Annotated in this window: 60 protein-coding genes (1 of these 60 cut by a window edge); 40 read left to right on the forward strand and 20 right to left on the reverse strand. The window is 68.2% G+C overall.

The features are described 5' to 3' along the window. Positions 1-149 precede the first annotated feature (149 nt). From NMI01S_RS25825 to NMI01S_RS25835, 3 genes are read left to right on the forward strand one after another with little or no spacing between them, the layout of a single operon-like run. A complete protein-coding gene (locus NMI01S_RS25825) occupies positions 150-893 on the forward strand; it encodes a rhomboid-like protein (RefSeq protein ID WP_063001318.1) in 744 nt (247 codons plus the stop codon). 45 nt (positions 894-938) lie between these two features. Beyond that, positions 939-1,628 carry an endonuclease NucS gene (gene nucS, locus NMI01S_RS25830; RefSeq protein WP_039776824.1) on the forward strand — a complete coding sequence of 230 codons (690 nt, stop codon included), beginning with the start codon at positions 939-941 and terminating at the stop codon, positions 1,626-1,628. An 8-nt stretch (positions 1,629-1,636) separates the two neighbouring features. After that, on the forward strand, positions 1,637-1,939 hold the full coding sequence (locus NMI01S_RS25835) for an Rv1322 family protein (RefSeq protein ID WP_063001319.1): 303 nt from the start codon (positions 1,637-1,639) through the stop codon (positions 1,937-1,939). Between the two features lie 99 nt (positions 1,940-2,038). Here NMI01S_RS25835 and NMI01S_RS25840 read toward each other — a convergent pair whose 3' ends face one another. Then, the gene (locus tag NMI01S_RS25840; RefSeq protein ID WP_051024364.1) at positions 2,039-3,031 is read right to left on the reverse strand and encodes a coiled-coil domain-containing protein; all 993 of its coding nucleotides are present in this window, start codon (positions 3,029-3,031) and stop codon (positions 2,039-2,041) included. Between the two features lie 86 nt (positions 3,032-3,117). Continuing rightward, positions 3,118-3,588 carry a methylmalonyl-CoA epimerase gene (mce, locus tag NMI01S_RS25845; RefSeq protein WP_063001320.1) on the reverse strand — a complete coding sequence of 157 codons (471 nt, stop codon included), beginning with the start codon at positions 3,586-3,588 and terminating at the stop codon, positions 3,118-3,120. 156 nt (positions 3,589-3,744) lie between these two features. Between mce and NMI01S_RS25850 the strand changes: the two genes are divergently transcribed. From NMI01S_RS25850 to NMI01S_RS25870, 5 genes are all read left to right on the forward strand, one after another. Next, positions 3,745-4,926: an acetyl-CoA C-acetyltransferase gene (locus NMI01S_RS25850; RefSeq protein ID WP_245717026.1), complete on the forward strand. Its 1,182-nt coding sequence runs from the start codon at positions 3,745-3,747 to the stop codon at positions 4,924-4,926. A gap of 70 nt (positions 4,927-4,996) precedes the next feature. Continuing rightward, entirely contained in the window at positions 4,997-5,350 is a 354-nt protein-coding gene (locus NMI01S_RS25855; protein WP_063001461.1) for a DUF3817 domain-containing protein, read from the forward strand. A 61-nt stretch (positions 5,351-5,411) separates the two neighbouring features. Next, positions 5,412-6,260, forward strand: a complete 849-nt coding sequence (locus NMI01S_RS25860; RefSeq protein ID WP_063001322.1) for a tetratricopeptide repeat protein — start codon at positions 5,412-5,414, stop codon at positions 6,258-6,260. Between the two features lie 102 nt (positions 6,261-6,362). Continuing rightward, positions 6,363-6,731 carry an SSI family serine proteinase inhibitor gene (locus NMI01S_RS25865; RefSeq protein ID WP_157126369.1) on the forward strand — a complete coding sequence of 123 codons (369 nt, stop codon included), beginning with the start codon at positions 6,363-6,365 and terminating at the stop codon, positions 6,729-6,731. 6 nt (positions 6,732-6,737) lie between these two features. Further along, positions 6,738-7,259 carry a hypothetical protein gene (locus NMI01S_RS25870; RefSeq protein ID WP_063001324.1) on the forward strand — a complete coding sequence of 174 codons (522 nt, stop codon included), beginning with the start codon at positions 6,738-6,740 and terminating at the stop codon, positions 7,257-7,259. On the opposite strand, the gene glgB is transcribed toward NMI01S_RS25870, so the two are convergent. Then, complete coding sequence (glgB, locus tag NMI01S_RS25875) at positions 7,223-9,409, reverse strand: 1,4-alpha-glucan branching protein GlgB (protein ID WP_063001325.1); 2,187 nt, start codon at positions 9,407-9,409, stop codon at positions 7,223-7,225. The two genes, NMI01S_RS25870 and glgB, sit on opposite strands and share 37 nt — an antisense overlap. 34 nt (positions 9,410-9,443) lie before the next feature. Next, entirely contained in the window at positions 9,444-11,447 is a 2,004-nt protein-coding gene (locus tag NMI01S_RS25880; protein WP_063001326.1) for an alpha-1,4-glucan--maltose-1-phosphate maltosyltransferase, read from the reverse strand. A 189-nt stretch (positions 11,448-11,636) separates the two neighbouring features. Here NMI01S_RS25880 and NMI01S_RS25885 point away from each other — a divergent pair, with 189 nt between their 5' ends. From NMI01S_RS25885 to NMI01S_RS25900, 4 genes are all read left to right on the forward strand, one after another. Beyond that, on the forward strand, positions 11,637-12,398 hold the full coding sequence (locus tag NMI01S_RS25885) for a dienelactone hydrolase family protein (protein ID WP_063001327.1): 762 nt from the start codon (positions 11,637-11,639) through the stop codon (positions 12,396-12,398). Between the two features lie 81 nt (positions 12,399-12,479). Continuing rightward, positions 12,480-15,065, forward strand: coding sequence for an alpha-glucan family phosphorylase (glgP, locus tag NMI01S_RS25890; protein ID WP_063001328.1), 2,586 nt, complete (start codon positions 12,480-12,482; stop codon positions 15,063-15,065). A gap of 136 nt (positions 15,066-15,201) precedes the next feature. Next, positions 15,202-16,566: an NCS2 family permease gene (locus tag NMI01S_RS25895; RefSeq protein WP_063001329.1), complete on the forward strand. Its 1,365-nt coding sequence runs from the start codon at positions 15,202-15,204 to the stop codon at positions 16,564-16,566. A gap of 188 nt (positions 16,567-16,754) precedes the next feature. Next, a complete protein-coding gene (locus NMI01S_RS25900; protein ID WP_084513272.1) occupies positions 16,755-17,306 on the forward strand; it encodes a DoxX family protein in 552 nt (183 codons plus the stop codon). Between the two features lie 174 nt (positions 17,307-17,480). Here the strand turns inward: NMI01S_RS25900 and NMI01S_RS25905 are convergent, their stop codons facing one another. Then, positions 17,481-19,598, reverse strand: coding sequence for an ATP-dependent DNA helicase (locus tag NMI01S_RS25905; RefSeq protein WP_063001330.1), 2,118 nt, complete (start codon positions 19,596-19,598; stop codon positions 17,481-17,483). 216 nt (positions 19,599-19,814) lie between these two features. On the opposite strand from NMI01S_RS25905, the gene NMI01S_RS25910 reads away from it, so the two are divergent. Then, positions 19,815-20,681 (forward strand): alpha/beta fold hydrolase, encoded by an 867-nt coding sequence (locus tag NMI01S_RS25910; RefSeq protein ID WP_063001331.1) that lies wholly within the window; start codon positions 19,815-19,817, stop codon positions 20,679-20,681. A gap of 12 nt (positions 20,682-20,693) precedes the next feature. Here NMI01S_RS25910 and NMI01S_RS25915 read toward each other — a convergent pair whose 3' ends face one another. Both NMI01S_RS25915 and NMI01S_RS25920 read right to left on the reverse strand, forming a co-directional pair. Next, complete coding sequence (locus tag NMI01S_RS25915) at positions 20,694-21,272, reverse strand: isochorismatase family protein (RefSeq protein ID WP_063001332.1); 579 nt, start codon at positions 21,270-21,272, stop codon at positions 20,694-20,696. Between the two features lie 34 nt (positions 21,273-21,306). Further along, positions 21,307-22,620, reverse strand: a complete 1,314-nt coding sequence (locus NMI01S_RS25920; protein WP_063001333.1) for a nicotinate phosphoribosyltransferase — start codon at positions 22,618-22,620, stop codon at positions 21,307-21,309. A 135-nt stretch (positions 22,621-22,755) separates the two neighbouring features. Here NMI01S_RS25920 and clpS point away from each other — a divergent pair, with 135 nt between their 5' ends. From clpS to NMI01S_RS25970, 10 genes are all read left to right on the forward strand, one after another. Continuing rightward, positions 22,756-23,190 (forward strand): ATP-dependent Clp protease adapter ClpS, encoded by a 435-nt coding sequence (gene clpS, locus NMI01S_RS25925; protein WP_439956301.1) that lies wholly within the window; start codon positions 22,756-22,758, stop codon positions 23,188-23,190. Between the two features lie 22 nt (positions 23,191-23,212). Then, complete coding sequence (aosR, locus tag NMI01S_RS25930; RefSeq protein ID WP_063001463.1) at positions 23,213-23,782, forward strand: oxidative stress transcriptional regulator AosR; 570 nt, start codon at positions 23,213-23,215, stop codon at positions 23,780-23,782. Between the two features lie 18 nt (positions 23,783-23,800). Beyond that, positions 23,801-24,883 (forward strand): P1 family peptidase, encoded by a 1,083-nt coding sequence (locus NMI01S_RS25935; RefSeq protein WP_063001334.1) that lies wholly within the window; start codon positions 23,801-23,803, stop codon positions 24,881-24,883. Positions 24,884-25,047: 164 nt separating this feature from the next. Continuing rightward, the gene (locus NMI01S_RS25940; RefSeq protein WP_063001335.1) at positions 25,048-25,470 is read left to right on the forward strand and encodes a M67 family metallopeptidase; all 423 of its coding nucleotides are present in this window, start codon (positions 25,048-25,050) and stop codon (positions 25,468-25,470) included. A gap of 47 nt (positions 25,471-25,517) precedes the next feature. Beyond that, the gene (locus tag NMI01S_RS25945) at positions 25,518-25,829 is read left to right on the forward strand and encodes a MoaD/ThiS family protein (RefSeq protein ID WP_063001336.1); all 312 of its coding nucleotides are present in this window, start codon (positions 25,518-25,520) and stop codon (positions 25,827-25,829) included. 5 nt (positions 25,830-25,834) lie between these two features. Next, entirely contained in the window at positions 25,835-26,797 is a 963-nt protein-coding gene (locus NMI01S_RS25950) for a cysteine synthase (protein WP_063001337.1), read from the forward strand. 247 nt (positions 26,798-27,044) lie between these two features. After that, positions 27,045-27,680, forward strand: a complete 636-nt coding sequence (locus tag NMI01S_RS25955; RefSeq protein WP_063001464.1) for a rhomboid family intramembrane serine protease — start codon at positions 27,045-27,047, stop codon at positions 27,678-27,680. Positions 27,681-27,749: 69 nt separating this feature from the next. Continuing rightward, positions 27,750-28,514, forward strand: a complete 765-nt coding sequence (locus NMI01S_RS25960; RefSeq protein WP_063001338.1) for a cyclic nucleotide-degrading phosphodiesterase — start codon at positions 27,750-27,752, stop codon at positions 28,512-28,514. Positions 28,515-28,591: 77 nt separating this feature from the next. Further along, on the forward strand, positions 28,592-29,359 hold the full coding sequence (rph, locus tag NMI01S_RS25965; RefSeq protein WP_039776842.1) for a ribonuclease PH: 768 nt from the start codon (positions 28,592-28,594) through the stop codon (positions 29,357-29,359). Further along, the gene (locus NMI01S_RS25970) at positions 29,359-29,967 is read left to right on the forward strand and encodes a non-canonical purine NTP pyrophosphatase (RefSeq protein ID WP_063001339.1); all 609 of its coding nucleotides are present in this window, start codon (positions 29,359-29,361) and stop codon (positions 29,965-29,967) included. The genes rph and NMI01S_RS25970 overlap by 1 nt, the downstream gene beginning before the upstream one ends. Positions 29,968-30,150: 183 nt before the next feature. Here the strand turns inward: NMI01S_RS25970 and NMI01S_RS25975 are convergent, their stop codons facing one another. From NMI01S_RS25975 to NMI01S_RS25985, 3 genes are all read right to left on the reverse strand, one after another. Further along, a complete protein-coding gene (locus NMI01S_RS25975) occupies positions 30,151-30,558 on the reverse strand; it encodes a DUF3817 domain-containing protein (RefSeq protein WP_084513273.1) in 408 nt (135 codons plus the stop codon). Beyond that, positions 30,555-31,028 (reverse strand): transcriptional regulator, encoded by a 474-nt coding sequence (locus NMI01S_RS25980; protein ID WP_084513274.1) that lies wholly within the window; start codon positions 31,026-31,028, stop codon positions 30,555-30,557. The genes NMI01S_RS25975 and NMI01S_RS25980 overlap by 4 nt, the downstream gene beginning before the upstream one ends. Before the next feature lie 64 nt (positions 31,029-31,092). Beyond that, a complete protein-coding gene (locus NMI01S_RS25985; protein ID WP_063001341.1) occupies positions 31,093-31,968 on the reverse strand; it encodes an oxidoreductase in 876 nt (291 codons plus the stop codon). A 233-nt stretch (positions 31,969-32,201) separates the two neighbouring features. Here NMI01S_RS25985 and NMI01S_RS25990 point away from each other — a divergent pair, with 233 nt between their 5' ends. Then, complete coding sequence (locus NMI01S_RS25990; protein ID WP_063001342.1) at positions 32,202-34,235, forward strand: MDR family MFS transporter; 2,034 nt, start codon at positions 32,202-32,204, stop codon at positions 34,233-34,235. A gap of 54 nt (positions 34,236-34,289) precedes the next feature. Here NMI01S_RS25990 and NMI01S_RS25995 read toward each other — a convergent pair whose 3' ends face one another. Next, positions 34,290-35,498, reverse strand: a complete 1,209-nt coding sequence (locus tag NMI01S_RS25995; protein WP_063001343.1) for an FAD-dependent oxidoreductase — start codon at positions 35,496-35,498, stop codon at positions 34,290-34,292. A 187-nt stretch (positions 35,499-35,685) separates the two neighbouring features. Further along, a complete protein-coding gene (locus NMI01S_RS26000) occupies positions 35,686-36,345 on the reverse strand; it encodes a PadR family transcriptional regulator (protein WP_063001466.1) in 660 nt (219 codons plus the stop codon). A gap of 145 nt (positions 36,346-36,490) precedes the next feature. Here NMI01S_RS26000 and NMI01S_RS26005 point away from each other — a divergent pair, with 145 nt between their 5' ends. Further along, positions 36,491-37,105: an NAD-dependent epimerase/dehydratase family protein gene (locus NMI01S_RS26005; RefSeq protein ID WP_063001344.1), complete on the forward strand. Its 615-nt coding sequence runs from the start codon at positions 36,491-36,493 to the stop codon at positions 37,103-37,105. A 31-nt stretch (positions 37,106-37,136) separates the two neighbouring features. Here the strand turns inward: NMI01S_RS26005 and NMI01S_RS26010 are convergent, their stop codons facing one another. Next, entirely contained in the window at positions 37,137-37,922 is a 786-nt protein-coding gene (locus NMI01S_RS26010) for a helix-turn-helix domain-containing protein (RefSeq protein WP_063001467.1), read from the reverse strand. A gap of 85 nt (positions 37,923-38,007) precedes the next feature. Between NMI01S_RS26010 and NMI01S_RS26015 the strand changes: the two genes are divergently transcribed. Next, positions 38,008-38,445 carry a hypothetical protein gene (locus NMI01S_RS26015; RefSeq protein WP_063001345.1) on the forward strand — a complete coding sequence of 146 codons (438 nt, stop codon included), beginning with the start codon at positions 38,008-38,010 and terminating at the stop codon, positions 38,443-38,445. 41 nt (positions 38,446-38,486) lie between these two features. Then, positions 38,487-39,146 carry a pentapeptide repeat-containing protein gene (locus NMI01S_RS26020; RefSeq protein WP_063001346.1) on the forward strand — a complete coding sequence of 220 codons (660 nt, stop codon included), beginning with the start codon at positions 38,487-38,489 and terminating at the stop codon, positions 39,144-39,146. Here NMI01S_RS26020 and NMI01S_RS26025 read toward each other — a convergent pair. Further along, complete coding sequence (locus tag NMI01S_RS26025) at positions 39,143-39,883, reverse strand: VIT1/CCC1 transporter family protein (protein ID WP_063001347.1); 741 nt, start codon at positions 39,881-39,883, stop codon at positions 39,143-39,145. The two genes, NMI01S_RS26020 and NMI01S_RS26025, sit on opposite strands and share 4 nt — an antisense overlap. Before the next feature lie 101 nt (positions 39,884-39,984). On the opposite strand from NMI01S_RS26025, the gene NMI01S_RS26030 reads away from it, so the two are divergent. Continuing rightward, positions 39,985-40,632 (forward strand): class I SAM-dependent methyltransferase, encoded by a 648-nt coding sequence (locus NMI01S_RS26030; RefSeq protein WP_063001348.1) that lies wholly within the window; start codon positions 39,985-39,987, stop codon positions 40,630-40,632. On the opposite strand, the gene NMI01S_RS26035 is transcribed toward NMI01S_RS26030, so the two are convergent. Next, positions 40,604-41,566, reverse strand: a complete 963-nt coding sequence (locus NMI01S_RS26035) for an MBL fold metallo-hydrolase (protein ID WP_245717027.1) — start codon at positions 41,564-41,566, stop codon at positions 40,604-40,606. The genes NMI01S_RS26030 and NMI01S_RS26035 overlap by 29 nt on opposite strands. A 22-nt stretch (positions 41,567-41,588) precedes the next feature. Continuing rightward, a complete protein-coding gene (locus NMI01S_RS26040; protein ID WP_063920868.1) occupies positions 41,589-42,035 on the reverse strand; it encodes a MarR family winged helix-turn-helix transcriptional regulator in 447 nt (148 codons plus the stop codon). Between the two features lie 93 nt (positions 42,036-42,128). Here NMI01S_RS26040 and NMI01S_RS26045 point away from each other — a divergent pair, with 93 nt between their 5' ends. Continuing rightward, positions 42,129-43,076 (forward strand): phosphotransferase, encoded by a 948-nt coding sequence (locus tag NMI01S_RS26045; RefSeq protein ID WP_063001349.1) that lies wholly within the window; start codon positions 42,129-42,131, stop codon positions 43,074-43,076. A gap of 13 nt (positions 43,077-43,089) precedes the next feature. Here NMI01S_RS26045 and NMI01S_RS26050 read toward each other — a convergent pair whose 3' ends face one another. Together NMI01S_RS26050 and NMI01S_RS26055 are read right to left on the reverse strand one after the other, a co-directional pair. Continuing rightward, positions 43,090-43,656: a YbhB/YbcL family Raf kinase inhibitor-like protein gene (locus NMI01S_RS26050; RefSeq protein WP_063001350.1), complete on the reverse strand. Its 567-nt coding sequence runs from the start codon at positions 43,654-43,656 to the stop codon at positions 43,090-43,092. Further along, entirely contained in the window at positions 43,653-44,555 is a 903-nt protein-coding gene (locus tag NMI01S_RS26055) for a CE1 family esterase (protein WP_063001351.1), read from the reverse strand. Before NMI01S_RS26055 ends, NMI01S_RS26050 begins: the two co-directional genes overlap by 4 nt. A gap of 82 nt (positions 44,556-44,637) precedes the next feature. Between NMI01S_RS26055 and NMI01S_RS26060 the strand changes: the two genes are divergently transcribed. The 11 genes from NMI01S_RS26060 to NMI01S_RS26110 all read left to right on the forward strand — a co-directional run bounded on the left by NMI01S_RS26060 (position 44,638) and on the right by NMI01S_RS26110 (position 54,657). Beyond that, a complete protein-coding gene (locus tag NMI01S_RS26060) occupies positions 44,638-45,072 on the forward strand; it encodes a MarR family winged helix-turn-helix transcriptional regulator (protein WP_157126372.1) in 435 nt (144 codons plus the stop codon). A 106-nt stretch (positions 45,073-45,178) separates the two neighbouring features. Beyond that, positions 45,179-45,754, forward strand: coding sequence for a methyltransferase family protein (locus NMI01S_RS26065; protein WP_063001353.1), 576 nt, complete (start codon positions 45,179-45,181; stop codon positions 45,752-45,754). Positions 45,755-46,123: 369 nt separating this feature from the next. Further along, positions 46,124-46,969 carry an ABC transporter permease gene (locus NMI01S_RS26070; protein ID WP_063001354.1) on the forward strand — a complete coding sequence of 282 codons (846 nt, stop codon included), beginning with the start codon at positions 46,124-46,126 and terminating at the stop codon, positions 46,967-46,969. Between the two features lies 1 nt (position 46,970). Continuing rightward, positions 46,971-47,837 (forward strand): MlaE family ABC transporter permease, encoded by an 867-nt coding sequence (locus NMI01S_RS26075; RefSeq protein WP_063001355.1) that lies wholly within the window; start codon positions 46,971-46,973, stop codon positions 47,835-47,837. 5 nt (positions 47,838-47,842) lie between these two features. Beyond that, positions 47,843-48,868 carry an MlaD family protein gene (locus NMI01S_RS26080; RefSeq protein ID WP_084513276.1) on the forward strand — a complete coding sequence of 342 codons (1,026 nt, stop codon included), beginning with the start codon at positions 47,843-47,845 and terminating at the stop codon, positions 48,866-48,868. Beyond that, positions 48,865-49,863, forward strand: coding sequence for an MlaD family protein (locus NMI01S_RS26085; protein ID WP_063001357.1), 999 nt, complete (start codon positions 48,865-48,867; stop codon positions 49,861-49,863). The genes NMI01S_RS26080 and NMI01S_RS26085 overlap by 4 nt, the downstream gene beginning before the upstream one ends. Beyond that, entirely contained in the window at positions 49,851-50,897 is a 1,047-nt protein-coding gene (locus tag NMI01S_RS26090; RefSeq protein ID WP_063001358.1) for an MCE family protein, read from the forward strand. Before NMI01S_RS26085 ends, NMI01S_RS26090 begins: the two co-directional genes overlap by 13 nt. Continuing rightward, the gene (locus tag NMI01S_RS26095; protein ID WP_063001470.1) at positions 50,897-51,982 is read left to right on the forward strand and encodes an MlaD family protein; all 1,086 of its coding nucleotides are present in this window, start codon (positions 50,897-50,899) and stop codon (positions 51,980-51,982) included. The genes NMI01S_RS26090 and NMI01S_RS26095 overlap by 1 nt, the downstream gene beginning before the upstream one ends. Continuing rightward, positions 51,979-53,040, forward strand: coding sequence for an MlaD family protein (locus NMI01S_RS26100; RefSeq protein ID WP_084513277.1), 1,062 nt, complete (start codon positions 51,979-51,981; stop codon positions 53,038-53,040). The genes NMI01S_RS26095 and NMI01S_RS26100 overlap by 4 nt, the downstream gene beginning before the upstream one ends. After that, positions 53,037-53,993, forward strand: a complete 957-nt coding sequence (locus tag NMI01S_RS26105; protein ID WP_063001359.1) for an MlaD family protein — start codon at positions 53,037-53,039, stop codon at positions 53,991-53,993. Before NMI01S_RS26100 ends, NMI01S_RS26105 begins: the two co-directional genes overlap by 4 nt. Before the next feature lie 22 nt (positions 53,994-54,015). Further along, a complete protein-coding gene (locus NMI01S_RS26110; protein ID WP_063001360.1) occupies positions 54,016-54,657 on the forward strand; it encodes a hypothetical protein in 642 nt (213 codons plus the stop codon). 25 nt (positions 54,658-54,682) lie between these two features. Here the strand turns inward: NMI01S_RS26110 and NMI01S_RS26115 are convergent, their stop codons facing one another. Then, positions 54,683-55,162, reverse strand: a complete 480-nt coding sequence (locus NMI01S_RS26115; protein WP_039776864.1) for a carboxymuconolactone decarboxylase family protein — start codon at positions 55,160-55,162, stop codon at positions 54,683-54,685. Beyond that, positions 55,159-55,639, reverse strand: the 3' portion of a protein-coding gene (locus NMI01S_RS26120) for an NAD(P)H-dependent amine dehydrogenase family protein (protein ID WP_063001361.1). 614 nt of this gene lie beyond the right edge of the window; only the last 481 of its 1,095 coding nucleotides appear in the window; the start codon falls outside the window, past its right edge — the gene reads right to left on this strand; its stop codon occupies positions 55,159-55,161. The genes NMI01S_RS26115 and NMI01S_RS26120 overlap by 4 nt, the downstream gene beginning before the upstream one ends.

Below are 55,639 nucleotides of genomic sequence, written 5' to 3' on the forward strand. Positions count from 1 at the left end.
TCCCGCATTTTGGGATCGATGCGGGTGGGTATCCCCGGTTCACAGGACTTTCCTAAGTAAGGCTGACACCATTCCGGTGATCGATCGGGATCATGGAAGGTGTCGACCCGGTGCACGCGGTACCGGTCTGGTAGCGGAAGGTGATCCGAATGGTTCTACTCCAGGAGCCGGCCACACAGTCAGCACTGGAGTCCGGCCCCGCGCAGGCCGGCCGTTCCCTCACGCTGCGGGATCGATTCAAGCTGCCGATGACCTACAGCTACGGCGCTCTGCTCATCGCGGTGACCGTTCTGGTGTCCGTGCTCAGCGATACGCAGCAGACCCGCGTCATCCAGCATGCGAGCACCAATCTGCACAACCTGCTGGCCGGGCGATTCGGCACCCTCTTCTCGAGTGCGTTCGTGATCGGCGACGGCACCGCGGGCGCTCTGCTCATCCCGCTGCTGGTCTGTCTGCTCATCCTGGCGGAATGGCGCTTCGGGGCGCTGTCACTGCTGCGCATCTTCATCGCCGGGCATATCGGCGCCACACTCGTCGTCGCCGGCGGCCTGTGGGTGGCGGTGAGCGTGAAATGGCTGCCGACGAGTATTTCCCTCGCCGAGGACGTCGGCGTCAGCTACGGCGCGATGGCGGTCATCGGATCGCTCATCGTGGTCCTGCCCGCCAAGTGGCGACCCACGTGGGCGATCTCGCTGGGCGCTGTCGCCGTCGCGGGCGTCATCATGGGCCACACCTTCACCAATGTCGGGCATCTGATCGCCCTGACGATCGGCCTGCTGACCGGGTGGTTGCTGCTGCGCAGCGGTCATGTCCACACACACCGGCTCAACCGGTTCGAGACGGGTCTGCTCATCGTCGCGGCCGCACTCGGGTACATCCTGCTCGTCGGCTGATCGCCCCGCGCGCAAGCGGTCTCGGCGAGGGCCTAAACTCGACCGGTGCGCCTTGTGATTGCTCGTTGCCAGGTCGATTACGTGGGTCGGCTCACCGCACATCTCCCGATGGCCCGTCGGCTGCTGATGATGAAAGCGGACGGTTCGGTGCTGGTGCATTCCGACGGCGGTTCCTACAAACCGTTGAACTGGATGAGCCCGCCCTGCTGGTTGGAGGAGCGTGAGACCGATGTCGAGACGATGCCCGACGGCTCTCAGCTGTGGGTGGTGACCAACAAAGCCGGTGAGGAACTGCGGATCACCGTCGAGGACATCGAACACGACTCCGCGCACGAACTGGGCGTGGATCCCGGGCTCGTGAAAGACGGCGTGGAAGCGCATCTGCAGGAGCTGCTCGCCGAGCACATCGGCACGCTGGGTGACGGCTATACGCTGATCCGGCGCGAATACATGACGGCGATCGGTCCCGTGGACATCCTGTGCCGTGACGCCGACGGCGCCACCGTGGCGGTGGAGATCAAACGCCGCGGCGAGATCGACGGGGTGGAGCAGCTCACCCGGTATCTGGAACTGCTCAACCGGGATCCGCTGCTGGCGCCGGTCACCGGTGTCTTCGCCGCGCAACAGATCAAACCGCAGGCGCGGACCCTGGCCACCGATCGCGGGATCCGCTGCGTCACACTCGATTACGATGCCCTGCGCGGCACCGACAGCACCGAATTCCGGTTGTTCTGAGGGCGCTCGTGCCACGCCGGAAACCTCGTCCGAAATCGTCGCGGCTCCACCGGGATCCGCGACCGATCGGTGACGTCTTCGGGCGCACCGAGGACGGGCCCGGCGGCACGGAAACCTTTGTGGTGCGCACCATTCCGGGTTCGCGAGCGGTGAAGTCCTATCGATGCCCCGGCTGCGATCACGAGATCCCGCCCGGCACAGCGCATATCGTGGCCTGGCCCGCCGACGGCGGCGAGAACGACCGCCGCCATTGGCATTCCGGCTGCTGGCGCGGGCGGCACACCCGCACGATCACGCGGCGCTGGTCGTAACCCGGTCGCGGGCGGGCATAGGGAAGGCCGCCCCCGCGGTGCGGGAGCGGCCTCGAAACGGGTGGTGAATGTGTCGCCCTGAGGGGGTGGCGCGTGTTGTCAGCTCGAGACTTCGGCGCTTTCGCGCTCTTCGTCGACGGACTCTTCGTCTTCCGCCTTGACCTCGGGGATGGCCTTCTGCCGGCCGGCTCCGGACTGCTTACCGGACAGTGAACGCTGCTCCGGTGCACCGTCGAGCAGTTCGCTCTCGCGGTTGACCGCGGCCAGCATGGCCGGGACCGAATCGAGCTGCCCGCGAATACCCAACAGCTGGGCCAGAACTCGACCGCGCAGCACGCGCATCTCCTCGGCCAGTTCCTTGGCGTGCGCGATCTTGCGATCGGCGGACTGGGTGGCGGAGGTGACCAGGCGGTTGGCCTCGTCGGTGGCTTCCTTGATGCGCTGGGCGGCGTCGGAGCGGCTGGATGCCTCCAGCTCTTCCATGGCCTTGGTCAGCTTGGTCCGCTTCTCGGCCATGGTGGCCTCGAAGTCCTGCTGGGCGGCCTTGCGCTTGGCCTCGGCCTCCTTGGTGATGCGGGTGGCATCGGCCTGGGCGGCCTCGACGATCTTGGCGGATTCGGCGCGCGCGTTCGACAGCGTCTGCTCGAATTCGACCTCGAGCGCCTCGCGCTTCTCCTTGGTCTCGGCCAGCAGGGATTCGTACTTGCCACGCATCTCGGTGGCCTGCTGCTCCGCGATGGAGATCATCTCGGCGGCCTCGGCCTGCGCCTGCGCGCGAACCTCGGACGCCTCGTCGGATGCCAAGCGCAGCATCCGGGAGATTCGATCGCTCATGCCTTCCGCGGTGGTGGGCGGAACCGACAGGCGATCGACTTCCTTGCGGAGCTCATCGATCTCGTCGCGGGCGTCCTCCAGCTGGGCGGCCAGGTTACGGGCCTGAGCGGCGGCGGCATCGCGATCTGTGGCGGTGACCCTCAGCTCGGCATCGAAACGGTCGAAGTAATTGCGTACTTCGTCACGGTCGTAGCCTTTACGTACTACCGTGAAAGGCAACGCGACGAAGCGATTGCGATCGGGCTCAGTGGACGACATGCCCCACAAACTACAGCCTGTCGACCCACCATGGTGAGTCGACTGCGAATGTCGTTATGAACAGTTTCCGTGGCCGGATTGCGGTACTAGTGAGTAGGATTCGCGGCCGGTTCGACTAGTTCGACGAGCACACCGCCAGCATCCTTGGGGTGGATGAAATTGATTCGCGAGTTCGCGGTACCGGCGCGCGGAGCGTCGTACAGCAAACGGACGCCGCGGCCTCGCAGGAAAGTAGCTACCGCGTCGATATCGGTCACACGGTAGGCCAGTTGCTGCAATCCGGGGCCGTTGCGGCCGATGAACTTGGCGATGGTCGACTCCTCGTTCAGCGGCGCCAGCAACTGCAGAGCAGTGGCGTCGTCGCCGGAACCGGGCAGCGACAGCATTGCCTCGTGCACGCCTTGGGCCTCGTTGACCTCGCGGTGGGTTTCGACCATGCCGAGATTGTCCGAATACCACGCCACGGCGGTATCGAGATCGGGCACGGCGATGCCGACGTGGTCGACGGCGATGACGTAATCGGCGGGAATGAAAGCGGACGTATCGGTAGTGCTCACTCTACGAAGGTAGCGCGCACCTACCTGGAGCTGCCGGGACGGGAAGGGTTACCGTTGAGTACGAGAGCGGCCCGCCACCGAGTACGAGGGCGGCCCGCCACCGTGTGCGTGAGCGGCTCGCCGCTGCGTCCCTGAATGCGAGAAGCGAGGTTCATCGTGGCCACCACCTCTGTCATCGTCTCCGGCGCCCGTACCCCGGTCGGTCGGTTGCTCGGTGGGTTGTCCGGGTTTTCCGGGTCGGATCTGGGTGGTTTCGCCATCAAGGCGGCGCTCGAGCGTGGTGGGGTGGCGCCGGAGCGGGTCGATTACGTGATCATGGGTCAGGTGCTGACCGCGGGTGCGGGTCAGATTCCGGCGCGTCAGGCCGCGGTCGCGGGTGGTATCCCGATGGATGTGCCGGCGGTGACGGTGAACAAGGTGTGTTTGTCGGGTATCAACGCGATCGCGTTGGCGGATCAGCTGATTCGCGCCGGTGAGTACGAGATCGTGGTGGCCGGTGGTCAGGAGTCGATGAGCCGGGCCCCGCACATGCTGGAGAAGTCGCGTGAGGGCTTCAAGTACGGCGATGTGACCCTGCGTGACCACATGGCCTACGACGGGTTGCACGACATCTTCACCGATCAGGCGATGGGCGCGTTGACCGAGTCCCGCAACGCCGGTGACGGGATCGGCCGCGCCGAGCAGGACGCCTTCGCCGCCGCCTCGCATCAGAAGGCGGCTGCGGCGTGGAAGAACGGTGTGTTCACCGATGAGGTGGTGCCGGTGTCGGTGCCGCAGCGCAAGGGCGATCCGATCGTGGTGAGCGAGGACGAGGGCGTGCGCGCGGATACGACGGTGGAGTCGCTGGGCAAGCTCCGCCCGGCCTTCGCCAAGGACGGCACCATCACCGCGGGGTCGGCGTCGCAGATCTCCGACGGTGCGGCCGCGGTGGTCGTGATGAGCAAGGCCAAGGCCCAGGAGCTGGGGTTGAGCTGGATCGCCGAGATCGGGGCCGCGGGTGTGGTGGCGGGTCCGGATTCCACGCTGCAGGATCAGCCCGCCAACGCGATCGCGAAAGCGTGCGCGAAGGAAGGTATCGCGCCGGCGGATCTGGATCTGGTGGAGATCAACGAGGCGTTCGCGGCGGTCGGGATCGCCTCGACCCGCAAGCTGGGTATCGACCCGGACAAGGTCAACGTCAACGGTGGCGCGATCGCGATCGGTCACCCGCTGGGCATGTCGGGCGCGCGGATCGTGCTGCACCTGGCGCTGGAATTGCAGCGCCGCGGTGGTGGGGTCGGCGCGGCCGCGCTGTGCGGTGGCGGCGGCCAGGGCGACGCCCTCATCGTCCGCGTCTGACCTCGGTTCGCGCTGTGGCATGACCCACACCTCCTACGACGCTGCGTAGTCGTTGGGCACAATGGTGGCCATGGGCGAATTCTTCGACGTGAGCACCGTCGCCAAGCGGGTGCGTCTGTTCGGACTGCTGGAAGCGCCGTCGTGGGCGCTGTTGCTGCTCGGTTCGGTGCTCAAGCGGCTGCCCGAACCCATCACCTGGCCGGTGATGGTGTTCGGCATGCTGCACGGCATCATCTTCCTGCTGTACGCGGTGAGTCTGCTGCTGGCCTGGCGCGAATACGAATGGCCCGGCAAGACGATCCTGCTGGGTCTGGTGTCGACGGTGGTGCCGTTCACCTCGGTGTGGTTCGAGCGCTGGGCGATTCGGACCGGACAATTGGGAGAGCTGAGCCCGGCCGCGACCCCGGCGCCCGCCGCGGCGTGACAAACTGGATGTCGTGACTCGACCTGCTGCACGTCGTCCCTCGCCCGTCGCTGCCGCTGCCATGTCCGGCGCGGTGGATCTGTCCGCTCTGAAACAGCCGGCCGCCACGGACGTTCCGGGCGATCACGCCGTCACCGAGGCCGATTTCGAGACCAAGGTGCTGCGGCGATCGCTCGAGGTGCCGGTTGTCGTCGTCCTGTACTCGCAGCGCAGCCCGGGAAGTGTCGAACTGGTCAAGCTGTTCGAGCGGCTGGTCGGCAGTGCCGGGGGCAGCTGGGAGCTGGCCACCATCGAGGCCGAGCCGAATATGCGGATCGCGCAGGCATTCGGGGTGCAGGGCATTCCGACCGTGATCGCGGTGGCCGCCGGGCAGCCGCTGGCCGATTTCCAGGGCTCGCAGCCCGAGGAGCAGGTCAAGCAGTGGCTTGCCGCGGTCGTCGACGCGGTGCGGGGCAAACTTCCCGGCGCCGGTGACGATCAGGGTGAGGCGCCCGCGCCGGAGGATCCGCGGTTCGTGGCCGCCGAAGAGGCGCTCGATCGTGGTGACATCGCCGGGGCCGAGGCCGCTTACGAGGCGATCCTGGCCGCCGAGCCGGGCAATGAGGAGGCCAAGGCGGCGCTGCGGCAGGTCCGATTCTTCGGCCGTGCCCGCGAGCTGCCGGCCGACGCGATCGCGGTGGCCGACGCCGATCCGGGCAATATCGACGCCGCCTTCACCGCCGCCGACGCCGAACTGTTCAACCAGCAGCCCGAGGCCGCCTTCGATCGGCTGATCGGGTTGATCAAGCGGACCGCGGGCGACGACCGCAACCGCGTGCGCACCCGGCTGGTCGAACTGTTCGAGCTGTTCGACACCGCCGATCCGGTGGTGGTCGCGGCCCGCCGCAAGCTGGCGACGGCACTGTACTGAGCCACGCCGGTCGTCGCGGTGATCGACCGATCGGCCGCGACGACCGATAATCGGCGCAGGCGCCGGCGGAATTCGCTGTCGGCGCGGGGACGGGAGGCCGATGTGAAGGCAACGACGCGTGGTCTGATCGGCGCCGCGTGTGTCGCGGCAGTGCTGATGCCGGCGAGCAGCGCCGCGGCTCACGATGCGGCTACCCGACTGATCTTCACCCGCACCGAACCCGACCGTTCGCCTCGCACCGTCACGTTGACCTGCGATCCGATCGGCGGCTCACATCCCGACGCCTCCTCGGCCTGCGCGTATCTGGCCGATGCCGAACTGGCGCTACCCGATTCGGATTCCGGAGTGCGCTGCTTCCGGTACTACCCGGTGGAGTTGCGTGCGCACGGTACGGTTCGCGGCACTCCGGTGGCGATCGAGCACACCTATGGGTGTGTGGTCCCGGACCTGCCGGCGCCCTGGAAGTTCTGAGCGCGGATGACCGTGCGAACCGACCATCCGATCGTCAGCGCGGTCCTCGACCGGCACCGCGACGACCTGGGCGACGATCTGACGACATACCGCAACCACGTGCTGCGGTGCCTCAACTACCATCGGGCGCTGCTCGATACCCCGCTGCCCGACGCGGCGGTGCTCGCGTGGGCCGTGCACGACCTCGGCATCTGGACCGCCGGGACCTTCGACTATCTCGCCCCCTCCGCAGCGCTGGCCGAGGAGTACGCGGCCGAGTTCGGAATCTCCGACCGGGCAGCGGTCCGGCGGATGGTGCTCGACCATCACCGCGTACGCGCGGTGGATGATCCGATCGGCGAGAGCTTCCGGATCGCGGACCGTATCGACGTCAGCGGCGGCCTCGTGCGCGGCGGCCTGCCCCGGGCCGGGGTGCGTGCCGTCGTCGCCGTGCTGCCGTATCACGGTTTTCATCGCTTTCTGGTCCAGAGCGCGGCGCGGTGGGCGCTGCGTCATCCGTTGCGGCCGTTGCCGATGCTGCGGTGGTGATCAGGCGTCAGCCAGACGGCACTGTTGGGAGCGATGGTGACCTCCGCCGAATAGGGCCGGCCGTGCGAGGGGCACGCCGACGCCGAGACCGCGCCGAGGTTTCCGGTGCCGCTGCCGCCGTAGCAGGTGGCGTCGGTGTTGAGGATTTCCTGCCAGATGCCCGGAGCCGGCAACCCGATGCGGTAGTCGCGGTGTTCGATACCGGAGAAGTTGAAGACGCAGGCCACGACCGAGCCGTCGGTGCCGTAGCGCAGGAATGCGAGCACGTTGTGCACGTGGTCGTCGGCCTCGATCCAGGCGTAGCCGCCGGGGGCGGTGTCCTGCGTCCACAGCGCGGGGTGGGCGCGGTAGGCGGCGTTGAGATCGGCGACGAGAGCGCGGATACCGTCGTGCAGCGGGTTGGCGAGTTCGTCCCAGTCCAGCCCGCGGTCGTGTGACCACTCCCGGAACTGGCCGAATTCCTGGCCCATGAACAGCAGCTGTTTACCCGGGTGTGCCCACATGTAGGCCAGGACCGCGCGAACGCCGCAGGCCTTGGCGTAGTCGTCACCGGGCATGCGCGTCCACAGCGTGCCCTTGCCGTGCACCACCTCGTCGTGGCTGATCGGCAGCAGATAGTTCTCACTCCACGCGTAGACCGCCGAGAACGTGATCTCGTTGTGGTGCCAGCTGCGATGCACCTGATCGCGCCCGAGGTAGCCGAGCGTGTCGTGCATCCAGCCCATATTCCATTTCAGGGTGAAGCCCAGCCCGCCGACCTCCGTGGAGCGGGTGACCCCCGGCCAGGTGGTGGATTCCTCGGCGATGGTCACCACGCCGGGATGATCGGCGTGGACGGCGGCGTTCAGTTCGCGCAGGAAGGCGACGGCCTCCAGATTCTCCCGTCCGCCATGCGCATTCGGCTCCCAGCCGCCGGGCGGACGCGAATAGTCCAGGTACAGCATCGAGGCGACGGCGTCGACGCGCAGCCCGTCGATATGGAACTCCTCGAGCCAGAACCGCGCGTTCGCGACCAGGAAGTTGCGCACCTCGTTGCGGCCGTAGTCGAAAATGTAGGTGCCCCACTCCAATTGCTCGCCGCGGCGGGGATCGGGATGTTCGTAGAGGGCGGTGCCGTCGAAGCGGGCCAGGGCCCATTCGTCGCGCGGGAAGTGGCCGGGCACCCAATCGAGGACGACGCCGATGCCGTGGGCGTGCAGATGGTCGACGAACGCGCGGAAATCGTCGGGGGATCCGAAGCGGGCGGTCGGCGCGTAGTAGGAGGTGACCTGATAACCCCAGGAGCCGCCGAAGGGGTGTTCCGCGACCGGCAGCAGTTCGACGTGGGTGAATCCTTGGGCCCGAACGTATTCCGCGAGCTGTTCGGCGGCGGTGCGATAGTCGAGCCCGGGCCGCCACGAGCCGAGATGCACCTCGTAGATGCTCATCGGTTCGCGAGTGGGGTCGCACTGGGCGCGGGCGGCGCACCAGTCCTGATCTGTCCAGCGGTAGGTGGCGGCGGCGACGACCGAAGCCGTCGCGGGCGGGATTTCGGCGGCGAAGGCCAGGGGATCGGCGTGGTCGACGGTCCGCCCGTCGGCGCCGTGAACGCGATATTTGTATCGCGTGCCGGCCGCGACGCCGGGGACGAACACCTCCCACACTCCGGACGAGCCGAGCCGGCGCATCGGCGTACTCGTTCCACTCCAGCTGTCGAAATCGCCGAAGACGGTGACACCGCGCGCATTCGGCGCCCATACCGCGAACGACGTGCCGGTGACCTCGCCGTCGAGGGTGGTGTAGCGGCGCGGATGGGCGCCGAGTACCTCCCAGAGCCGCCGATGCCGCCCCTCGCCGAGCAGGTGCAGATCGAGTTCGCCGACGGTCGGCAGGAAGCGGTATCCGTCGGCGGTGAGTACGGTCCGGCTGCCTGGATACGCCACGATCAGGCGGTAGTCCCACAGTTCCGGGAACCCGACCACGCCCTCGAAGACGCCGTGGCCGATGTGGTGCAGCGGATGATCGTCGCCGCCGATGCGGGCCGACACCGAATCGGCATGGGGCCGAAGGGTTCTGATCACCGTACCGTCGGGATGCGGATGAGCTCCGAGGACCGTGTGCGGGTCGGCGTGGGTACCGGCGGCCAGCAGCATCAGATCGCGCCGATTCATCGGCGCGGCCGCCGGGCGGTGGTCCGGCGTGCGGTCACCGGAAGGTCCTGCGGTAGGCCAATTCGGTGCGCGCGGCCGCGGAAACCGGCGGGAGCGCGAGGATGTGGGCGGGAGCGCGCACGGGATCCAGCCGCACGTAATTGGTGTGCGCCCAGTGATATTCCTCGCCGCTGATCTCGTCGTGGACCGTCGGGCGATCGTGCCATTCCCGCCCGATGGCCGGCATGTCGAGCGAGATCATCCCGTCTTCGGCGCCGAACGGATTGAGGTTGACCACGACCAGCACCGCGTCTCCGGAGCTCGGATCGACCTTCGAATACGCCAGCAGCGCGTCGTTGTCGACGTGGTGAAAACTGATGCAGCGCACCTGTTGCAGCGCCGGATGCGCCCGGCGAATCTCGTTCAGCCGGGTGATGAACGGTTCCAGCGATTCTCCGCGCGCCGCGGCCTCGGCGAATCGTCGCGGACGCAGCTGATACTTCTCCGAATCGAGATATTCCTCGCTGCCGGGCCGCACCGCCTGATGCTCGAAAAGTTCGAAACCGGAATACATTCCCCAGCTCGGGCCCAGCGTGGCCGCGAGCGCGGCGCGCACGGCGAACATGCCCGGACCGCCGTGCTGCAGGCTCTCGTGCAGGATGTCCGGGGTGTTGACGAACAGATTGGGCCGGGCCTCGTCGGCCTTGGCGGCGAGTTCGCGACCGAATTCGGCCAGTTCGTAGGCGCCGGTGCGCCACGTGAAATACGTATAGGACTGGGAGAATCCGCGCCGGGCCAGGCCGTAGAGGCGGGCCGGGCGGGTGAATGCCTCGGACAGGAAGATCACATCGGGATCGGTCCGGCGCACCTGCGCGATCAGCCATTCCCAGAAGTCGGCCGGTTTCGTGTGTGGATTGTCGACCCGGAAAATGGTGACGCCCAGAGCGATCCAGTGCCGCACGACACCCAGGACGGCGGCATACAACCCGTCCGGATCGTTGTCGAAATCCAGCGGGTAGATGTCCTGATATTTCTTGGGCGGATTCTCGGCGAACGCGATGGTGCCGTCGGGCAGGGTGGTGAACCATTCCGGATGGCTGCGCACCCACGGATGATCGGGCGCACACTGCAATGCCAGATCCAGTGCCACTTCCAGCCCGAGTTCGGCTGCGGCGCGGACGAATTCGGCGAAGTCCGCCTCGGTCCCCAGAAGCGGGTGGACCGCGTCGTGGCCGCCTTCGGCCGATCCTATCGCCCAGGGGGAGCCGAAATCGTCGGGCCCGCATGTCAGAGAGTTGTTGGGGCCCTTGCGGTTCACGGTGCCGATCGGGTGGATCGGCGGCAGGTAGACGACGTCGAAACCCATGGCCGCGATGCGTGGAAGTTCTTTCGTCGCGGTGGCGAAGGTCCCGTGCACCGGTGTGCCGTCGGCGTCCCACCCGCCGGTGGAGCGGGGGAAGAATTCGTACCACGAGCCGACCAGCGCGCGCCGCCGCTCGACCAGCACGGTGTGGGCCGGACCGCGGGTCACCAGATCGCGCAGTGGTGTCTCGCGCAGGATCTCGGCCACCTCGGTGCTGAAGGCGGGCGCCACCCGCGCCGGCAGTTGCGCATCACCGCGCAGCGCGGCCGCGGCGGCGCGCAGTTTCTCCCACTGTCGTTTCGGGACCGCCTGTGCCGCCCGTTCGAGCAGCCGGGCGCCGATCTCGAGATCGTTGGCCAGATCCGCCGCGCTCTGGCCGACAGCGAGTTTCGCCTCGACCGCGGCCCGCCACCCGGTGATCGGATCGCCCCAGCCCTCCACGCGAAAGGTCCACAGCCCCGGCGTATTCGGGGTGAAAACCGCATTGAAGACGTCGGGTTCGAACTCGGGCGCCATCCGGATCCGCTGGGTGCGGCCGCCGCCCGGTCCGCGCACAGCCAGGGTGGCCGCCACCGCGTCGTGACCCTCGCGCCACACCACGGCCCGCACCGGTACCACCTCGCCGACGACGGCCTTGGCCGGATATCCGCCTGCGACGGCCGGGGCGGTGTCATCGATGGCGATGCGACCGGTCACGGCACCAACCGTACCGGTAGTTCGGGGGCGACCACGAACACGCGCGACGTGGGCCTGCGCGATTGCGGGCCGGACAGGCCCGTGGCAGACTTTCCGGGGCGTTGGTTCCGTTTCTGGTGGACGCCGGTGCGGTGCGAACGGCCGACACGAACGAATTCGCCGGGAGAGCAGGGAGAAAGGGAATCTCGCATGACATCAGTGCAGGGGCAGACCGTGGAGATCGCGACGCCCGACGGTGTCGCCGACGCGTACGTCACCTACCCCGCGGCGGGTGGGAAGTATCCCGGTGTGCTGCTGTACATGGACGCGTTCGGACTACGTCCGAGTCTGCGCGCGCTGGCCGACGATGTCGTTGCGGCCGGATATACCGTGCTGGTCCCCAATGTCTTCTACCGGCACGGCCGGGCGCCGCTGCTCGAGCTGCCGGATTTCATCGACCCGCAACAGCGTCCGGACCTGTTCGCCACGATCGTCCCGATGCTGCGGGAGCTCACCCCGGATCTCGTGGTCCGCGACGCCGGCGCCTACCTGGACCGGCTCACCGCGTTCGAGCACACGGCCGACGGGCCGATCGCCACGGCCGGTTACTGCATGGGTGGCCGGTTGGCGGTGTACACGGCCGGCGCGTTCGGTGACCGGATCGCGGCCGCGGCCGGGTTCCACACCGGCGGATTGGTGGTCGACGGCCCCGACAGCCCGCATCTGGCCGTCGAGAACGCCACGGCGGAGATGTATTTCGGCCATGCCGACCAGGACCGCTCGCTGACGCCGGAGCAGATCGAGACGTTCGACAAGGCTCTCGCCGCGGCCGGAGTGCGCTACCGCACCGAGGTCTACCCCGGCGCACACCACGGATACACCCAGACCGACACCGCGGCCTACGACCGCGACGCCGACGAGCGGCACCGGCGCGAACTGCTGGCACTGCTCGATCGGACGCTGCGGGGATGACACCTTTCGCAGCAGGTCAGCGCCCTGGACCGGCCTCGGCACGCGGCGGACGGGCCGGTGCCGCCGTGTAGGGTCTACCCGGTGAAGGCATTGCGTCGTTTCACCGTCCGTGCCCATCTGCCGCAGCGGCTGGCCGCCCTCGGTGAGCTGGCCGCCAATCTGCGGTGGTCATGGCACGGGCCCACTCAGGATGTGTTCGCGCGGCTGGATCCCGAGTTGTGGGTGCGGGTCGGGCGCGATCCGGTGCGGATGCTCGGCGAGGTGGACGCGGACCGGCTCGACCAGTGGGCCGCGGATCCCGACTATCAGACGGCCGTCGACGCCGCGGAGGCCGACCTGCGGGACTATCTGAGCAGACCCCGCTGGTTCGGCGAACATGTCGCCGCAACACCGGACAGCCCGGCGCCGCGCGGTATCGCCTACTTCTCCATGGAATTCGGTGTCACCGAGGTGCTGCCGAATTATTCGGGCGGGCTGGGGATTCTGGCCGGCGACCATCTCAAGGCGGCCTCGGATCTGGGATTGCCGCTCATCGGCGTCGGCCTGCTGTATCGGTCCGGCTATTTCCGGCAGTCGCTGACCGCCGACGGCTGGCAGGCCGAACGCTATCCCGACCTCGATCCGCAGGGCCTGCCGCTGCGGCTGCTGGCCGAGGAGGGCGCGCCGGTGCTCGTCCACGTGCCCATGCCCGAGGGCCGGGTACTACGCGCCCGGGTGTGGATCGCCCAGGTGGGACGAATTCCGTTGCTGCTGCTCGATTCCGATATCGGCGACAACGATCCGGAACTGCGCGCGGTGACCGACCGGCTCTACGGCGGCGACCAGGACCACCGCATCAAACAGGAGATTCTGGCGGGAATCGGCGGCGTGCGCGCGGTCCGCGCCTACACCCGGGCTCGCGGCCTGCCGGATCCGGACGTGTGGCATATGAACGAGGGCCACGCGGGATTCCTCGGTATCGAGCGGATCCGCGAATATATGTCGGGCGGAATGGATTTCGACTCCGCGCTCGCCGCGGTCCGGGCCGCGACCGTCTTCACCACGCATACTCCGGTGCCCGCGGGCATCGATCGGTTCGCCGCCGGATTGGTCCGCCGTTACTTCGGTGGCGCCCACGGTGAACGGGAATCGCCACTGCTGCCGGGGATTTCGGTGGATCGCATCCTGGCGCTCGGACGTGAGGCCGATCCTTCGGTGTTCAACATGGCCCACCTCGGTTTACGACTCGCCCAGCGCGCCAACGGTGTTTCACGTTTGCACGGCGAGGTCAGCCGCGACATGTTCGCGCCGCTGTGGCCCGGATTCGACGCGGCCGAGGTGCCGATCGGGTCGGTGACCAACGGTGTGCACGCCCCGACGTGGGCGGCTCGCGAATGGATCGACAAGGCACGCGATCTCGTGGGCCCCGAACTCGTCGCCGAGGCACGCGGCTGGGAACAGCTGCGGTCCGTGGACCTGCGCGAACTGTGGGAGACGCGGGCGACGCTGCGCGCGGTGCTGGTCGCCGAGGTCCGTCGCCGGCTGCGGGAATCGTGGCTCGAACGCGGTGCGGCGCCGGCCGAATTGGGTTGGGTGGACGAGGTTTTCGATCCCGGTGTGCTGACCGTCGGCTTCGCCCGGCGGGTGCCCACCTACAAGCGGCTGACGCTGATGCTGCGCGATCCGGACCGGCTGCGCGCGCTGTTGCTCGATCCGGAGCGACCGCTGCAACTGGTGGTCGCCGGTAAGAGCCATCCCGCCGACGACGGGGGGAAGGCGCTGATCCAGCAGGTGGTGCGGTTCGCCGACGATCCGGCGGTGCGGCACCGGATCGTGTTCCTGCCCGATTACGACATGTCGATGGCCCGCTACCTGTACTGGGGTTGCGATGTGTGGCTGAACAATCCGCTGCGTCCGCTGGAGGCCTGCGGGACGTCCGGGATGAAGGCCGCACTCAACGGCGGGCTCAATCTCTCCATCCGCGACGGCTGGTGGGACGAGATGTACGACGGCGACAACGGCTGGGCCATCCCGACCGCCGACGGCGTGCGCGACGAACATCGGCGCGACGATCTGGAAGCGGCCGCGTTGTACGAGATGTTGCAGCGCTCGGTGCTCCCGCGGTTCTACGAGCGCGACGAATCCGGCCTGCCGGTGCGCTGGATGGAAATGGTGCGTCACACGCTGCGCACCCTCGGTCCGAAAGTGCTCGCCTCGCGCATGGTCCGCGACTACACCACCGGCTACTACCTCCCGGCCGCCGGTTCCTATGCCGCGGTCGCGGCCGGCGACTTCGCCGGGGCGCGGGAACTGGCCGAATACCGCCGCCGCCTCGAGGGAGTGTGGTCGCAGGTGAAAGTGCTTCAGGTCGACAGCTCCGGCCTGCCCGATATTCCGGTGATCGGCGCGGAACTGTCGCTGCGGGCCCGCATCGATCTGGCCGGGCTGTCCACCGGCGACGTCGTGGTGCAGGCGGTTCTGGGCCGGGTCGGTTCCGACGACGAACTGACCGATACGGAGGTCGTCGACATGGATCACATCTCCACGGACGCCGGCACCGAGCAGTACGCGGTCACCACTCCTGTCCCGCATTCCGGTGCCGTCGGGTATACCGTCCGCGTGCTGCCCAGACATCGTCTGCTGTCGGGCCCGGCGGAACTCGGACTGGTCGCCGCGGCACGACCGTAGACCATCTGGTCAGCGGGAATATCGGGGAGCGTGATTTGCCACATGTTCGCCGATCTGAATGGCATCGAACGGCCGGAGACCGATACGGTGCCCTCGGCACAGTCCGATCGGTCCGGGGCGAGGGTGAGAGCAGCAGATGAGCAGTGTCGACGTCCTGTCGCGGTCCAAGGGACGCCTCGATTCCTACTTCGGAATCGCGCGGCTCGGATCGACGATGAAGCGCGAGCTCATGGCGGGAACCGTCACCTTCCTGGCGATGTCCTATGTGCTCGCGGTCAACCCGGCGGTTCTCGGCGACCACGGGCAGCTCGGATCGCGCGGCATTCCGACCCAGGCGGTATTCACCGCGACCGCGGTGGCCGCGGTGGTGGGCACGCTGGTGATGGGGGTGTGGGCGCGCTACCCGATCGCGCTCGCGCCCGGGATGGGGTTGAACGCCTTCTTCGCGTATTCGGTCGTGCTGGGGATGGGCATCGACTGGCAGGTGGCCCTGTCGGGCACGCTGCTGTCGGGCATCATCTTCTTCATCCTCGCGGTGACCAAGATCCGCGAGAAGATCATCGACGCGATTCCGCTGCAACTGAAGCTGGCCGTCGGCGCGGGGATCGGCATGTTCGTCGCCTTCCTCGGTCTCAAGAACGCCGGGATCGTGGTTTCCGACGCGGCGACCTTCGTCCACCTGGGTGACTTCACCAAGGGGACCACGCTGCTGGCGCTGTTCGGACTGCTGGTGACGGTCGTCTTCCTGGTGCTCGGCTGGCACGGCGCCGTGCTGTACGGCATCGTCTCCACGACGGTCGTCGGCATCGTCAGCGGGCTGGTGCATCTGCCGCATCAGGTGGTGGCGTTGCCGCACGGGCTGGATCAGACCTTCGGTCAGGCCATCGTGAATCTGCCGCACGCGTTCACCGGCCAGATGGCGATCGTCGTGCTGACCATGCTGTTCGTCGACTTCTTCGACGCCTCGGGCACGCTGATCGGAATCGCCAACCAAGCCGGGCTGCTCGGCCCCGACGGGAAACTGCCGCGCGCCGCGCAGGCGCTGGCCGCCGATTCGATCGGCACCGCCGCGGGCGCGATCATCGGCACCTCGACCACCACCGCCTATGTCGAATCCACGGCCGGCGTCAGCGCGGGCGGGCGAACCGGGCTCACGGCCGTCTCGACCGCCGGCTGGTTCCTGGCCGCCATGTTCTTCTTCCCGATCTTCGCGGTGGTCGCCGATGTCCCCGCGGTGACGGCGCCGGCGCTGATCGTGGTGGGTGTGCTGATGTCGCGGGCGCTCGGCGACATCGATTGGGGCAAGCTCGAATACGCGATCCCGGCGTTCATCACCGTGATCATGATGCCGCTGACCTATTCGATCGCCAATGGGATCGCGATGGGGCTGACCTTCTATCCCGTCGTCATGGTCGCGCGGCGGCGCGGGCGTGAGGTGCATCCGGTCATGTGGGTGCTGATGGCGATATTCCTCGCGTACTTCTTCTTCCTCGCCGATTAGGTTCCTCGCCGGTCGGGCCGCCCGGCCGAGAGCCGATGAGTTCGGCGCGCTTTCCCCGTCTTACCGAACGAGGCCATACCGAGCGAGCTCACGGAACACCCCTTACGGAATAAGTCGTGAACCGAGGTCGGTTGGTCACCGTGTTACCAATCGGACCGCGGTCCGCTTTGCTTTCGTCAACTAACGAGATGAGGACTCCGACGATCATGACCGCCAATATCGAGCCCCGGAACGCCGCCCGCCCGCTGGAATTCCGGACCGCCGCCGATCCGGCCGCCGCCGATATCGGCCTCCTGCTGTTGCGGCTGGTCTTCGGCGGACTGCTGTTCGTGCACGGCACTCAGAAGCTCTTCGGCTGGTTCAACGGCCCCGGCCTGTCCGCGACCGCCGCCGGATTCCAGCACATGGGTTACGACCCCGGAAAATTCTTCGCCACGCTCGCCGGATTGTGCGAAGCGGTCGGCGGCGGTCTGCTGTTCCTCGGGCTGGTGACGCCTCTGGCTGCCGCGATCGTGCTCGGCACCATGATCAATGCGATGCACGTGACCTGGCCGCACGGGCTCAACGGATACGAATCCGCGCTGTTGTTCGCGGCGGTCGCGGTGGCGCTGGGCTTCACCGGCCCGGGCCGCTTCTCGCTCGACCATGGGCGGCCGTGGCAGCGGCACGGCATCGTCTGGGGAGTCGGTGCGGTCGTGATCGGTGTGGTGGCCGCGGTGATCACGCTGCTGGTGAAGTAGGTCCGCGGGCCGGGCGATATGAGTGTCCCCACGTCGCGTGCAGGGTTCGCGACGCGGGGACCTCGGATACTCCGATGTGGGAATTGGGGTGCACCGGAAGTATCGCCCGCCAACTTACTTCCGAATAGAAGTAGGTTCCCAGCAAATGTGGCTGGTGTCACATAACGGTTCGGTTCAGTTCTCGGCGGCCGCGGTCGGGACGGGGGTGGCGGTCAATCGCCGCAGCGCCTTGGCGACGACCTCGGGGTCGGAGGTCTCCCAGTACGGAGGCAGGGAGGCGCGCAGATATCCGCCGTAGCGGGCGGTCACCAGCCGCGGATCCAGAATCGCCACCACGCCGCGGTCGTGCACGCTGCGCAGCAGCCGTCCGGTGCCCTGGGCCAGCAGCAGGGCGGCGTGGTTGGCCGCGATGGTCAGGAAACCGTTGCCGCCGCGCGCCTGCACGGCCTGCTGCCGGGCGACCAGCAGCGGATCGTCGGGCCGGGGGAACGGAATGCGGTCGAGAATGACCAGGCTCAGCGACGGTCCGGGAACATCCACGCCCTGCCACAGCGAGAGCGTGCCGAACAACGAGGTCGCGGGATCTTCGGCGAAGCGCCGGACCAGGGTGCCGGTGGCGTCCTCGCCCTGGCACAGGATCGGCGTGTCCAGGCGTTCGCGCAGGATTTCGCTGGCGGCCTTGGCGGCGCGCATCGAGGAGAACAACCCCAGCGTGCGGCCGCCGGCCGCCTCGATCAGCCGCTCGATCTCGTCCAGATAGGCGGGGGCCAGGCCGTCGCGGCCGGGAGCCGGAAGGTGTTTGGCGACGTAGAGGATGCCGGATTTCGCGTGATCGAACGGCGAGCCCACATCCAGGGAGTTCCAGCGCATGGCCGAGGTGTCGGCGGGAGCTTCGGCTCCGTTCGCCATCGCCGGATCGATGCGGCGACTGCCCCGATCCGCGCGGTCGGCGCCGGGGACGTCGGTCCCGGCGCGATCGGGCGTCTGCGGGGGCAGCCCCCACGTGACGGCCAACCCGTCGAAGGAACCGCCGACCTGCAGCGTGGCCGAGGTGAGAACTACCGTCGCGGTGCCGAACAACCGGCTGCGCAACAACCCGCCCACCGAAAGCGGGGCCATGTGCAGCGTGCGCCGGGCGACGCCACGCACCTCGTCCACGGCCAGCCACAGTACGTCGCGGCGGGCCGCCGGATCGGGTTCCTCGAACGCCGTCAGCGCGCGCACGGCGGTATCGTGCACCTCCTCGACCGCGGCCACTGCCATGTTGCGGGCGGCGGCGGCCTCCGGATCGCCCTGTGGCGCACCGGAGCCGGGAGGTGCGAGTGCGGTGCGGACGGTCCAGGCGGCATCGCGCAGCAGGGCCAGCACCTGGTCGCCGCCGGCGGGAAGTTCGTCCCAGCGGCCCGGCGGCAGATCCTCGAGCAGTTCGTGCCACGCCTCCGCCGCGCCCTCGAGCCGGTCGAGGTCGCCCTCGTCGACGAGTTTGGTGCAGCGCTTGGCCGCCGCCGTGATGGTCGCGGTCGACAGTTCCGCGGTCGCCACCCCGGTGACCCGATCCACCAGTTCGTGCGCCTCGTCGATGACGACCACATCGTGTTCGGGCAGCACCTGGATTCCGCTGATGGCATCGATGGCCAGCAGCGCATGGTTGGTGACCACCACATCGGCCTGCCCGGATTCCGCACGGGCGCGTTCGGCGAAGCAGTCGGTGCCGAACGGGCAGCGCGATTTGCCCAGGCATTCCCGCGCCGAGACGCTGACCTGACGCCAGGCCCGGTCGCTGACGCCGGGGACCAGTTCGTCGCGGTCGCCGGTCTCGGTGTCGGAGGCCCAGTCGTTGAGCCGCTGCACCTCGCGCCCGAGCCGGGAGATCGCGAAGGCGTCGAACAGTTCGGTCTCCGGTGGTTCGTCCGGGATCGCGCTGTTGATCTTGTGCAGGCACAGATAGTTGTTGCGGCCCTTGAGGATCGCGAACCGGGCGCGCCGGCCCAGTGGTTTCTCCAGCGCCTGTGCCAGCCGCGGCAGATCGCGGTCGACCAACTGCCGCTGCAGTGCGATGGTGGCGGTGGAGACCACGACCGTCCGCCCGCTCTGCACCGCGTGCCGCAGACTCGGCACCAGATAGGCCAGCGACTTACCGGTGCCGGTTCCGGCCTGTACGGCCAGGTGTTCCTTGGTGTCGATGGAGTGCGCGACCGCGGCCGACATGGTCTGCTGGCCGGTACGCGCCGTACCGCCGAGCGCTTCCACGGCGGTCGCCAGCAAAGTCGGTACGGGCGGGAGTTCGGGCACTCAGGAAGACTAGCGCCCCCTGCCGACAACCGGCCCGACCGGCGGCGGTCGCCGGTGGCTGCCTCCGCCCATCCGCCCGGAGTTGTCCACAGGTCGGCGGTTGTCCACAGGGTGCGTCGCGGTCACGCCGGATCCGGCGGTGGCATCCGGGACGGCCAGTAGGGTGGGCGGTAATCCGCATCAGGGGGTGCGGACGGCACGGGGAAGGAGACGCGCGTGGAGCCGGATTACCGCACCTGGATCGCCGGGGGATCGCACCTCGAGCTGAGTGGCCACCGGATCTTCCACCGGCAGGACGGCCCGATCGACGGGCGGCCGGTGACGCTGCTGCACGGATATCCGACGTCCTCGCACGATTGGGTCTCGATCCTGCCCGCCCTCACCGAATCCGGCTGCCGGGTAACGACTCTGGATTTCCTCGGCTTCGGCGCCAGCGACAAACCGCGCGGGCACGACTATCGGATGACCGAACAGGCCACGCTGGTCGAACAGCTCTGGCAGCGGCTCGGAATCACCGCCACCGCGCTCGTGGCGCACGATTACGGTGTCAGCGTCGCGCAGGAGTTGCTGGCCCGCGACGGTGCGCGGGTGCGGCGGATGGCCTGGCTCAACGGCGGCCTCTACCCGGACCTGTACCGGCCCTTGCCGATTCAGCATCTGATGATCACCCCGATCGGCAAGATACTGAATCCCCTCATGTCGGAGACGACCTTCCGGATGACGTTGCGCCGTATCCTCGGGCGCCCGGTCTCCGATGCCGATCTGCACCAGATGTGGCTGGCGATGACCGACGGCGGTGGTAAGCGCGTGCAATGGGCGCTCAATCGCTACCACGCCGAGCGCCGGGCCAATGCGTCACGCTGGCAGCAGGCGCTCGAAAGTTATTCCGGTCCGATGCTTTTCGTGTGGGGCCCGGCCGACCCGATCAGCGGTGGGCACCTGCTGCCGCGTCTGCGGGAACGGCTGCCGCAGGCCCGGTTCGAGGTATTGGACGCGGCGCCCGCGACGGGTCACTACCCGCAGGTCGAGAACCCCGGACCGGTAGCCGCCGCGCTCGTGGAGTTTCTGGTCGCAAAGTCCTAGCCGCTCTCGCGGTTATGTGTTCGTGGGCAGGCTGCCCGTCAGCTCCACTCCGGCGGCACGCAGACCGTCCAGCGCGGTGGCGGTCGTCTCCGGTGACACCGCCGCGGTGAGGTTCAGTAGTACCCGGGTGCTCAGACCCGCCGCGCGGGCATCGGCGGCGGTGGCGCGGACACAGTGGTCGGTGGCGATACCGCAGATGTCCACGGCGTCGACGCCCTTGTCGCGCAACCATTTCGCGAGTCCGACCGCATCGTCGGTCGACCCCTCGAATCCGGAATAGGCAGCGCTGTAGGCGCCCTTGGAGAACACCGCGTCGAGTGCGGCGGTGTCGAGATTCGGATGGAAATCCGCTCCCGGCGTGCCGGCGCGGCAGTGCGGCGGCCAACTGTCCACGTAATCGGGACTATCGGAGAAATGGGCACCCGGATCGATGTGGAAGTCGCGGGTGGCGGCAATCGCGGCATAGTCGCCGCGGTGTGCGGCCAGATAGTCGCTGATCTGCCGGGCCACCGCGGCGCCGCCGGCGACGGCCAGGGAGCCGCCCTCGCAGAAATCGTTCTGCACATCGACGACGATGAGCGCTCTACTCATCTCCCGCACCTCGTTTCGCCGGTCGCCCCCACATTCATTGTAGGAACGTGGTCGGCACGGCCGGCTCGCCCGCGGAGAGCTTCAAGCCCTCCCAGGGCAGACTGATCAGACCGCGGGCGACCAAGTCCCGGCTGTGCGCCAGATCCGGTGCATCGGCCGCCGGCTCACCCTTACGGATCAGCGGAACCAGCAGATCCCGCACGTCGTAACCATTGCCGGTGGGGCGTTGCGCGGTGGCCGGATACACGATCTCCTCGACAATGGTGCCGGTACCGCGGGACAGTCGCACCGCGCGCTTGGTGCCGCCTCGCGACTGTTTGTGGCTACTGCGCTTGGCCACCGGTACGCCCTCGACCTCCACCAGTTTGTAAACCATGCCGGCGGTCGGCGCGCCCGACCCGGTGACCAGGGAGGTGCCCACGCCGTACACGTCGACGGGTTCGGCGCGCAGTGCGGCGATCGCGTATTCGTCCAGATCACCGGACACCACGATGCGGGTCTTGTTCGCGCCGAGGGCGTCGAGCTGATCGCGCACCTGTCGCGCCAGGACACCCAGGTCGCCGGAATCGATTCGCACACCGCCCAATTCGGGCCCGGCGACCTCGACGGCGCGGGCCACCCCGGCGGTGATGTCGAAGGTGTCCACCAGCAGTGTGGTGCCGATGCCGAGCGTGTCGACCTGACTGCGGAAGGCCGCCGCCTCGTGCTGCCCGTCGGGGCCGCTGTGCAACAGCGTGAAGGCGTGCGCGCTGGTGCCGGCGCCGGGAATGCCGTAGCGCCGCACCGCCTCCAGATTCGAGGTGGCGTCGAATCCGGCGAGATACGCGGCGCGAGCGCAGGCGGGAGCGGCCAGTTCGTGGGTGCGGCGCGAACCCATCTCGATCATGCGGCGTCCCGCGGCCGCGCTGACCATCCGCGCCGCCGCGGCGGCGATCGCGCTGTCGTGGTTGAGGATCGACAGGATCAGCGTTTCCAGCACCACGGCCTCGGCGAAGCTGCCGCGCACCGACAGGATGGGGGAGCCGGGGAAGTAGAGCTCACCTTCCAGGTAGCCGTCGATGTCGCCGGTGAAGCGGAAATCGCGCAGCCACGCCAGCGTTCGCGCGTCCAGGAATCGCGCCGCGACAGCGAGTTCGGCCTCGCCGAAGCGGAAGTCCCGCAATGCGGTGAGCAACCGGTCGGTACCCGCGACGACACCGTATCGGCGACCATGTGGCAACCGGCGAGCGAATACCTCGAAGGTGCATTGGCGCTGTGCCGAACCGTCGGCCAGGGCGGCCGCGAGCATGGTCAGCTCGTACTGGTCGGTCAGCAGGGCGGTGCTCGCGGCGGCGGCCGAAGTGTCCACGCGGCCACTGTAGACATACCGGACGCGCGGCGGGCGTCGCGGTGTGCGCGGCGTCGCGCAGGGCCTCGCGGAGCTGCTCGGCGCGGGTGTTGTTTATCCGGAGTCGCGTCGTACTCTGAGGGTATGGGTCTGTGCATGAGAGACGCCGTCCGGATCGCCGCCGGTCCGGCCGGCGCGAACCAGGCAGCGGCGCGAGCGACGGGCCCGCAGGACACGGCGTGGCGCGGACGGTCGTGGGCGGGGCGAGACACCCGCGTAGGCGTCGTGGCCGGACGGTTGTCGGCGGCTCAGGCCACACCGGAGACCGTCGAGGTCACCGAGATCCTGGAGGCCGAGGACCGGCCGTGGGTCACGGTGGTCTGGGACGACCCGGTGAACCTGATGCATTACGTCACCTACATCTTCCAAAAGCTGTTCGGTTACAGCAAAGCCAAGGCAACCGAGCTGATGCTGCAGGTACACAACGAGGGCAAGGCGGTGGTGTCGTCGGGATCCCGGGACAGGATGGAGCACGACGTCCAGCGTCTGCACGCCGCCGGGCTCTGGGCGACCATGCAACGTGACCAGTGACCGCGACGGCTACGGTAGCCCCGTGCGCAAGTGGAGCAGGAAGAACTCGCTGAGCGGGCTCAAGCTGCGGTCGGAGATGGACCCCCGGGAGGCGGACGTCCTGCGTTCGCTGGTGGGGGCGGTCACCGGACTGCTCACCGATCGGGCCCGATCCACCCCCGAGGACGATCTCGCGGAGCTGACCGGACTTCGCACCGGCAACAGCGTTCCCCCGGATGATCCGCGGCTGGCGCGGCTGCTGCCCGACTTCCATCGCAAGGAACCCGGTTCCCCGGACGCCGACCGCGCCGATCTCAACAGCGCCCTGCGCAGCCTGCACGAACCCGAGATCATCGATGCGAAGGTGGCCGCCGGCACGGTGGTCCTGGAAACCCTGCCCGAGCGCGGCGGCAAGATCGTGCTCACTCCCGAACAGGCCGACGCCTGGCTGAACGCCCTCAACGACGTGCGGCTGGCGCTGGGTACCGCACTGGGCATCGACGCCGACACGCCCGATCAGCTCGAACCGGACGATCCGCGTGCCCCGCACCTGGACGTCTACCACTGGCTCACCTGGATGCAGGATTCGCTGCTGCACGCCCTCGCTCCCTGACTCCGCTCGCGCTCGCGGATGCCCACCTCTGCAGGAGGACATGTGACTTCGGTGCCGGGACCTCGGGATTCGATCACCGATGTGGCAGGTGTGCTCGTCGGCCACCACCACGAACTCGATCCGGACGCGACGCTCGGCTCCGGCGCCGCGACCGGCTGCACCGTGGTGCGCGTGCCGGGCGGGGCCACCGCCTCGGTCGATGTGCGGGGCGGGGGACCGGGGACCCGCGAGACCGATCTGCTCGATCCCGGCCAGACGGTGCGGCAGGTGAACGCGGTGCTGCTCACCGGCGGCAGCGCCTACGGGCTGGCGGCCGCCGACGGGGTGATGCGCCGGCTCGAGGAGGACGGCGAGGGCATTCCGATGGATCCGGCCGATCCCTCGCGGGTGGTGCCGATCGTTCCCGGTGCGGTGATCTTCGATCTCCCGGTGGGAGCGTGGGATATCCGGCCGACTGCGGAATTCGGTTATCGCGCAACGCACTCGGCGAGCGAGGCTTTCGAACGCGGCAGTGTGGGCGCCGGCACCGGCGCGCGAGCCGGTTCCATCAAGGGCGGAATCGGTACGGCCAGTGTGCGTTTCACCGCGGGGCCGGCCGCCGGCCACACCGTCGGGGCGCTGGCGGTCGCCAATCCGGTGGGTTCGGTATTCGATCCGCGTACCGGCCTGCCGTGGGGTGCGGGTACCGACGGACCGGAGCATTTCGGTCTGGCACCCGCCACCGCCGAAGCCCTGGCCCGCGCGAATGCGCTGCCGGTGAAGGGGACGGTGCTCAACACCACCATCGGCGTCGTCGCCACCGATGCCGCGCTGGATCCGGCGGGGTGTCGCCGGCTCGCCGTCACCGCGCACGACGGGCTGGCTCGCGCGATCCGCCCCGCGCATTCCCCGCTCGACGGCGACACGCTGTTCGCGCTTGCCACCGGCACGATCACCGCGGAGTCGAATATTCCACTGCCACCGGCGTTTCCGTCGGATCTGCTGCTGCTCGACGAATTGTGCACCGCGGCCGCGGTCTGCGTGGAGCGGGCGATCGTGGACGCGATCCTGCGGGCGAACCCGGTGGCCGGCATCCCGACCTACCGCGAGTTGTTCGGCTGAGCCCGGGCCGGCCTCCGATCGAGCCATTACCCGCCGTGCGATGCGCTATATCAGGCCCGCCCGCGCGGTGGGTGGGAATAGCCGAATATCCTCGGCCGTTGACGGCAGCGATACGACCCGCGCGGGCCGGGCGCGTGGCGGGCGTGAGCGGAAGGATTCGAACTGTGCTGGTGATCAGGGCCGATCTCGTGGATGCGATGGTGGCGCACGCCCGCGCCGATCATCCCGACGAGGCCTGCGGTGTGATCGCCGGCGCCGAGGGCTCCGACCGCCCCGAGCGATTCGTGGCCATGATCAATGCCGAGCGCTCGCCCACCTTCTACCGGTTCGACTCCGGCGAACAGTTGCGGGTCTGGCGGGAGATGGACGACCGTGACGAGGAGCCGGTGGTGATCTACCACTCGCACACCGCCACGGAGGCCTATCCCAGCCGGACGGACATCTCGTACGCCTCCGAGCCGAACGCCCACTACGTGCTGGTGTCCACCCGTGACCCGCAGCGGCACGAACTGCGCAGCTACCGGATCCTCGACGGTGTGGTCACCGAGGAACCGGTCAAGATCGTGACCGAGTACCCCCGGGCCTGAGCCCGACGCGTCCGCGAACCAGGCGACCAGAAGAAACAGGAGCACCCATGTCGGTAACCGTGTCCATCCCGACCATCATGCGCACCCTCACCGGAGGTGAGAAGCGGGTCCAGGCGACCGGTTCCACCCTCGCCGAGGTGATCGGCGACCTCGAGGCCAACTACCCCGGACTCGAGCAGCGCCTGCTGTCCGACGGCAAGCTCAACCGCTACGTCAACATCTACGTCGACGACGAGGACGTGCGCTTCGCCGGTGGACTGGAGGCCGAGGTTCCGGCCGGCGGATCGGTGACCATCCTTCCTGCCGTCGCCGGAGGCGGCCTGGACAGCACCGTCGCCGGCGGCGCGCTCGGCCGCTGATTTCCGTGGCACGCTACGAATCGCTGATCGAGACCCTCGGCAACACCCCGCTGGTGGGTCTGAAGGCGCTGTCGCCCCGATGGGACGGTGAGGATCACGTCCGGTTGTGGGCCAAACTGGAGGACCGCAACCCGACCGGGTCGATCAAGGACCGCCCGGCCCTGCGCATGATCGAGCAGGCCGAGGCCGACGGTACGCTGCGGCCCGGCTGCACGATCCTGGAGCCGACCAGTGGCAACACCGGCATCTCGCTGGCGATGGCCGCCAAGCTCAAGGGGTATCGCCTGGTCTGCGTGATGCCGGAGAACACCTCGGTCGAGCGGCGGCAGTTGCTGACCATGTTCGGCGCCGAGATCATCGACTCCCCGGCCGCCGGTGGCTCCAACCAGGCCGTCGCGAAGGCCAAGCAGATCGCCGCCGAACATCCCGACTGGGTGATGCTGTACCAGTACGGCAATCCGGCCAATGCCGATGCGCACTATCGGGGCACCGGCCCGGAGATCCTGGCGGACCTGCCGGAGATCACCCACTTCGTGGCCGGGCTGGGCACCACCGGGACCTTGATGGGGACCGGCCGCTACCTGCGTGAGAACGTCGCGGACATCGATATCGTGGCCGCCGAGCCGCGGTACGGCGAACTGGTCTACGGGCTGCGCAACATCGACGAGGGCTTCATTCCGGAGCTCTACGACGAATCGGTGCTGACCTCGCGGTTCTCGGTGGGGCCCTACGACGCGGTGCGGCGCACCCGGGAGCTGGTGCTGGAGGAGGGCATCTTCGCCGGCATCTCCACCGGTGCGATCCTGCATGCCGCCCTCGGGGTGGGCAACAAGGCGTTGCGCGCGGGTAAGCGGGCCGATATCGCGTTCGTGGTCGCCGACGGGGGCTGGAAATACCTGTCGACCGGCGCGTACGACGGCACGCTCGAGGAAGCCGAGGAACGTCTCGAAGGTCAGCTCTGGGCCTAGTAGTTCGGTGGACCGGTCGCCGCGCAGCCGAATCGCCGGTCCTCGCCGCAGCGGTACCGTTGAGGGCGAGCGACCGGACGGCCGGTCTCGCGAGGAGGTGATGGCGGTGGCCGAGCAGATGGGTCCGTCCTTCGACCCGGATCGGATTGCCGCGTTGCGGGCCGAACTGCAGAAGTCCGCGGGAACGCCCGCCGGTTCGGTACCGTCGGGCTCGCCGTTCCCCTCGCCCCCTCCCGGCCCGGCCCCGCTGGCATCCGCGTCGGAGCCTGGACGTACCGCCGCGCTGAAGTTGTTGTGGCAGAGGGCGATTGCGATGACCCTCACTTTCGTGGCGTTGCTGTACGCGGTCGAGGGAGTCGACACCGTCTCGCATCACGACCTCGACGGTGCGGGGGTGCGGCCCCGGACGGCCGAGGGGCTGGAGGGCGTCGTCTTCGCCCCCGTGCTGCACGCGAACTGGGCGCATCTGATCGGCAACACCCTGCCGGTGATCGTGCTGGGACTGCTGACGCTGCTCACCGGGATCGGCCGCGGACTGGCCGCCACCGCGATCGTCTGGGTCGTGGCCGGGGTCGGCACCTGGCTCACCGGGGCGAGTGGTTCGGTGCACATCGGCGCCTCGGTGCTGGTGTTCGGCTGGCTCACCTATCTGATCTCGCGCGGCCTGTTCACCCGCAACCTGTGGCAGATCCTGGTGGGTGTCGTCGTGGGTCTGCTGTACGGCTCGATTCTGTGGGGTGTACTGCCCGGCCAGCCCGGAATCTCTTGGCAAGGACATCTTTTCGGTGCGTTGGGTGGACTGCTGGCCGGCTGGGTACTCTCATCGAATGAACGTCGTCATCGTCGCGGGGAGAGTGCCGGCCGCCTCGCATCGTCGGGGTGACTGCGGAACTCGGCCGGCGATTTGGGGGATCCCCAGTTGAGTGAGAATGCAGCGTGGCAGCATGGGGGAATGCGACTCACCGTCCTCGGGTGTTCGGGCAGTGTGTCCGGCCCGGATTCCCCTGCGTCGGGCTATTTGCTGACCGGTCCGGATATGACTCCCACCGTGATCGATTTCGGTCCCGGTGTGCTGGGCGCGTTGCAGCGCTACCTGGACCCCGGCGAGGTCGACATCTTTCTCACCCACCTGCACGCCGATCACTGCCTGGACCTGCCCGGATTGCTGGTGTGGCGGCGGTATCACCCGAAACCGCCGACCGGGAAGGCCATCGTGCAGGGGCCCTCGGATTCGGCGCTGCGGATCGGCAACGCCTCGGCCGAGATCGGCGGCGAATGCGACGACTGGTCCGACGTGATCGATATGCGTCCCTGGGAGGAGGGCGCCGAGGTGCGTTTCGGTCCCGGCCATACGGTGGTCGCCCGACGGATGTACCACCCGCCGGAGTCCTACGGCCTGCGCATCACCACCGCCGCCGGCCGGACCCTGGTCTACACGGGTGATACCGCATTGTGCCCCGCCGTATTCGAACTCGCGGAGGGCGCCGATGTGCTGCTCTCGGAGGCCTCGTGGACCCACGATCCGGCCAATCGCCCACCGGGCATTCATCTTTCGGGTACCGAGGCCGGAATGATCGCCGCGCGTGCGGGTGTCGGTGAACTGCTGCTCACGCACATTCCACCGTGGACCTCGCGCGAGGATGTCATCGCGGAGGCCAAGGAGCAGTTCAGCGGACCCGTGCACGCGGTCTCGCCGGGTGAGGTCATCGAAATCTGAGCACCCACCCCGCCGGGGCGCAGATGTCGATGCCCCGCCGGGGGAGGGGCGTCGTACCCATCCCTTAGGCTGGCGTTGTGTCTAGACGAGCCGATGGCAGAGCGGACGACGAACTCCGCGAGGTAAGGATCACCCGGGGATTCACCACGCATCCGGCGGGTTCGGTACTGGTCGAATTCGGTCAGACGCGGGTGATGTGCACCGCGAGCGTCACCGAGGGGGTGCCCCCGTGGCGGCGTGATTCCGGATTGGGCTGGCTCACAGCCGAATACGCGATGCTACCGGCCGCCACCCATACCCGCAGCGGGCGCGAGTCGGTGAAGGGCAGGGTCGGCGGGCGCACCCAGGAGATCAGCCGTCTGGTCGGCCGGTCGTTGCGGGCGTGCATCGACCTGGCCGCGATCGGCGAGAACACCATCGCCCTCGACTGCGACGTCCTGCAGGCCGACGGCGGTACCCGCACCGCCGCGATCACCGGCGCCTACGTGGCGCTGTCGGACGCGATCACCTACCTGGCCGCCGCCGGCCGCCTGGCCGACCCGCAGCCGATCTCGTGCATGATCGCCGCGGTCAGCGTCGGCGTGGTCGACGGTCGGGTGCGCCTGGACCTGCCGTACGAGGAGGATTCGCGCGCCGAGGTCGATATGAACGTGGTCGCGACCGATACCGGCACCCTGGTCGAGATCCAGGGCACCGGAGAGGGCGCCACCTTCCCGCGCTCCACCCTGGACAAGCTGCTGGATTCGGCACTGGCCGGCTGCGAGCAGCTGTTCGAGGTGCAGAAGCAGGCGCTCGCGCTGCCGTATCCGGGGCAGCTGCCCGAGCCGGGCGAGAAGAGGAAGTAATGGCGCGGCGGGTACTGGTGGCCAGCCGCAACGCCAAGAAGCTCGGCGAATTGCGCCGCATCCTCGACGAGGCCGGAGTCGCGGGTCTCGAGATCATCGGCCTGGACGAGGTGCCGCCGTTCCCGGAGGCCCCCGAAACGGGTGCGACGTTCGAGGAGAACGCTCTCGCCAAGGCTCGCGACGGCGCTGCGGCCACCGGATTGCCTTGTGTGGCAGACGATTCCGGCCTCGCCGTCGACGCTCTCAACGGTATGCCCGGCGTGCTGTCCGCGCGCTGGTCGGGCCGCCACGGCGACGACGCGGCGAACAACGACCTGCTGCTCGCCCAGCTGGGAGACGTCCCCGACGACCGCCGCGGCGCCCGCTTCGTCTCGGCCTGCGCGCTGGTCGCCGACGGCCGCGAGGTCGTCACGATCGGCGAATGGCCGGGCACGATCGCGCGAAAGCCGGTCGGCGACGGCGGTTTCGGCTACGACCCGCTGTTCGTCCCGGACGGCGGAACGGTCTCGGCGGCCCAGCTCACCCCGGCGGACAAGGACGCGGCCTCCCACCGCGGCCGGGCCCTTCGCGCCCTGCTCCCCGCACTGGCAGACCTGGCGAAGTCCTGAGCGCTCTTCGAGTCGCAACGCACGGCGCTCGGACAACGGTGCGGCACGAGACACCTGATTACGCGAGCACATGGGGAACTCGTCGGGTACGGGCTGACACGACACCCGACTACCGCCGCCCGCCAACGCGGGCGAGTCCGCGCCTGAGTCTGGCCCAGAGACGCGGAGAGGCGGCTCAGCGGCTCAGCTCAGGAACTCGGCTCGGACCTGCCGGGTGCGGTAGTGCTCGCAGACGAAGGACAGGAACGGGATGGTGCCGGCCAGCGCGGTGATCACCAGCGTGAGAGGTTTCCAGCGCGTCTTGATGCCCAGGTCGATAGTGAACACCAGGTACAGCATGTAGAAGATGCCGTGGATCTGGCCGACGTAGAACAGCCAGTGCGGCGCCTTGCTGCTGTCATCGAGCAGCAGGTACTTGTAGACCATCTCCGCGCACAACAGCAACAGCCAGACACCGGTGATGTAGGCGAGCACGCGGTAGCGGGTCAGTGCCGAGCGGATGCGGCCGGTGTCGCGGGCCACGGGGGCCGGCGTGGCGGCCGGTGCCGGTGTGGTGGTGGCGGCCGGGGTGGTGGGGTGGTCGGCGCTCAACCGGCTCTCCTCTCGGTGTCGGGGCCGTCGAGCCCCACGGCGTGCATCCGCTCGCGCACATCCTGTGCGTGCAGATCGGCAAGATATTTGTTGTATTCGGCCAGCACCGGATCGTCGTCGCGTGCGGCGGTCGGGCGTTCGGGCAGGATCCCGGCCGGGATCTCGCGCGGGGCCGACCGCTTGGCCGTTCGCCGGGCCGGGGTCGCGGATTCGGCCGGGCTCGATGGCTCGGCGGTCGCCGGCGCCTCGGTGTTCTGGGCGACGGTCTCGCGCTCGAGCCGCACGAACCGGAAGTAGGCGAAGACCACGAATCCGGCGAACAGCGGCCATTGCAGCGCGTAGCCGAGGTTCTGCGCGGTTCCGGACGAGGATTCGAACCGGCCCCACTGCCACCAGCCCAGCCCCAGACAGGCCAGCGCGGCCACGACCACCAAGATGATCAGAGCCGGGCGACGATGTGGTGCGGACACGCCTACCACGGTACCCGGTCTACTACACGGCCCGTAGTGTGAGGTGCCCGGCGATCTCCGCTGGTCAGAATTTGTAGGTGACGCCGGTCAGCCGCTCGGATTCCTCCCACAGCCGCCGCTGCAGATCGGTGTTCTTCGACAGCGAGCTCGACGGTGAGGGCCGGACCGGACCGCGGGAACCGAACAGCAGCGTCGGCCCCCAGTAGATGTTCGGATCGGCGTCCGGCACGGTGGCCGCGAAGAGGCTCGACTCGGCGGCCTTGCGCGGTGAGTGCCCGGCCAGGGCGATGAAGGGCTTGGCCACCTTGTCGAGCGGGGTCTCGGTACGGGTGAACAGATCGGTGGGCGAGACACCGGGGTGTACGGCGTAGGACCGTGTGGCGGATCCCGATTCGGCCAGCCGGCGCTGTAGTTCCCGGGCGAACATCAGATTCGACAACTTCGACTGGGCATAGGCGAGGTTGCGCTGGTAGCGGCGGTTCTCGTAGTTGAGATCATCGATCCACAACTTCGGGGTCTGCCGGTGCGCGATACTGGCGAGGCTGATCACCCGGTCGCCGATGCGGTCCAGCAGCAGTCCGGTCAGCGCGAAGTGTCCGAGATGGTTGACCCCCCACTGGGTTTCGAATCCGTCCACGGTGCGCGAGAAGGGGATGTTCATCAGGCCCGCGTTGTTGATCAACACATCGAATTCCCCGGTGCGCTCGGCGAATTCGCGAATCGATGCGAGGTCGGCCAGATCCAGTGCGGATACCCGGACGTCCCCGTCGATACCGTCGGCGACCTGCTGTGCGGTCGAGGTATTACGGCAGGCCATGATCACGGTCGCCCCCTTGGCGGCCAGGGCCCGGGTGGTGTGCTTGCCGATACCGCCGTTGGCCCCGGTGATCACGAACGTGCGTCCGTGCTGCGCCGGGATCTCGCTGGGATTCCACGCCATGGTGAGACCTCACTGTTTACCGTTTGGGGGAAGGAGCCTCGTCGCATCCTCACCGCCTGACCTTACTCCAGAGTAAGTTCCGGCGGTAGGGTTCTGTCACAGTGTCCTCAGGGTATCGATCGCGGTCTCGGCGTACCCCGATTTGAGTGCCAGGGATTTGCGGTGTCGGCGAGCGAACTGGCGTATTGCCGTGTTGCGCCGACCGAATCGGGCTCAGGGCACATACTGAGCTAATGTCCGGTGTTGCCGCAGTCGCCGAATCGCCCGCACCCGTGAGTCATACCCGCGCCAATGTCGTCTTCCTCACCGTGGTGCTGGGAATGTTGATGGCCGCGCTGGATCAGACCATCGTGTCGACCGCGTTGCCCACCATCGTCGCCGACCTGGGCGGCGCTGGGCATATGGCCTGGGTGGTGACGGCATATCTGCTGGCCGAGGCGGTCGCCACCGCGCTGGCCGGCAAATTCGGCGACCTGTTCGGCCGCAAACTGATCTTCCAGCTCAGTGGCCTCATCTTCATCATCGGCTCCATGGTGGCGGGGCTCGCCCACGGTATGACGCTGCTGATCGTCGCGCGCGGTATCCAGGGCGTCGGCGCGGGCGGGTTGATGGTGACCTCGATGGCGCTGATCGCCGATGTGATCCCGCTGCGTGACCGGGGCAAATATCAGGGTGCGCTGGGCGCGGTCTTCGGCATCACCACCGTGGTCGGCCCGACGCTGGGCGGGCTGTTCACCGACCATGCCAGCTGGCGTTGGTGCTTCTACGTGAACGTGCCGCTGGCGATTCTGATGATCGCCGTTGCGGCGCGGGCGATTCCGTCGATCCGCGCGGCGGTGCGGCCGGTGGTCGACTATGCCGGCATCGCGCTGGTCGCGATCGGTGTCAGCTGTCTGATCCTGGGACTGGAATGGGGTGGCCAGGAATATCCGTGGGGTTCGGCGACGATCATCGGACTGTTCGCGGCCGCGGTCGTGCTGCTGGCCGCGTTCGTCTTCGTCGAGACGCGCGCGGCCGAGCCGATGCTGCCGATGCATCTGTTCCGCAGCAACGTCTTCACCGTCTGTTCGATCCTCAGCTTCATCGTCGGCTTCGCGATGCTCGGCGCGATGACCTATCTGCCGGCCTATCTGCAATACGTCAACGGTGTTTCGGCCACCGCGTCCGGACTGCGCACGTTGCCGTTGGTGGTCGGCCTGTTCACCACCTCGATCATCTCCGGGCAGGTGGTCGGCCGGACCGGTTACTACAAGTATTTCCCGGTGGCCGGTACCGCGGTCATGGCGGTGGGGCTGTATCTGATGTCGACCATGGGCCGGACCACGGGCTTCTGGCTGCAATCGCTGTACATGCTGATCCTGGGTCTGGGCATCGGCCTGGCGATGCAGGTGCTGACGATCGTCGTGCAGAACACCGTCCCGTATCAGGACCTGGGCACCGCCACCTCGGGTGTGACCTTCTTCCGGACCGTCGGGTCGACCTTCGGCACCGCGATCTTCGGCACGCTCTACAGCAATCAGCTGGAACCGAATCTGCGCCAGGCGCTCACCGAGGTGCCCGGGGTGCCGCCCGCGGTGGCGCAGAGTCCGCAACTGCTGCACCAGCTTCCGTACGCCCAGGCGATCCCGATCATCGACGCCTATGCCGACACCATCGACTACGTCTTCCGCTGGGTGGTGCCGGTGGCCGTGGTCGGCTTCGTCGTGGCGTGGTTCCTGAAGCAGGTGCCGCTGCGCGACAGCGTCCGCGCGGAGGCGGCCGATGTGGGCGGCGGTTTCTCGGTGCCCGATTCCCCGGATCGCGCTGTCCGCCTGGAACATTCGCTGGCGAACGTGCTGCGCAAACTGCGCGACGACGAGCTGCCCGACCCGCGGATCCTGGCGGCCGCCGACAGCCCGCTCGGCCGGGATCAGGCCTGGGCCATCGGGCAGGTGAAGATGTTGCAGCGCGCCCGCGGATCGGCGGATCTGGCAGCCGTGGCCCGTGCGCACTGGATGCCGCCGGAAGTGCTGGAACCGGTGTACGACAAGGCCATTCGATCCGGCCACATCGAAGTGGACGGCGACCGAATGGAATTGACCGCGAGCGGCCAGGCGGAATACGACCGCATTCTCGCCGCCTGGCGCGAGTGGCTGTGCCGCTATCTCGACGATTGGGATTGCGCCGACCCGGAAGATCGCGCACTTTTCGACCGGGCGCTGGACAACATCGCGGCGAAATTGCTGGAGGAAGTGGAACGACCGGAGGCGCTGCGGCTGACGGTGTGATCACCGCCCGCCGCGGCGCTGCTCCGAATTACCTCGCACTACAGGGCGATACGCTCACGCGGCAGCGAGTTCGGCCCGCTCGTCGACCGGTGCGTCCCAGTCGATGGTGTAGCTCTGTTCGCGTGCCATGACCTCTTCCATCTTGAAGAGTTTGGTTGCCAGCGGCATGACCAGCGGCATCATCCGGCGCATCACCGGGCCGACGGTCTTCGACTGGTTGATCTTGGCCCCGCGAGCCGCGACCTTCTCCACCCGGGGACGGCGAATTCGCTCGTACGCGGCGAAAGCCGTTGCCGGCGAATCGAAATCGCGCAGGCATCGAGCCAGCTGCACCGCGCTCTCGATGGCCAGTGACGCTCCCTGGCCGGTGCTGTTGGACGGCGCGTGTACCGCGTCACCGACCAGGACCATACGGTCGCGATACCAATGCGGCACCGGCGGCATGATGTGCAGGCCGCCGGTGACGACCAGCTCTTCCGGCGGCGTGTTGCGTACCAGCTCGGCGCCGGGAGTGTCGTCGGCGTAGACCTCGCGCAACGTCCGCAACCACTGTTCGGCCGGAACCTCCCGAGCCTCGGTCAGCGAGAGGTATTGCTTCTGCGGCAGATTCGCGCCCCACGCGATCCGGCCGTCGGGCATGGGCCAGTACAGGTAGTAGGCGTTGCGGCCGTAGGCGAACACCATGGTTTCCGGGGGGACCGGAGCCGAGCATTCGGTGTAGGCGCCGAATCCGAGCATGCCGGTGTAGTCGGCACCCGGGGCGTTCGGATCGATGAGCGTGCGTACACGCGATTTGATGCCGTCGGCGCCGACGATGATGTCGGCGGTGGCGGTGGATCCGTCGGCGAATCGAGCGGTCACACCGTCACGATGTTCCTCGACGCCGACCAGGCGCTTGGAATATTCGACGGCCACACCGGCAGCGACGGCATGATCGTGCAGCACCTGGTGCAGATCGCTGCGGTCGATCGCGTGCAACGGTTCCAGGCCGGCGGCTGTGGGCAGCTCGATGTCCTTGTGGCCCATCGACATCACCATGCGGCGGATCGGCAGTGCGATCGCGCGCACGGCATCGCCGGCGCCGATGACGTCCAGGGCGGCCAGGCCGTTGGGGGCGAACCCGAGGGCGCTGCCGATGTTGTAGGCGGGTCCCGGATAGGCCTCGTAGACGGTGGCCTCGATCCCGGCCGCGCGCAGGGCGGTGGCGGCGACGGGGCCGGCGACGCCGCCTCCGATGACGAGGGCGGATGTGACTGCGGACATGGGAATTCTCCTCGAGTGGCTGAACCCGATCCGATCCGCGCACGCGCTGCCCAGTTATCCTGAAGTTGCCATACTCGGGCTGGGTTCGCCTGCGTGAATGCGGTTCGAGAGGTAGGTGGATCGGGCTCGGCGCGGTGTTGCCGCACTTCGCCGGGCCCGGTTCGTATCGTGGTTCTCGTCCTGGATTTCAGTCGTCGGTCGGCTGTCGGAACGTCCCTCCTTCCACCATCGCGGCGATCTCGGCGGGGGGAATCTGCTCCGAGTGGGCGCGCCGCCAGAAATCGATGTCGGGAAAGATGCCGGAGGCGAGTTCGGTGCGCAGTTCGGCGACCCATGCCGCCTCGGCCTCGAGCATCGCCACGCCGAATTCGGCCTCGACCAGGAAGAGCCGGGGCAGGAACCGGGTCTGCTCCTCGATTTCGCGACGCCGCACGGCGATCTCCGCGGCGAGCAGCCGGGTGCGTTCGTCGAGCAGCGGGATCACCTCGTCCGGCGGCAGCAGGGCCACCACGGACAGGCCCGCCACGAACCGATGGGGTTCGGGTTCGGGGGTCGAGATCAGTTCGCGGATCCAGTCCTCGGCCTCGGCGCGGCCGGCGTCGGTCAGCCGGTAGATCGTCCGCTCGGGCCGGGCGCCGTCGCGCTCGCTGCCGATGACCTCGACGAATCCGTGCTTCTCGAGATTCTGCACGACCGTGTAGAGCGATCCCCACTTGATGTCCATATCGCGGTCCTTGCCGCGTTCGCGCATCTGGGCCGCGATCTCGTAGCGGTGCATGGGACGTTCGATCAGCGTCGCCAGGACCGCCAGGGCCAGCAGATTGGCGACTTTTCGCTTCTTGGGCACCGCCCGCACCTCCTTACTCGTCTACGAATATACGTCTACGAGTATCGCCCGGCAAGAGTTTTCTCTTGGGTGATGGGGTGCGGGGCCGGGTCGGTCGAGAGTGTCGAACCGCCCGACCGGCGCCGGGCGATTATCGTGATCGGTCGTGCGAATCTTTGTGGCAGGCGCGACCGGAGTGCTGGGCGCCCGACTGACACCCCTGCTGGTCTCGGCCGGATTCGAGGTCGCCGGGCTCACGCGCTCGGAGTCGAAGGTATCGATGCTGACCGGTTTCGGCGCCCGGCCCGTCGTCTGCGATGTCTACGACGCGGCGGCGCTGGAACAGGCGGTGCGCGATTTCGCGCCCGATCTGGTGATGCATCAGCTCACCGACCTGCCCGACGATCCCGCCGATCTGCCCGCCGGCCGGGCGGCGAATTCGCGGATGCGCCGCGAGGGCACGGCCAACCTGCTCGCCGCGGCACAGGCGGCGGGCGCGAAACGCTTTCTCGCCCAGAGTGTCGCGTGGGAGATGACCGGAGAGGGACAGGCCGCCAAACAATTCCTGGAGGATGCGGTGCTCGGCGTCCGTGGCGTCGTCCTGCGCTACGGCCAGTTCTACGGTCCCGGCACCTACTATCCCGAGAACGCGGACCGGCCCGATCCGCCGCGCATTCATATCGCCGAGGCCGCGGCGCGGACCGTGGTCGCGCTGGATCTGGCCTCGGGGATCTACGCGGTGACCGAAGACGGCCGCGTGGATTTCGAACCGGTGCACTAGCTTCCGAAGCCCGCCGATCGTCGGCGGCAGTTCACCCCGCGCGCTGCCGGAGCACTTCGGCTGTGGTCTCGTCGGCGGGCAGGAAGGCCTCGAGATGCAGTTCGGCCAGTGAGACGTCGGTGGCGGTGGCGAACGAGGTGAGCGTGGTGATCAATCGCAATTCACCGGCCTCACTGCGCAATCGCAGCGGCACCGCGAAGCCGAGGTAGCCGGGCCCGGGGTCGGTCTCCGGGAGATAGCCCTCGAACTCGGCGACCAGTTCCTCGGCGCGCGGGTCCGGTGAGGTGCGGTTGCGCGCCCGCATGGATTCGGTGACATGCCGTCCCCATTCGGCGAAGTTGACCACCCGCGGCGCCAGGCCGTCCGGATGTAATGCCAAGCGGCGCACATTGATCGGCGCGGTGAGCAGTTCGGGCGCACAGCCGTCGGTGAAGACGTCGAACGCGGCGTTCGCCTCGATCAGGCTCCCGTAGCGGTCGGCGATCAGTGCCGGATAGGGCATATGCCCGGACAGGATCGTGCGCAGCGCCTCGCGTACCGGAGCCAAGTGCGGTGCGTCGACGCCGGATTCGTCGTAGGCGGGGGTGTAGCCGGCCGTCGCCAGCAGCGCGTTGCGTTCGCGCAGCGACAGTTCCAGCGATTCGGCCAGCCGCAGCACGATGGCGCGACCCGGCCGGGACCGACCTTGTTCGAGATAACTGAGGTGGCGTTGCGTGGTGTCGGCGCGGATGGCCAGATCGAGTTGGCTCCACCGCCGCAGCACTCGCCAGCGTCGCAGTTCCTGTGCGAAGGGGCCCGGTTGCGCGACTGTCGTCATGGGATCATCGTCGGCTTCGGCGCGGCGCTCCGCCATACCCTGCGGGGAATCGCGCGAGTGCGCGCCGGCGGACAGACTCGGCGGCATGAGCTACGAACCCACCGATATCGAACTGAAGAATCTGCTCGACCGCTGGATCGGCCAGTGGAACGAAGCCGATGCCGACCGGCGCCGCGAGCTGATCCGCGAGGTCTGGGCCGAGGACGGCTATCAGATCCTGGTCAACCCGCCCGAGGGCATTCGCGATACCGCCCGCCACTACGGGGTGTCCGCCCCGGCGGTCGAGGTACGCGGCTACGACGCGATGTTCGCCCGCGTCACCCGGGCGTACGAGATGTTCGTCGCCGATGGTGAGCACTTCTTCGAAGCCGAGGGCCGGCCGGTTCGGCACGCCGGGGCCGCTGTGGCGCTGACCTGGGTGATGCGCTCACGCGCGGACGGAACCGTCGCCGGCTCCGGACTCGAGGTGCTGACCTTCGATCCCGACGGGAGGGTGCGCACCGACCACGAATTCGTGAACTGAGCCGGCGTGGACCTGTCGGTGCGCATGTCTAGGGTGCAGGAATGCCTCGCGACCTCGCCGAACTGCCCTATGCCCGGAGTCTGACGCCGCTGCTGGAACCGCTCGCGCCCGATACCGAGTACGAGCGGGTCCACCTCGACGCCACCGCCGTCGACGAGGTGTCGGCCGGCGGCTCCTGGTTCAGTGAGTCGGCGCTGACCGGTGTGGTGCTCGGCGGCGGCAGTCTGAATCACTGTCGATTCGACGACGTCTGGCTGCGCGGGGTGCGGTGGATCGGGATCGACGCCTGCGAAACCCGTTGGCTGGATGCCGAATTCGTCGACTCCGCGTGGTCCGGTGTGGTCGCCGTCGACGCGCAGCTGCGCCGTATCCGTTTCGAGGGCTGCAAATTCGAATCGGTGAACTTCCGCGCGGCCACCCTGCAGAACGTGACCTTCGCCGAATGCGTCTTCCGCGACACCGACTTCTCCGCCGCCACACTCCGGAAGGTCGATTTCCCCGGATCGCGGCTCGAAGGCGTCGCCCTGTACGGCGCCACCTTCAAGGATGTCGATCTGCGGGGCGCGGCGGCGCTGGACCTCGTCACCGATATCGGAACGCTGAAGGGCGCGATCATCACCACGCCCCAGCTGATGGAGATGGCTCCCGCCTTCGCGCGAGCGGCGGGAATCATCGTGCGCGACAACCGAATCCGCGACTAGCCGGTGGAAACCCCGGGGATCTGGCCGATACCGTAGGTCACCGCCATGGCCAGCGCGCCACCGATCACCACCCGCAGCACGGCCCGGCGCGGATTCCCGCCGCCCAGTCGCGCGCTCACCGACCCGGTCGCGGCCAGCGCCACCAGCACCGCGGCGAAGGTCACCGGAATGCGCCAGGTCGGCGGCGGCAGCAGAATCGCGAGCAGCGGCAGCAGAGCGCCGCAGGTGAACGAGACCGCGGAGGAGAACGCGGCCTGCCACGGGTTGGTCAGCTCGTTCGGGTCCAGGCCCAATTCGGCCTCGGCGTGGGCGGCGAAGGCATCGTGCGCGGTCAACTCCCGCGCGACCTGCCGTGCGGTCGCCTCCGTGAGCCCTTTGTGCCGATAGATCTGGGTCAATTCGGTGAGCTCGTAATCGGGGTCTTCGGCGAGTTCGCGCTTCTCCTGGGACAGCAGGGCGCGCTCGCTGTCGCGCTGGGTACTGACCGAGACGTATTCGCCGACCGCCATCGACAGCGCACCCGCGACCAGCCCGGCCACACCGGCGGTGAGGATGGGCGTGGTGGCCGCGGTGGCCGAGGCGACGCCCACCACCAGGCCCGCGGTCGACACGATGCCGTCGTTGGCGCCCAGCACCCCGGCGCGCAACCAGTTCAGCCGGGACGCGAAACCTCCGCCGTGCGGTTCGTGCGGATGTTTCCAGCTCCCGGTGTCGCGCACATTGTCGGAGTCGTCCACGGATGCAGAGTAGGCCGCCGACCGGGCCCGGCGGTGGATCCGCGCCGCAGGCGAGCCGCGCCCGCCGATGCGGCGCACTCCGGATCGGTAGCATGCGTGACATGAATTCCCTTGTCACGCGCGCTATGTCCACGGTCGCCGGGCAGCTGGGCAATCCGCACGGGGTGCTGGGCAAGGTGGTCGCGCGGATGCTGAACCGGGCCAATCGCTTCGCCATCGACGCCGCGGTCGAGGCGGCCGAGGTGGGCGCGGGGCAGGCCGCGGCCGATATCGGTTTCGGCGGCGGTGTGGGACTGTCGATCCTGCTGCGAGAGGTCGGCGATGCCGGGACCGTGCACGGCGTGGAGATCTCTCCGGATATGTCGGCGCGAGCCCGTGCTCGCTTCACCCGTGACATCGGCACCGGCCGGCTGCGGATCGTCGAGGGCGGACTCACCGAGTTACCGCTCGCCTCGGCGAGCCTGGACGCGGTGATCACGGTGAATACCGTCTATTTCGTCGATGATCTGGACCGGGCCTGCGCGGAGCTGGCGCGCGTGCTGCGCCCGGGCGGCCGGGTGGTGGTCGGTATCGGGGATCCGGCGGCGATGACGAGGATGCCGTTCACCGCGCACGGGTTCCGGTTGCGGCCGGTCGACGACGTATCGGAGGCGCTGGAACGAGCCGGGCTGGCGGTCGAACACCGGCGGATCGACCGGCAGCCGATTCCGGCTCATCTGCTCATCGGCCGCCGGGGGAGCGAGGACTGAGCACCGGCAGGGCGGCCACGTCGATCGCGCGACTCACGGCGCCGATCTCCTCGGGCACCGAGGCCAGGGCGATATCGACGGTGAAGCCCATCGGCGCGTCGAGCGGCCGGAGGAAATCGTCGTAGTGCATGGGCACCACGGTGGCCGGGCGCAGCCGGGTCAGCACCCGGCGCCAGTAGTCCGGCGTCACCGCGCGTCCGGCCACCCCGGCGAGGAAGATGTCGACGTCGCGATGCCGGATCGCCTCGTCGACGAGGTCGGCGCTGCCCTGGTGATAGATCTCGACACCGGCCACCGCGATGTGGATGCCCCAGGTCTGTCCGCAGCCGTAGGCCATCGGCGCCAGCGCGGCCAGGGATTCGCAACTGGTGTCGCCGGGGGACGGGATCCGGGTGCCGAAGGGGATCTTCGAATGCACGCTCGGCACGAAGGTCACCGTGAACGGCCCGAGTTCGTAGCGGCGGTAGGGTTCCACCTCCACCCCGCGCTCGCCGAGTCCGTGCAGAGTCATGAGATTACGCACCGATCGTGAGCCGTAGACCGCGCAGCCGAAGCGGCGCGCGAGCTCGGGGGCGTCCAAGGCGTGATCCCAATGACCGTGTCCGACAACGATTCCCACCACAGTTTCGAGGTCCGGCAGGAAGCGGTCGATCGATGCGGGATCGGGAAGTGCGGTGCGGCGGCGTAGCACCGTCGACAGCGGCACCCGGGTGAGGAACGGATCGACGAGCAGCGTCACGCCCTCGCAGGTCATCCGGTATCCGGCGGTGCCCAGCCATTCGATCTCCAGACCGGCCGGCAGTGTGAGCGGCCGGGCCTCGAGCTCGCGCAGCGCCTGCGCGTCCTCGCGGTCGCGCGCGCTCTTGTTCAGGAAGTAGCGGGCATAGCCGGCCGTGTGCCGAAGCGGATCGAGCACCGTCGAGAGAGCGGACATCGGTCCATTGTGCGCGACCGGGTCACGGGAGGTCGTCGGCGAGCACCTTGTGCAGGGCGGTGGCGAGGGCGCCGAGCTCGTCGGCGGCCAGACCGGCGAAATGCTGATCGACGACCGCGTGGTGATGCGGGGTGGCCTCGTGCAACCGCTGCCGCCCGGCCGCGGTGATGGCGACATACGCCGATCGGCCGTCCGCGGGATTGGTTTCGCGGGTGACCAGGCCGCGCGCCTCCAATTCGGTGACCAGCCGGCTCACCCGGGTGCGGCTGAGCACCATGGTCTCGCCGAGGTCGCTCATCCGCAGACGGGTGGTGCCCGCGAGTTCCACGAGCATGTCGTACCAGCTGGCGGGCATGCCGTGGTCACGGCGCAGTTCGGCATCCAGTTCCGGGCGCAGGTCGACGTAGACCCGCTGCAGCGCCCGCCACACCTGGACCGAGGCGGGTACTGAGCTCCCGGATTCCGGCACGCCGCCGATCTTAGACGGCCCTCACCCCGCCTGCCCGGCTGCGCGGACCGCCGGGCGGCGATAACCGCTGGACACCGGTTCTACGATGCGGACATGGACATGCGCGCGAGCGTGGAACTTCCTCCCGATTGGCGGGCGCGGGTACGCGATGCTCTCGCGGACTCGCCCCGGCCGGAAATGGCGGACGGTTCACTGCGCCTGCTGGGCGCGGGTTTGGACAGCGTTGCGCTCCAGCTGGATTCGGCCGGGGATGCCTACGTGCTGCGCCTGCCGCAGGATCCGCACGGGGCGGAAGGGATCGCCCGCGAGGCCGGGCTGCTTCCGGAATTGGCTCCGCTGCTGCCGGTGCCGATTCCGCAATTCCTGTTCACCGCGCCGAATCCGCTGGGGCCCGGCGAGTTCTGCGTGTATCCACTCGTGCCGGGCGAATCGCTCGATGAAGCGGAATGGGCCGAGCGGGGCCTGCTGCGCGCCGATACGGCGCGGACGATCGCGGAGTTGATCGAACGGATCCACTCGTTTCCGGTGGAGCGCGCCCGGGACTTCGGTGTCGAGGTCGCCGATCCGCGGGGTGATTTCGCCGCGGATCTGAAGTCCGTTCGTGCCGAGGTGCTTCCGTTGCTGGACGCGGCCGAGGCGGCGGAGCTGTCCGGGGCGTGGCAGCGATATCTCGACGAGGACGCCAACTTCGACTTCGAACCGACGCTCATCCATGCCGATATGAGCCTGGATCATCTGTTGATCAGCGGCGGCGCGATCAGCGGCCTGATCGACTTCGGCGATGTGGAGATCGGTGACCCCGACTACGACCTCTGCTACCTGTACCCGGAGGCGGGGCACGAGTTCGTGCGCGAGATCCAGCGGTGTCGCGCACGGGATCTCGGGCCCGTCACTGAGAACAAGCTGCGCTTCTGGGCGTGTGCCGATCCCGCGCTCGACGTGCTGGACGCTGTCGAACAGGGCCGGACGGACTTTCGCGAACAGCGATTGACGGTTCTGCGGCAGGCGCTGCGCAGCTATCGGCCGAACGGCAGGTCCTGAGAGCCCCTGAGCCTCAGGGGCGCTCGTAGAATCCGTCGATCCGCGCCCGGCCCACCGCCTGTGCGGCCGCCAGCACCTCCCGGGGTTTCGCGCTCTCGACGGGTTTCCCCGCGGCGGTGGTGAGGGGCGCGCCGAGGGCGAACAACTCGAAGACGTACCGGTGCGGTCCGTGCCCCTTGATCGGCGCGGGGCCCAGGTACCCGCGGCCGAATCCGGACCGCAGTACCCGCACACCCGCTTCGTCGGTATCGGCGCGTAACGCGTTGCGGGACAGGCTCCGCACCGACGGCTCGAGGAGCGCGACGCAGTGCACGAACGGCTTCCGCATCGGAGCGTCGGGATCCTCGACGACCAGCAGATAGCCCGTCGTAGTGTCGGGCGCGCCGCTCCAGCTCAAGGTGGGAGACTCGTCGGCGCCACCGATCCGGCGGGAGGCATGCCGGATGTCGAGCGTGGTCTCCGGCTCGAAGTCCGTGCTCGTGAGTCGAAAGACGGTGTCGCCGAGCAGGTTCGGCTGATTCCACGCCAGTCCCGATTCACCGGCGCGGCGATTGGCGAGCAGCTTGCCGAGAATGCTCATCGGTTCTCCTTCTCCGACCGGGGTGGAAGTAGCCGCCGCGCCGCCGGTCGCAGGAGCGGGCGGGCGAAGTGATGGATTTCTACCGTGGCGTCGAATTCCAGGGTGGATGCCGCGCCGGGAGTGCCGGCCCATTCCTCCGGCACGGCGACGCCCGGCCAGGTGTGGCCCCCGCCGAAAACCGTCCATGCCGTGACGGCGGTGTCGGCGATGCCGTGGGCGGCGGTGACGCGGCGGGAGCCGGCGGTCGTGACGGTGGTTCGGTCGCCCGGGCACCTGTCGAGCCTCGCCCAGTGGTCGGCGGTCGTGGCGGCGCCGAGAATCCGCCCGCGCGGTTCATCGTTCGGCCCGCGGTGGCGGGAGTGGCCCCCGGCGAGCGGGACCAGGGGATCGGCGTCGCCGTTGATCAGCATCGCCGACACCGCATGGGTCGGCCGCACCGCGGTCAGGTCGGCGGGTAGCGCCCCGGCTACCGCGGCGAAGACGGCGACCCGTTCGCTGCATTCGAGGGCGAGCCGATGAGACATGAAGGCGCCGTTGGATATTCCGGCCACCAGCGTTCGATCGGCCGCGGTCGCGTAGGTGTGCGCGCACCAGTCGATCAGGCTGCGCAGGAATCCCACATCATCGACCCCGTGCTCCTCCGCGGCCGTGACGCCGCGGCCGTCGGCCCAGCTGCCGTAGCAACCGTCGGGATAGACGACACCGACGCCCCAGTCCTCGGCGTGATCGGCGAATCGGGTCCAGTCGTGCATGAGCAGACCGCCGCCTCCGGCATCCGGTCCCATATTCCCGTGCAACGCGACGATCAGCGGACTGTCCGGTTCCCGGGGTGGCCGCAGGTGAAAGCTTCGCGGGCGGCCGTCGTGGGTCAGCTCGCCCGGAATCAGTTCGGCGGTCATCGGCTTCCCTCCACGCGGCATGCCCATTCGCCGTCGGATTAATACAGTAATACTGCGCAGTTCTGCTGTAGATTAGTCGATCGTGGACGACGTGACAAACACTCGGGAGGTGCTCGCCGAGGAGCTGCAGAGTGTGGTCGGCGCACTCGTGCGGCGCATGCGATCGGCCTCACCGGCGCGCCGTATCTCGTTGTCGCAGTTGTCGATTCTGAAGCGGCTCGACCGCGAGGGGCCGGCCACGGTGGCCGATCTGGCGCGGGCCGACAAGATCCGCCATCAGACCGTCGCGGTAGCGGTCTCCGCCCTCGAAGGCCGGGGCCTGCTGACGCGCACACCCGATCCCGACGATCAGCGGCGCAAGCGGTTGCACATCACCGACGCCGGGCGGGACCTGCTGTCCGAACGGCGCGAGGCCGGTTACGGCCACCTGGCCGAACTGATCGCCGCTCGTCTGACTCCCGCCGAACAGCGGCAATTGGCGGCGTCCGTTCCGATTCTCGGCAAGCTCCTGGACTGAATCGGGGAAGATCTCGGGGACCTTCCCGATGTGCCGGACGTGGCCGCGGTGGTTTATTCGGCACCGGCGGACATCCGGTCCGCCACGAGGTCGTGGGAGGGTCGTCGTGAATGCCGCCGTGGTGACGACGTGGATCTGGTTGATCTTCGAGATCGGACTGGCGCTTCGGGACCGGTTGCGTAGCAAGGGATCCACCGCCCGCGATCGCGGAACCCGCACCACCATCATGATTGTCGTCGCCGTAGCGATCGGGGTGGCGAATGTGGTGTCGATCGTGCTGCCGGCGGACAGCGATCTGCGCTTCACCACCCGTCACGAGGTCGTCTGGCAGATCGCCGGAGTCGCGCTGATGGTCGCGGGTCTGGGGCTGCGAATCTGGGCTATCGCGGTACTGGGCGCGGCGTTTCGCACCACCGTCGAGGTCGATGCCGATCAGGCCGTCGTCGATCGGGGGCCGTATCACTGGGTGCGCCACCCCTCCTACACCGGAGTTCTGTTGCTCACCACGGGTTTCGGCGTCGCGGCGGGGAACTGGATTTCCCTGCTGCTCCTGATCGTCGTGCCCACCTCGGCCTTTCTGCGCCGGATCGATGTGGAAGAGGCGGCGATGGTCGAAACTCTCGGCAGTTCCTACGAGGACTATCGCGCTCGCACCAGACGGCTCGTCCCAGGTCTGTGGTAGCTCGTTGACTCGACACTGGAGGATCGTTGTCCACCCCTGGCCGCCGCGGTGCCGGCAAACGCTTGGTTCACCTCTTCGCCGCGAGTCCGTAATAGTGAATCGTTGTGGCCGGCCACACGTGACGCGGATCATAGTGATAGCGGATCAGTGCTGATAACAGGTTTCAGAACACCCGTTCACATAGAAAAACATGCACGTGAGCTGGATTTATTGTCGTACTTTGCGCAGGTCTCGGAGCGGTCACCCTCACACCGTGATCAGCTTTACTGTAACTAGCTGTAACCGATAGCTTCGTGATGGCAGTGTTGCCGATCACGGAGAGACGATTGTGAAATTCGAGCCACACCGCCCGGACCCCGCCCGCCGCTCATGGCGCCGGTGACCCGGGCTACCTCGGGCGCGTCCGCTGTTCGTATCGTTCGCAAGAATTTCTCGGACACCGTCGTGTCCGCACTGCGAACCTTCGGCCGAGCGGTGGATATCGCCCGGGAATCGGTGACCGGCACGACCACCGACATCGTCCGCCGCGAATTCCAGTGGCGTGAAGCGATTCTGCAGGGGTGGCGGCTGGTGACGGTGACCGCGATCCCCGCGATCCTGATCGCCATCCCGTTCGGCGTGATCGTCTCGGTGCAGGTCGGCAACCTCATCCACACCCTGGGCGCGGATTCGCTGCTCGGCGCGACCGGCGGACTCGGGGTGATCAAACAGGGCGCACCGCTGGCCACCGGCTTCCTGCTCGGCGGCGCGGGCGCGGCCGCGATCGCCGCCGATCTGGGCGCCCGCACCATCCGCGAGGAAATCGACGCGCTCGACACGATGGGCATCTCGCCGATCCACCGGCTGGTGATCCCGCGGCTGGTGGCGATGATCCTCGTCGCGCCGTTGCTGAACATCCTCATCATCTTCGTCGGCATCGTCGCCGGCTACGCGGTGGCCGTCGGCGGGCAGAACGTCACCCCCGGAAGTTATTGGGCCACTTTCGGATCCTTCACCACCGTCGCCGACGTGTGGGTCTCGCTGCTCAAGGCCGTGCTGTTCGGATTCCTGGTGGTGATCATCGCCTGTCAGCGCGGACTGGAGGCCAAGGGCGGCCCGCGCGGGGTGGCCGATGCGGTGAACGCGGCCGTGGTGCTGTCGGTGGTGTCGATCGCGATCGTCAATTTGGGCGTGACCCAGGTGGTCGAGATGTTCCTGCCGACGAGGCTGGTCTGACGTGGCGATTTCGACCTATATGCCCAAGGGGCTCAGCCACTTCGTGCGCTTCTACCGCCGCCGCGGCCTGCTCCTGGCGCGCGTCGAGGGACTGGGCTTCGTCCTGTCCTTCATCTGGCAGGTGCTGTCGTCGATTCCCTTGACGCTCAGGCGGTATCGCGACGAGACGCTGCGCATCATCTCCGATATGACCTGGGGACGCGGGTCGGTGATCGTCGGCGGCGGCACGGTGCCGATGATGATCGTGCTCGGCCTGGTGATGGGCGCCTCGGTGGCCGTCGAATCCTTCACCATGCTGAACCTCCTGGGAATGGGGCCGGTGTCGGGCATCGTCTCGGCCTACGCCACCACTCGCGAGCTGGCGCCGATCGTGGCCGCCATCGGATTCGCCGCCCAGGCCGGCTGTCGCATGACCGCCGAGATCGGCTCGATGCGCATCTCGGAGGAGATCGACGCGATCGAGGCACTGGGCCTGCGGTCGGTCCCGTTCGTGGTGACCACCCGGGTGATCGCCGGCGCCATCTCGATCGTGCCGACCTTCCTGATCGGGCTGATCCTGTCGTATCTGGCCTGCCGCGGGCTCATCACGCTGGTCCACGGCCAGTCCGCCGGTGTCTACGACCACTACTTCTTCCAATTCGTTTCCGGATTCGACGTGATCGCCGCGGTGATCAAGGTGGCGATTTTCGCGACCGTCGTGATCCTCATCCACAGCTATTACGGCTTCTTCGCCACCGGCGGGCCCGAGGGGGTCGGCATCGCGTCCGGCCGCGCGGTGCGTGCGTCGTCGGTCGCGATCGTGGCCATAGACATGGTGCTGACGCTGATGCTCTGGGGTTTCAACGCGTCGATCGACTTCACGGGGTAGTACAGGTGCCGAATTACGGAATGCCCGGAGTGGCGGTGGACAAGCGGCGCTCGCTGCTGGTCGGCGGCGTGGCGATCGCGGTCGTGGCCGCCGTCGCGATCGTCTCGCTGGCCTATCACGGCCTGCGCTCCGACGATAGTCTGCGCATCGCCCTGCACACCGAGCAGATCGGTGACGGCGTGCTGGCCGGCACGCCGGTGCGGGTGAACGGTGTGCAGGTCGGCGAGGTCGCGGCGATCGTGCCCGCCGACGGCGGCACCCAGCGGATCAGTCTGCGGCTGGACCGATCTCAACTGCACGGCCTCGACGACAGCCTGCGGGTGGATTACGCGCCGGCGAATCTGTTCGGCATCAGCGAGATCGAACTGCGGCCCGGTTCCGGCGGCGCCCCGTTGCGCGGCGGGTCGACCATCGACCTGACCGGACAGCACGCCGACGCGGTCTACGACGCGACCATGGGTGGCCTGCTGCGCGGGCTGTCGCAGACCGGCAACGCGCTGCTGACTCCTCAGATGGCCACGGTGATCACCCAGGTCTCCAACGATGTGCGCGGCTTCACGCCGCTGGCCCAGGCGTTGATCTCGGTCGCGCAGACCATCACCGACAACCAGACGATGCCCAGTTCCGCACTGGTGGGACGGCTCGGCCCGGCCTTCGACGGCGGTGGGCGCTTCGCGGGCGCGACCATCCAGGTGCTCGATCTGCTGCGCAATATTCCACGGTTGCAGGATCATCGGGGCTCCTACGACGCCGGAACCTCGGCGCTGACCGGTTCGGTGCTGCCCGCGCTGGCCGGTCTGGGCACGCGTGCCGGATCCGAATTGTCCGGCGCCGCAGACACTGTGGCGCCGATGCTCGCGGCGCCGGCGCAGCTGGTTCCGCATCCGCAGCAGTCCGGGGCCGATCTCGCCGAACTCGTGCGCCGCCTGCGCGCCGGTCTGCACGACACCCCGGACGGCCCGGTGCTCGACACGGAAATCGACGTGCGTGGCGTCCCGGTGCTGGCACCGCTGCTGGGAGGGATCCGATGAAGGTCGGCGCCGCCGCCTGGCGGCTGGGTCTGTTCGCGGTGGTGATGATCGTCGTGCTGTCGGTGGTGTTCACCGCGATCAAGCGCCCCGTCGCCGGCGACACCGATACGCATCAGGCGCTGTTCACCGACGCCAACGGGCTCAAGGTGGGCGACGACGTGCGCCAGTTCGGCGTGCAGGTCGGCAAGGTCGAGGACATCTCCCTCGACGGGGCACTGGCGCGGGTCCGGTTGTCGCTGAAGACCGATGCGCCGTTCTTCGACAATTCGAAACTCGCGATCCGCTATCAGAATCTCACCGGTCAGCGCTATATCGATCTGCAGCAGCAGCCGAAGCCGGGGACGCGGCTGCCGACCGGCCGCACGATCGGCCTCGACCACACCGTGCCGTCGTTCGATGTGACGAGCATGTTCAACGGCCTGAAACCGGTGCTGGCCACCATTTCTCCGGAGGCGATCAACCAGTTCAGCGCCAGCATGGTCGCGCTGATCGAGGGCGACGGCACCAACGTCGAACCGGTGCTGGCCGCGATCGGCCGGCTCGCCTCCTACGTGGACAACCGCCAGCAGGTGATCGGCGCCCTCATCCACAACATGTCCGATCTGTCGCAGCGCGTCGGCGGGCGGGTGCACTACCTGGTGCCGCTGCTGGCCCGGCTGACCGACATCTTCGAGGCCCTGCAGACCAATATCGGCGGGCTGGCGCAGTTCGCGATGGCCGCGCCGTCGGTGCTGGGACCGTTGGACAGCCTGTTCGACGCCCTCGGCCTGCAGTCCGGCACCGATGTCGACGCGCTCATCCGGCGGCTGTTCCCCGACCCGAAAGAGGCCGTGGACGTCTTCGGCAAGTTGCCGGCCCTGCTGGGCGGTCTGGACGCGGCCACGCCGAGGCCGGTGGCGGGCTGGAAACCGCAGTGCTCCAAGGGAAATGCCGAACTACCGCAGGTGGTGCAGGTGCTCGTCGCGGGACAGCAGGTGGCGATATGCAACGGCTGAATCGGTCCGGGGCCGGTCTGTTCCGGCCGCGGGATCGGCGCGTCGCGGACGCGGCGACCACCCGCCGCCGCGAAATCCGGCTCGGTATCGTCGGCGTCGCGCTCGTCGTGGTCTGCGCGGCCGCCGCGGGCATTCTGTACGTGGTGCCGTTCGGCAAGACGACCTACGGCGCCGAACTCTCCGAAGCGCAGTCGGTGAAGGTCGGCGACGATATTCGCGTCGCCGGTATCCCGGTCGGCAAGGTGGAATCGCTCGAGCTGCATCCGGATCGGGTGCGGATGCGGTTCACCGTCGATTCGGACGTCTTCGTCGGCGATCAGTCCACGCTGGACATCCGGATGCTGACCATCGTCGGCGGCAACTACGTCGCACTGTTTCCCGCGGGCGGTAAACCACTGGGCGACAAGCCGATTCCGATGGACCGCGTCCGGCTGCCCTACAGTCTCGTGCAAACCTTCCAGGATGCGGCGCAACCGCTGCGGCAGATCGATGGCGACACGCTGCGCCGCAATCTGGCCGCCCTGGACACCTCCATCGAGGCCGCGCCGGATGCGCTGCGCACCACCCTGAACACGCTCGGCACCTACGTCGACGCGCTCAACCGGCAGCGCACCCAGGTCACCGACGCGATCGCGGTGGCCGACGAATACGTCACCATGTACGACGGGGCCAAACACGACCTGGGCCGCTTGATGGTCAACGTCAACCAGATGGAGACGTTGCTGGTCGACAAGCGCGCCGAACTGCGCGAGGGCGTGCGGCTGCTGCGCGCGGTGATCGAGCGGGTCGCGGCACTGGCGCCCACCTACGATTCGGCGCTGAAACCGAAACTTCAGCAGTTGAGTGACGCGCTGCCGCAGCTGGAAAAGCTCGGTGGCGAACTAGAGCCGGTGATCGGCACGGTGCAGAGCCTGCAGCAGAAATTCGCGCAACTCAGCGGTGCGGACGACGCGGTGGCGGTCGACCAGTCGGGGCAGACGGTCGGCGCACCGGCCGCTCACCTGTGTATCCCGGTGCCGGGGAAGGACTGCTGATGCTGCACAAGCTGCTCGGTTCGCGGGCCTTCATGTCGATCGCCGGGACGGTGGCCGTCGTCGCGGTCGCGGTGGTCGGCTATCTCGTCGCCTTCCAGCCGCTGCAGGCGACCACGGCCTACTGCGCGATCATGCCCGACAGTGTCGGGCTCTACCCAGGCAACCAGGTCACCATGCGGGGAATCACCGTCGGGACGGTGAAATCCGTTGCCGTGCAAGGCAATGCTGTGAAAGTCGAATTCGACGTCGACACCGATCATCCGATCCTCGCCGACGCCGGTGCCACGACGCTGTCGGACAGCATCGTCGCCTCCCGCGAACTCGCGGTGGTGTCCGGTGGCAAGGACCCCGCACGCTGGGATCCCGCGCGCTGTCTCACCAGAACTCTGACCCCCAAGAGCATCAGCGACACCCTGAACGCGCTGGCCCAGCTGTCTTCGCAGATCCAGGGACCCGACGCCGCGCACCCCGACGCGCTGGCCCGCGGACTCACCTCGCTGAACGACGCCACGGCGGGCACCGGACCGCAGATCAACGCGCTGGTGCAGAAACTCGGAACCGCGCTGTCCGCGCCGGATGCCGATATAGCCCACCTGGCAGGCATTTTCGATGCGTTCGCCTCGGTGTCCAAGGATGTGGAGGCGCATTGGGGTGAGCTGAAGACGATGCTGACCCGCCTGGGCCCGGTCCTGGACCAGGCCACCGAGGATCTGCTGCGGCCCGGCGCCGCGCTGTTCGACGGCCTCGGTCAGGTGCTGCCGATGCTCAATGACCTCACCACCCTGTTCGGCGATCCGATCATGCGCGCCCTCGACGACACGGTCCCGCTGGTGAAATTCCTGCGCGCGAACGTGGGCTCACTGACCCAGATGATCTCGCTGACACCGGTTCTCGCCCAGGCCGTGCACACGGTCGGCGACTCCGGCATCGGCTACGCCCCGCCGAAGGTGGCGATCGCGCAGGACCACGCCGACCAGGTGTGCGCCGCGATCGACGCCCTCGCTCCCGGACGCTGCACCGCGGCCGACGGTCTGGCGAAGGTGGACATGGCGGCCCTGATATTCGGATTGGCAGGTGCGCGATGAGATTCCGGCGATTCACGCTCGGCTCGGCGATCGTCGTGGCGGCCGCGCTGCCGGCCGCTGGATGCGCGTTCGACCCGTCGTCGGTACCGGTGCCGGGAACCACGGTGTCCGGCCCGGCCTATCACGTGCGCATCGAGTTCTCGAATGTGCTGAACCTACCGGCGCGCGCCAAGATCATGGCCAACGGCGCGCAGGTCGGCACGGTCTCCGGGGTGACCGTCGTGAAACCGGGCGCCGCGGGCGGCCGCGGTGGCTACGTCGTGGTCGACGCCGACATCTCGAAGTCTGTGCGCCTTCCCGCGTCCACCGTCGCCGAGCTGCGGCAGAACACGGTGCTCGGCGATATCCACGTCGCGCTGACCACCCCGCCGAACGGTTTCGGCACCCTGCTGCACGACGGGTCCACGATTCCGATGGCACAGTCGAAACCGCCTGTGCAGCTGGAGGATACGATGGCGTTGATCGCCGCGTTCACCCAGGGCGGTGCGGTGACCCAGCTGCAGGACGTCATCGAGCAGTTCAATCGCACGCTGCCGCGGGATCCGGCGCAGACCGCCCGGATCTCGCACACCATGGCCACCGATGCCACGGATCTGGCGGACAACCTGGACAGCGTCGACGCGCTGCTCAACGGCCTGGGCACCAACGCTCGGGTGCTGCACGATATTCAGCCGGAACTCGACGACATTCTCAGCCGGACCTCCGTCGATCAAATGAACGGCATCACCGATTCCATCGTCGGCGTGACGAAGATCTTCGGTGGGCTGGGGCCGGTGGGTGCGTCGCTGACCTGGCTCGGACCGGTGCTGCGCGGCGCCGACGGTGCCGCCCAGGCCTTCGCGCCGCTGCTGCTCTCGGCCGGACCGGTGGACCTGAGCCGGCCCTCGAACTTGCAGGCGGTCGTGGAACTATTGCGCGACAAGGTGATTCCGTTCGTCGAACGCGGGCCGAAGGTGAACATCGTCGGTGTGCGCTCGGACGCGTCCGCGGACGTGCCGCCCGATCAGCAGACCGACCGCATCCTGGCGACCCTGCGAATGATCGGAGTGGTGCGATGAGATGGGGTGCGCTGACCTCGCTGGGCGGGATCGTCGCCATCACCGTTTTGGGGGCGAGCTATCTGACCTTCGGCGTCGTCCGCGCCGACCCCTTCGCCGACTACCACCGAACCACCATGGTGCTGACCGATTCCGGTGGTCTGGGTGTCGGATCGCCGGTGCTGCTCACCGGACTCGAGGTCGGCCGGGTGACCGCCGTGCGCCATACCGCCGCGGGTGTCGAGGTCGGCATGCGGCTGGCCGCGGACAAACGGGTGCCGGCCGACAGCACGGTGACCATCGAACATCTGTCGGCCCTCGGCGAACCGTATGTCGAATTCCGGCCCGTCTCCGGCGACGGGCCGTACCTGCACGACGGCCAGCGCCTGGAAACGTCGAATGTGCGCATGCCGCTGTCGATTCCGGATGTCGCGCGGCTGGTCACCAAGACCATGAACCAGCTCGATCCCGAGGTGGTGGGCTCGCTGGTCGCCACCGCGAGTTCCGCGCTGAACGGCACCGACGCCGCGATTCCGAATCTGACCCGATCCGGAGATCTGCTGGCCGCCGCGATCATGAGCCGGAGCCCGCGGATCGCGGATCTGCTCAACAGCTTTCAGGCCGCGGCGGCCGACATCGAGTGGGCCGGTCCGGCCACCGGTACGGCCGCGCCGGCGTTCGTGCGGTTCACCCACGCGCTGAACGATCTGGTCGCGGCGGTGGGCCGGATGGTGGACGCGCGTCCCGCCGGAAGCTACACCGAGGGCAACGGTCTGGCTCCGTTCCTGGCGAGGCTGACCGACCGGCTGGCAGAACTCGGCCCGGAGTTGAAGTCCCTGGGGCCGGCGCTCGCGCCGCTCGCGGCGGCGACCACGAATGCCGCGCCGCGCATCGACATCTCCGGTCTGATCACGCAGGCCCTCGACGATGTGGGCACCGACGGAACCGTGCGGGTGCGGATCAATGTCAAGTAGTACCACCGAGAAGGAGGGCGCCATGTCGAACGACACCGGTAGCGAACCGAAGCGGGCAGTCGACGCGGAGGCCGAGTCCTCCGTGCCCACCACCGCCGAGTCCACCACCGCCGAGACTGTGGCGAAACCCGCCAAAGCGCCTCGCACACTGTCGATCCGGCTCTCGACCGTTGTCACCGCGGCGGCGGCAGTGGCATTGATCGCGTTGGCCGCGGTCTTCGGATCGCTGTGGCTGTCGGCGCGCGGCGATCTGCACGACCGCGACGACCGGGCGGCGGCGCAGCAGCACGCCGAGCAGGTCGCCACCGATTACGCGGTCGGCGCCTCGAATATCGACTACCAGAACGTCGGCGCGTGGATCGGCAAACTGAAGGCCGGCACGTCGTCGCAACTGGCGCAGAAATTCGACGCCACCGCACCGAAGCTGCAGGAGATCCTGGTCCCGCTGAAGTGGACCTCGTCGGCGACCCCGATCGCCGCCAAGGTGATGGGCACCGAGAACGGCGTCTACAAGGTCGACGTGTTCCTCAACGTCGACTCCACCAGCGCGCAGACGCCACAGGGTGCGCAGACCACCGTCACCTACACCGTCGACATCGATCCGAACAGCGGCTGGAAGGTGACCGACGTCGGCGGGATGGCAGGGGCCCTGCCCAAGCAGTGACAGCCCTGCTCGCGTATCGCAGCGGTCAGTGGCCCGGTAGTACGCACACGGTGTCGAGTCCCAGCACGCGGTTGAGCCTGCCGAACGCCAGCCACGAGCCGATGCACATACTCAGCTCGACGATCTCGGCCTGACTGTAGTGCGCCCGCATCCGGGTCCAGAACTCGTCGTCCAGGTTGTGGTGATCGAGCACGTAGCGTTCGGCGTATTCGGCGGCCAGCCGGGTCCGATCGTCGAACGAATCGGTGGTGCGCCATTCGGTGACGGCCTGGTCGAAGCCGACTTCGACCTTCTGCCCGTCGCGTTCGGTGCGCCAGTCCTGGCAGAACAGGCAGCCGTTGATCTGAGCGATCCGCAGCCGCGCCGCCTCGAACTCACGCAGTCCGAGGGTGCTGTGCGAGTAGACCGCCAGCGACAACTTCGAGGCGGCGGGTCCGATACCCGGCACCATCTCACCCCAGACGTAGCCGATCGGATCCTTCCCCTCGGGGATATCGATGTTCATTGCGGTGTCCTTTCGGATGGGTCGCTCGCGAATCTGCCGACGGCGGGGCGCAAGGGAACGTCGAGGGCGTCGTAGAGACCGGGCTCGGCCGCGGCCAGCCAGTCGATGGCATTGACCAATCTGCCGACGGCCGTGGCATTTCCGCCGGCGGCCCGGTTACCGTCCTCGGTCTCGGCCTCGACGGTCACCTCGATGCGGGGATCGCCCTCCACGATGATGCGATGCGCGCCCGCACCGTCGGGCGGCCGCGGCCAGTCGGGTGCGCAGTCGGGATGGATGCGGGTGACGTGTTCGATCACGATGCGCGGCCGGCCGCCGACCATGCCCTGCACCTCGAACCGCACCGCGCCCTGGGTGCCCGCCTCGAAGTCGCCCATCACCGCGGTGGTTACCGTGGTGTCGAGGGCGCGGCGGTCCAGCGTCTCGCGGATACCGTCGAGTTCGGCGCCCAGGGCGCGCGCCATCAGCCGAATCTGC

The organism is Nocardia mikamii NBRC 108933 (genome assembly GCF_001613505.1).
Taxonomy (GTDB): domain Bacteria; phylum Actinomycetota; class Actinomycetes; order Mycobacteriales; family Mycobacteriaceae; genus Nocardia; species Nocardia mikamii.

What these genes read in the sequence shown, in the direction of transcription:
- NMI01S_RS25870 (WP_063001324.1), top strand. Translation starts at nt 6,738, where the DNA reads ATGACCGTGCGAACCGACCATCCGATCGTCAGCGCGGTCCTCGACCGG.
- NMI01S_RS26045 (WP_063001349.1), top strand. Translation starts at nt 42,129, where the DNA reads ATGGACATGCGCGCGAGCGTGGAACTTCCTCCCGATTGGCGGGCGCGG.
- NMI01S_RS26035 (WP_245717027.1), bottom strand. Translation starts at nt 41,566, where the DNA reads ATGTCCGCTCTCTCGACGGTGCTCGATCCGCTTCGGCACACGGCCGGC.
- NMI01S_RS26090 (WP_063001358.1), top strand. Translation starts at nt 49,851, where the DNA reads ATGCAACGGCTGAATCGGTCCGGGGCCGGTCTGTTCCGGCCGCGGGAT.
- NMI01S_RS26030 (WP_063001348.1), top strand. Translation starts at nt 39,985, where the DNA reads ATGAATTCCCTTGTCACGCGCGCTATGTCCACGGTCGCCGGGCAGCTG.
- NMI01S_RS26070 (WP_063001354.1), top strand. Translation starts at nt 46,124, where the DNA reads ATGGCGCCGGTGACCCGGGCTACCTCGGGCGCGTCCGCTGTTCGTATC.
- glgB (WP_063001325.1), bottom strand. Translation starts at nt 9,409, where the DNA reads ATGAATCGGCGCGATCTGATGCTGCTGGCCGCCGGTACCCACGCCGAC.
- NMI01S_RS25985 (WP_063001341.1), bottom strand. Translation starts at nt 31,968, where the DNA reads ATGGCGTGGAATCCCAGCGAGATCCCGGCGCAGCACGGACGCACGTTC.
- NMI01S_RS26050 (WP_063001350.1), bottom strand. Translation starts at nt 43,656, where the DNA reads ATGAGCATTCTCGGCAAGCTGCTCGCCAATCGCCGCGCCGGTGAATCG.
- NMI01S_RS26020 (WP_063001346.1), top strand. Translation starts at nt 38,487, where the DNA reads ATGCCTCGCGACCTCGCCGAACTGCCCTATGCCCGGAGTCTGACGCCG.
- NMI01S_RS25945 (WP_063001336.1), top strand. Translation starts at nt 25,518, where the DNA reads ATGTCGGTAACCGTGTCCATCCCGACCATCATGCGCACCCTCACCGGA.
- NMI01S_RS25825 (WP_063001318.1), top strand. Translation starts at nt 150, where the DNA reads ATGGTTCTACTCCAGGAGCCGGCCACACAGTCAGCACTGGAGTCCGGC.
- NMI01S_RS25960 (WP_063001338.1), top strand. Translation starts at nt 27,750, where the DNA reads ATGCGACTCACCGTCCTCGGGTGTTCGGGCAGTGTGTCCGGCCCGGAT.
- NMI01S_RS25860 (WP_063001322.1), top strand. Translation starts at nt 5,412, where the DNA reads ATGTCCGGCGCGGTGGATCTGTCCGCTCTGAAACAGCCGGCCGCCACG.
- NMI01S_RS25990 (WP_063001342.1), top strand. Translation starts at nt 32,202, where the DNA reads ATGTCCGGTGTTGCCGCAGTCGCCGAATCGCCCGCACCCGTGAGTCAT.
- NMI01S_RS25970 (WP_063001339.1), top strand. Translation starts at nt 29,359, where the DNA reads ATGGCGCGGCGGGTACTGGTGGCCAGCCGCAACGCCAAGAAGCTCGGC.
- NMI01S_RS25840 (WP_051024364.1), bottom strand. Translation starts at nt 3,031, where the DNA reads ATGTCGTCCACTGAGCCCGATCGCAATCGCTTCGTCGCGTTGCCTTTC.
- clpS (WP_439956301.1), top strand. Translation starts at nt 22,756, where the DNA reads ATGAGAGACGCCGTCCGGATCGCCGCCGGTCCGGCCGGCGCGAACCAG.
- NMI01S_RS26100 (WP_084513277.1), top strand. Translation starts at nt 51,979, where the DNA reads ATGAGATTCCGGCGATTCACGCTCGGCTCGGCGATCGTCGTGGCGGCC.
- NMI01S_RS26055 (WP_063001351.1), bottom strand. Translation starts at nt 44,555, where the DNA reads ATGACCGCCGAACTGATTCCGGGCGAGCTGACCCACGACGGCCGCCCG.
- NMI01S_RS25995 (WP_063001343.1), bottom strand. Translation starts at nt 35,498, where the DNA reads ATGTCCGCAGTCACATCCGCCCTCGTCATCGGAGGCGGCGTCGCCGGC.
- NMI01S_RS26010 (WP_063001467.1), bottom strand. Translation starts at nt 37,922, where the DNA reads ATGACGACAGTCGCGCAACCGGGCCCCTTCGCACAGGAACTGCGACGC.
- NMI01S_RS25885 (WP_063001327.1), top strand. Translation starts at nt 11,637, where the DNA reads ATGACATCAGTGCAGGGGCAGACCGTGGAGATCGCGACGCCCGACGGT.
- NMI01S_RS25855 (WP_063001461.1), top strand. Translation starts at nt 4,997, where the DNA reads ATGGGCGAATTCTTCGACGTGAGCACCGTCGCCAAGCGGGTGCGTCTG.
- NMI01S_RS25895 (WP_063001329.1), top strand. Translation starts at nt 15,202, where the DNA reads ATGAGCAGTGTCGACGTCCTGTCGCGGTCCAAGGGACGCCTCGATTCC.
- NMI01S_RS26105 (WP_063001359.1), top strand. Translation starts at nt 53,037, where the DNA reads ATGAGATGGGGTGCGCTGACCTCGCTGGGCGGGATCGTCGCCATCACC.
- NMI01S_RS26115 (WP_039776864.1), bottom strand. Translation starts at nt 55,162, where the DNA reads ATGAACATCGATATCCCCGAGGGGAAGGATCCGATCGGCTACGTCTGG.
- NMI01S_RS26015 (WP_063001345.1), top strand. Translation starts at nt 38,008, where the DNA reads ATGAGCTACGAACCCACCGATATCGAACTGAAGAATCTGCTCGACCGC.
- NMI01S_RS25935 (WP_063001334.1), top strand. Translation starts at nt 23,801, where the DNA reads ATGCCCACCTCTGCAGGAGGACATGTGACTTCGGTGCCGGGACCTCGG.
- NMI01S_RS25915 (WP_063001332.1), bottom strand. Translation starts at nt 21,272, where the DNA reads ATGAGTAGAGCGCTCATCGTCGTCGATGTGCAGAACGATTTCTGCGAG.
- NMI01S_RS26085 (WP_063001357.1), top strand. Translation starts at nt 48,865, where the DNA reads ATGAAGGTCGGCGCCGCCGCCTGGCGGCTGGGTCTGTTCGCGGTGGTG.
- NMI01S_RS26095 (WP_063001470.1), top strand. Translation starts at nt 50,897, where the DNA reads ATGCTGCACAAGCTGCTCGGTTCGCGGGCCTTCATGTCGATCGCCGGG.
- NMI01S_RS25900 (WP_084513272.1), top strand. Translation starts at nt 16,755, where the DNA reads ATGAGGACTCCGACGATCATGACCGCCAATATCGAGCCCCGGAACGCC.
- NMI01S_RS26110 (WP_063001360.1), top strand. Translation starts at nt 54,016, where the DNA reads ATGTCGAACGACACCGGTAGCGAACCGAAGCGGGCAGTCGACGCGGAG.